Here is a 47,636-nt window from a genome sequence, read left to right on the forward strand (position 1 = left end):
CACCAAACCCAACCTGTAAAATATTAACATCATTTTTAAACAGTTTCTTAGTTTTTGGGCTAAATCCATTATTGATGCGTAATATTTCGTTTTAATTTTCATTAAAAACAACAAAAATCTGTGTATCTGTGGCTAAATGCACAACAGGTTTAAATAGTAAAACTTAGTCAAAAATCATTTTAAACAAGTTAATTGCACTATCCATACCGTTCTAATCAAATAGAATGGTATTTTTGTTTACATTTTATAACAATGAGTGATAATAAAGCCAAAGACCTAATCGATTCTTTAAAAAACAAAGGAAAAAACTTAGAGGCAGAAATGTCTTTCTTCGACCATTTAGACGTTTTGCGTAAGCACCTCTTACGTTCGTTATTGGTAATTACCATTTTAGTTTGTGCCGCTTTCTATTTTACCGATTTTATTTGGCATAGCGTAATTATGGCACCCAAAAATCCCGATTTTTGGACCTATCGCATGATGTGTAAATTGGTAGAGGCTTTCCCGTCTATTGGTAACGAATTTTGTATTACCAGCATAAAAGCAAAAATTATTAATACAGAAATGGCTGGCCAATTTACCTTACAAATGAATTCGTGTATCATGGCCGGAATTATTGTAGGTATTCCTTACATTTTGTTCGAAATTTGGTTGTTTATTAAACCTGCTTTATTGGAGCAAGAAAGAAAATCGGCAAGTGGCTTTGTGGCCTTTGCCTCCTTTTTATTTGCTTTGGGCCTATTATTTGGCTATTACCTGATTTGTCCGCTTTCTATTAATTTCCTTGTAAATTACACGGTTGACACCAGCATAGAAAATACCTTTACCATTTCTTCTTACCTATCAACGGTATTAACCTTAACCATTGGTTCTGGCATTATATTTCAATTGCCAGTAGTCATTTATATCTTATCTAAATTGGGTATCATGACACCAAAGTTTATGCGTTCTACCAGAAGATATGCCGCAGTATTAATTTTGGTGGTGGCTGCCGTGGTTACCCCTACGGCCGATCCATATACCATGTTAATTGTGGCTTTCCCACTTTTCTTGCTATACGAGTTGAGCATATTAATTTCGGCAAACATCGAAAGAAAAAAACAAAAGGCCGAACTAGCATTTTACGGCAAAAAATAAGCAACAAAATCTTTACTTTCAATATCTATAATTCTATATAAATTTGAACATGTCCACAGCAAATACGTTAAAAATAGCCATCGGTGCAGACCATGCCGGTTTTGAATACAAAGAGCTTTTAAAAGCTTTTTTAAGCAATTACCAACTCACAGATTTCGGCACAAGTTCGCTAGATTCTGTAGATTACCCAGATTTTGCCCACCCTGTAGCAAGTGCGGTAGAAAATAACGAAGCCGATTTCGGCATTCTCATTTGCGGCAGTGCACAAGGCGTTGCCATTACGGCAAATAAACACCAAGGGGTAAGAGCGGCAGTTACTTGGCTAACAGAAATCGCATCGCTGGCCAGACAACACAACAATGCCAATGTGATCTGCATTCCGGCTCGTTTTGTATCAGAAGATTTGGCCAAAGAAATGGTAACTACTTTTTTAACTACTCCGTTCGAAGGTGGAAGACACGCCAACAGGGTAAATAAAATTTCGTGCTAATACATTAAAACTTATTAACTAACATAAAAATGAATAAAAAATTTTTAGCCACTACGCTTGCGCTAGCGCTAAGTATTGGTGCAATGGCCCAAGATAAAAATGCCATTAAGTTTAGTGCCCCAATAAACAAAGAGAGCGCATTTAAACATTTATCTATCTTAGCATCAGACGAGTACGAAGGCCGCGAAACAGGCAAAAAAGGCGCTTGGATGGCTGCTGAATATATCAAAAAACAATTCCAGAGCTTTGGCTTGGTTGGTCCAGTTAAAGGCAGTAGCGACCCCTATTTACAACCAGTAGGTATTTCTTCAAAAACCGTATCTGGCGCTACTTTAACCGTGGCATCGCAGAGCAAAGAAAATTTAAAAGACTTTTATATCATGCCGCAAACTGTACCTGCAGCTGGGTTTAATGTAACCGCAGCTTCTGTAATTTTTGCAGGTTACGGCTTAAATAAAGAAGATTTTAATGAATACGCTGGAATGGACGTTGCAGGAAAAGTAGTCATGATTTTTGCAACTGGCGACCCTACCGCGAAAGCTCCAGCTACAACAACTGGCAGAAGAGGACAAAGCAGTGTAGGCAGTCAACAAGCGAAAATTAAGTACCTTTTAGACAACAAGGCTGCAGGCGTTTTGGTAATTAACCAAAATGCAGACAACATCAGCGCAGCGATGAAGTCATTTTTATCTAACGGTAGCACAGGTTTAAAAAGAGCAAACGCAGCTGTTAACACAGCGCAATTGCCTGTTGTAACCATAGGCACCGCAGTAGCCAACCAAATTTTAGCGGCTGCAACTACCAATTTAGATGAGATAAAGAAAAAAATTACCGAAACCTTAAAACCTGCTTCAGTAGTAATTAACGCACCAGTGTCTTTTTCGGCAAAACTAGAAGAAACCGACCTTAAAGCAGACAACGTTTTGGGCTTTTTAGAAGGCGCTGACCCTAAATTAAAGAACGAAGTTTTGGTAATTACTGGCCACTACGACCATATTGGTTTAGTAGATGATCCTAATGCAACAGATAAGGTAAACAACGGCGCAGACGATGATGGTTCTGGAACTACAGGCGTAATTATGTTAGCAGAAGCTTTTGCCAAAGCTAAAAAAGCTGGAAAAGGCCCTAAACGCAGTATTTTGTTCATGACCGTGGTAGGCGAAGAAAAAGGTTTGTGGGGCTCTGATTGGTATTCGGAACATCCGATCTTTCCATTAGAAAACACCATCGCTAATTTAAATATAGACATGATTGGCCGTGGCGACGATAGCCGTCCTGGAGATAACAACTTCGTTTACATTATTGGTTCTAACATGCTAAGCGACGATTTAGATAGAATTGGCAAAAAAGCAAATACCGATTATGTAAATATTGTTCTAGACGAAAAATACAACAACCGCACAGACCCTAATCGTTTCTACTACCGTTCGGACCACTACAACTTTGCTAAACACGGCATTCCAGTAATTTTTTACTTTAACGGTGTTCACAAAGATTACCATCAACCAGGAGACGAAGTGAGCAAAATAGACTTCCCTATGCTAACAAAAAGAGCACAGTTAGTTTATTACACTGCTTGGGAGTTGGCAAATGCAGCTCAACGCCCCGTAGTTAACAAAAACGAAGATGGTTCGTTAAAAACCAAATAAGCTAGTAAGCATACAAAAATCCCGTTAGACAACTAGCGGGATTTTTGTTTTTAGAAGAGTTAACGGTTTCCTTTTGTTGAGGCCTTCGAAATAAAAAACAAGTCTTATTGCATTAAAACCTACCTTTGCAGCAATGAAAAACAATGCCTATTTCAAATTCTTAACTACCGTTCTCTTATTAACCATCAGTTTTTTGGCAGCAGCCCAACAAAATTCGACTAATCAAAAGCTGCTTTCGCAAGAACCTTATTTCTTAAAAACCCGCTTAAAAGCTACCGACACACTTTTTCTTAAAGACATCGAAGTATTAAAGACCTTCGTAGCACTCGATAGTGTAGATATTGAGCTATTAAAACCCCAGATTCTCTATACGATACTTATCGAGAGCCATGTTGACACCATTGTTACCTATAAAAAATTAGTTGATGCCGTACAGGCCTTTAAACAAAACATTGGCTACGCTAAATTTAGAAAAGGAGTTTTGCTATACAAACAAATGGCAACCATTAGGGTAAACCCAGAAAACTGGCAAAACGATCAAGCTTTGTTTAGGAAATTAGGTTTTACCGAGGCCGATTTAGAAGATTTTTTATCGTTTATTTCTAAACCAGTGCATCGGAACCTGAACTACAAGGAAGCCTATTTGGCTTATATGAAAGAAATTGATAGTTTGCAGTAGTTTTAGGTAATTGAGCAAGGAATAAAGCGCAAAGACTTACGAAACTGTTGTTCTACATTTTGCAATATCGAACTTGCCTAAGAATTTGTAAGCTGTCTTATCATTCGTATCAAAAACAATATGATAGGGCTTCGGAGCTGCAAACTCCGAAAAGGGGCAAGAGCGATAATGGCCAGCTATTAAAATGAATACAACCTGTGGAAGATAAAACAATTCTATCAACAACATTACGTTAAATTTTAAAGCCCTAGCCTATTTCCCTATATTTGAAGACTTATGAACGTTGCCGAAGAATTTCTAGCAAAAGCTGACGAAAAGGCTTTCGATATTCCACATCGTAATATTATTAATCACAATATTGGCAAGTACAATGTTGCGGTAGAGCGTGGCCTGTCGAAATTTGAAAATTTAGAAGCATCGAAACGTAAGGCGCACGTTACCAAATGGCGTGTAATGGAAAATTTGGACAAACTTTTACCTGAGTTCGAATCGAATTTTCAGAAACGTGGCGGCAAAGTAATTTGGGCCAATGATGCTGCCGAAGCTCAGAAAGAAATTCTTCAGATTATTCAACGTGTACAGGGTAAAACGGTCATCAAATCTAAATCGATGACTACCGAAGAAATTCATTTGAATGAGTTTTTAGAAAAACACGACATTGAAAGTTTAGAAAGCGATTTGGGCGAATACATTGTGCAATTGTTGGGGCAAGCACCTTACCATATTGTTACGCCAGCCATGCACTTGAGCAAGGAAGATATTGCCAAGTTGTTTAATGAAAAGTTTGGAACACCAATAGACGCAACACCCGAACAATTAACACAAAAAGCTCGTGAATTGCTCCGCGATAAATATCTAAATGCGGATATTGGCATTACTGGCGGCAACTTTTTAATTGCTGATACAGGAAGCATGGCGCTAACTGAAAACGAAGGCAATGCAAGATTAACCACTACTTTTCCGAAAATACATATTGCTATTGTAGGTATCGAGAAATTAGTACCCTCTATTACCGATCTAGATTTATTTTGGCCTTTGCTTTCTAGTCATGGCACGGGACAAAACTTAACGGTTTACAATACCATTTTAAGCGGCCCACGCCAAGCGCATGAAACAGATGGCCCTGAAGAAATGTATGTGATTTTATTAGACAATGGCCGTACAAATCTATTGGCACAAAAAGAACAACGCCAAGCTTTATACTGCATTCGTTGTGGGGCTTGTTTAAATGCCTGCCCGGTATATAAAAACATTGGTGGACACACATATAACACCACATATAGTGGTCCAATTGGCTCTATTATTACCCCACATTTTAAAGGCATGAAAGAGTTTAAGCATTTAAGCTATGCCTCTAGTTTGTGTGGTAAGTGCTCTGAAGTATGCCCCGTTAAGATTGATATCCATAAAATGCTGCTACTTAACCGTAGAGATGCCGTAGTAGCGAACGAAAATACAACTACCGAAAACATTGGCTGGAAACTTTGGAAAAAGGGAATGAAACAACGCTCTTTCATGGATTTTTTCAGTGGAAAGACAAAAAATTTCTTCCTTAAAACTTTCTTTAAAAAAGGCTGGGGCAAATACCGTGAAATGCCCGAAGTAGCACCTAAATCTTTTGCTAAACGCTGGGACGAACATCAAAAAAAGAAAGAGATAGATTAGGGTTAAGAATTAGCACTTAGGAAATTAGTCTATGAAAATCGTAATTCATAAATCTAAATTCGTAAATTTCCCTCATGCAGTTCGACCGTAAGCAAAAAACCAATCCAGAGTTATTAGCTATTTACAAGCGTTTACTTTACCCTCGTTTGGTAGAAGAAAAAATGCTGATTTTGTTACGCCAAGGCAGAATTGGCAAATGGTTTTCGGGCATTGGCCAAGAGGCTATTGCTGTAGGCAGTACATTAGCCATGCAAAGCGATGAGTACATTTTACCTATGCATCGTAATTTGGGCGTTTTCACCTCTCGAGATATTCCTCTTAAAAAATTGATGGCGCAATGGCAAGGCAAAGTAACCGGCTTTACGAAAGGCAGAGACCGGTCTTTTCATTTCGGCACGCAAGAACACAAGATTATTGGCATGATTTCGCATCTGGGCCCACAAATGGCACTAGCAGATGGCATTGCTTTGGCAGATTTAATTGCAGAAAAACCCAAAGCAACCTTAGTTTTTACAGGCGAAGGCGCTACCAGCGAAGGCGATTTTCACGAAGCCATTAACGTGGCTGCTGTTTGGAATTTGCCTGTCATTTTCTTGATTGAAAACAACGGATATGGGCTTTCTACCCCAATTAATGAGCAGTTTAAGTGCAAGCATTTGGTAGATAGGGCCATTGGCTACGGCATTGAAGGTGTACAACTAGATGGCAACAACATCCTAGAGGTTTACGATCAGCTAAAAGAACTAGCGGAAGATGTCCGCAAAAACCCAAGACCTATCTTGGTAGAGTGTTTAACTTTCAGAATGCGTGGGCACGAGGAAGCTTCGGGCACTAAGTATGTACCTCAACATTTGTTTGATGAATGGGCACAGAAAGATCCAGTAAAGAATTTCGAAGATTTCCTATTGCATGAAGGCATTTTAACTGAAAGCACTATATCAGCGCTTAGAAACGACTTTAAAAAACAGATTGACGGTGAAGTTGAAGCAGCTTTTGCTGAGCCAGAACCACAAAGCAATATACAGCAAGAGCTTGCCGATATGTATTCCCCTCATCCATCCACAGCTGTTGCACCGCTTTTGCCTTCCACCGAAAAACGTTATCTAGACGCTATTACCGACGGTTTAAGAATCGCTATGCAGCGCCACAGTAATTTGGTATTAATGGGCCAAGATATTGCAGAATATGGTGGTGCCTTTAAAGTCACAGATGGTTTTGTTGCCGAATTTGGTAAAGCCAGAGTTCGCAACACACCTATTTGCGAATCGGCCATTGTTGGTGCTGGTTTAGGCTTATCTATTAATGGCTGTAAGGCTATGGTAGAAATGCAGTTTGCCGATTTTGTAAGCGTTGGCTTTAATCAAATTGTGAACAATCTAGCCAAAACACATTACCGTTGGGGCGAAAAAGCCGATGTAGTGGTGCGTATGCCAACAGGTGCTGGCACCGGCGCCGGACCTTTCCATTCGCAAAGCAACGAAGCTTGGTTTACCAAAACACCAGGCTTAAAAGTAGTTTACCCGGCTTTCCCATACGATGCGAAAGGCTTGTTATTGGCTGCCATTGAAGATCCTAATCCGGTGATTTACTTTGAGCACAAATATTTATATCGCAGTTTAACAGGTTTAGTTCCCGAAGGGTTTTACACCTTAGAAATTGGAAAGGCCAATGTATTACGGCATGGAATACAGCTCTGCATTATTACCTACGGTTTGGGCGTTCATTGGGCATTAGATTACCTCAACACACATCCAGAAATTGCGGCCACTTTAATAGATTTAGTGAGTTTACAACCATGGGATAAAGAAACGGTTGCAGCAGCGGTAAAAGCCACCGGAAAAGTATTAATCTTACACGAAGACACCCTTAGCAGTGGTTTTGGTGGCGAAATTTCTGCTTGGATTAACGAACATTGCTTTGAATATTTAGATGCGCCAGTAATGCGTTGTGCTAGCCTAGATACGGCCATACCGATGAGCAAGGTACTGGAAGATGATTTTTTAGCAAAAGCCCGATTGGGAGAAATGGTACAAAAATTATTATCGTACTAGCATTAATTAAGTCTTGTTTAGGGTGTATGAACCTCGGCCAATGGGTTAAACAGGTAAATCTTACCATTATCTAAACAAGTACAGCGATAACGTTTTCTCATGCGTTCTCCCTTTTGAAATTTACGTCCATCTTTTAAAGTAAAAATCGAATTGATAGGCAATTGTTCTACGTGGATCGTTTCTCCTTGCTGGTCGTATTTTTTCAGGGCCCTTGCCAAACGCAAATCGGTACAGCTAGAGGCCGCCGGATTATTCAAATAAGCAACAATACTTTGGTTCACCTCTGGCGGAAACACTTCCAAATCGAAAAAAGGCTTCATCATCTTTTTGAAGTTATTCTTCCATTCTGCACCATGTGGTTTCACCTTATTCTTATGGTCGTTCCAAGTAAGCAGGTGTGCAAACTCGTGTACCGTAGTTACCAAAAAAGCATAGGGGTTTAAATCGTTGTTCACCGATATTTTATGCCCACTTTCCTTAAATGGGTGTCGATAATCGCCTAGCTTTGTAGTTCTATTTTTTGAGATTTTAAATTCACATTGGAAATAGTCGATCCATTTGGCAATAATTGGCGCAGCCAAAGGAGGCATATATTGAGCTAAAACTTCTTTTTTATCCAATGGAGAAATCATGGTTAAATGTACGAATTAACCCCTAAATCGCCTAAAGGGGACTTTTGTATGGTGTATAACATCATAGTATCCATTAGCATAAAGTCACCGTTAGGGGTTTATAAGCTGATAAGCAATTAACGCCGCCACGTAAGCCATTACCGTCATGTAAACCAACTGTATAACCGGCCACTTCCATGATTTGGTTTCTCTGTAAACAATAGCAACCGTACTCATGCACTGCATGGCAAAGGCATAGAACAGCATCAGCGAAAATGCGGTGGCAATGGTAAATATTGGCAAGCCTGTTTTTGGGTCTTTAGCAGCGGCAATTTTATCTCTTAATCGAAGTTCGCCCGCCTCGCTATCTTCTGCACCTTCTACGCTGTAAATAGTTGCCATGGTTCCTACAAAAGCTTCGCGGGCCGCAAAAGAGGTAATTAATGCAATGCCAATTTTCCAATCGTAACCCAAAGGCTTAATGGCCGGTTCTATTACTTTCCCTACAATTCCTGCATAAGAATTTTCTAGCTTCTCTGCCGCCCTATCTCGCTCTAACGATGCCAATTGTACGCTATCTGTAGAGGTTGCTTCTATGTTATTGTATTTGGCATCTATGGCTTCGAAACGCTGGCTAGGCCCATAAGTGGACATCACCCATAAAATAATAGAGATGGCAATAATTACCTTACCGGCTTCTACCACAAACGCCTTAGACTTTTCGTACATGGTAAACAACACGTTTTTCCAGCGTGGCATACGATATACTGGCAATTCCATAATAAAGTACGAACGTTCTTTTGCTTTTAAGATAAATTTAAAAACCAATGCAACCAAAATAGCAGCGGCAATACTGATTAAATACATGCCCATTAATGCCAAGCCCTGCAGGTTTAAAATTCCCAAAACTTTTTCGTTGGGTACTACTAACGAAATAAGCAATGTATAAACTGGTAACCTGGCCGAGCAACTTATCAAGGGGGTAACCATGATGGTGATGATACGGTCTTTCCAATTTTCGATATTACGGGCACTCATAATAGAAGGCACCGCACAGGCAATACCGCCAATCATGGGCACTACAGATTTTCCACTCAACCCAAATTTACGCATCACCTTATCCATCATAAAGGTAACACGGGCCATGTAGCCTGTATCTTCTAAAATGGAAATTAATGCAAATAGGACAGCAATTTGCGGAATAAAAATAATGATACCGCCCAAACCTGCCACCACGCCATCCAACAACAAATCTGTAAGTACACCTGCCGGAAGGTATTCGTGTCCCCATTCGGTTAATGTTGCAAATCCACCTTCTATCATATCCATTGGCACCGACGACCAAGAGAAAATTGCGTTGAAGATGAAAAAAAGAATGAAGAAGAAAATAATGACCCCCCCAATTTTATGGGTTAAAACGGCATCTATCTTATCAGTAAGTATAAATTTTCTTTCTGCTCCAGTATCGGTTACTACATCATTTAATACTTTACTTAAATGTTTGTATCTGGCAACCGTTTCCTCGCCTTGCAGCTTTACTGTATCAAAACTATTGCTTACTTCAATTGTTTCTATTTCTTCCTGTTCCTTTGCAGTAAAGAAGGTTAAATGTTCGTGTTGATGAAGTATTTGCAGCGCATAATAATCGTTATCTACACCAATTTTTCGCTTAATTTCTTCGATTGCTTTTGGCGCAAAATCTTTAGTTTCGACACTGCTGTTTTGGGTAGCCACAGTAGTTGTTTGGGCTATTGCCTTTTTTAGTTGAGCTATACCTTCTTCTTTACGAGCCGATATACTTACCACTTGTACTCCCAAACGCTCTGCTAATTTATCAACGTCAATGCTAATCCCTTCTTTCTTTGCCATATCGGCCATGTTTAGCACTAATAGCATAGGCTTACCTAAATCTGCTACTTGCGAAAACAATAAAAGATTACGACGAAGGTTGGTAGAATCTGCTACCAAAACGATGATATCTGGATGGGCATTATTACGCTCGTCTGCTAAAACTTGAAAAACGATACGCTCATCTTTACTTTTTGGATAAAGACTATACGTACCTGGCAGATCTATTATTTCTGCCGTTTTGCCAGAGGGAAGCTTACAATATCCGGTTTTTTTATCTACAGTAATGCCCGGAAAATTTCCAATCTTTTGGTTTAGACCGGTTAAAAGGTTAAAAAGGGTAGATTTTCCGGTATTCGGATTACCAACTAATGCAACTTTTAAATCAGCCAAAATATTATTGAATTACAATTACCGCTGCCTCGCTTTTACGTAAACAAAGTTGATAGCCTGCTACGCGAATAGCAATGGGGCAACCAAGTGGTGCGCATCTTTCAATCTCTACTACTTCTCCTGGAAGACATCCCATCTCCATTAATTTTACCGACATCTCTGCATCTGTAAAAGAAACAATGGTAGCTTTTTGGCCAGGACTTAGTTGCGAAAGTTTCATACAAAAAATTTATTTGCGTGTGTAAAACACCTTTTTATAGTAGATTAAAACTCCCGCAAGTTAGTTTTTATTTATATCAAATCCAAATAAGGAAATGTAACAAAAAGGTAAAGAGATGTAGCGTACACAAGTCCAAAACTTGCCTAAACCACCATTTATACCTACTTTTACGTCTTTTTATCCAGGCACTTATGAATATTGTCCAAAAGCTATCGATCTCGTGTTTATTACTGTTTGCCATTTGCTGCTTAAGTTGTAAGAAGGACAAACTCGTTACCAATGTTAAATTTCTTGGGCATAAAGGAGCAGGAAGTAATTTTTTTAACGACGTGCACATGGAAAATACGATACCATCTTTTGCACAGGCCATAGAAACCCTCGATGGGGTAGAAACAGATGTTGCGATGAGTTTGGATGGCACCATTTGGATGTATCATAACCAAGATGTAAATGATTATGATTGCAATGAAGATCCTGAAAGATTTATTCCGGCAATGAACGATGAAGAACTAGAGCAGATAATGCTTTGCCACGAAACTAAGAAAGATAGGATATATAAGCTTTCAGAACTTGTAGCCTTTTGGGAAAGCAGGGGCAAAAATTTTTACATCTCATTAGATATTAAACCTACATTTCCATCTTGGGTGTTTGAGTTGGTTGGGGGGCGCTCTAGTTATTACGATAAGCTTGCAGCCAGCTTGGCCAATCTACCTAGCATGGCAGAGGGAACCGAAAAAATATTTCTAGAATTCGATAGCCCACGCTTTCTTTCGCAACTTAAACTGTATGAAAAAACTGAAAAAATGGTGAGGTACTATACTGGCGATGGCGACATGGAGGAGCATATTGCCACGGCCTTAGCCAGAGGTTATGATGGAGTAAGTGTAGAAGGTGTAAAAGCTACGGCAGAAGAAGTACAAAAAGCTAAGGCTGCCGGCTTAAAAGTTCAGCTTTGGACGCCCTATTTTAGGGATGAATTGCGGCCTGTGGTTGATAAAGATCCAGATTTTATACACACAGATAATATTCACGCTAAAAAAGCACTGAATATTGCTAACTAAAAAGAGCCCGATAAAATACCGGGCTCTTAATCGTAATTAATTTTTAAGGTTCGCCCAACTTTTGGGCTTCAGTCCAATATTGGTGAGCTCTTTTTAGTTTTAGTGAATGCAAAAACTGCCTACATTCCGTGTCCACCCATTCTGAAACTACCTGGGCCTCTCTGCCCTTGGGTTTGCATACCTGCAATAGTACTTAGCGAGTATGTAAATGAGAACATAAAATAACGTTTTAATACGTTAAAGTTTTGATCGGAAATTGTATTTGCTGTAGCGGTACGGGTAATACCAACATTTTGATCAAGTAAATCGTTTACCGACAGCTTAAATGTACCTTTATTTTTAAAGAATTGGCGACTGATATATGCGTTGACCACCATGTTTGAAGTGTTATAATCGCCTCTACCTGTATAGTTGTTATAGGTTAAGTCTGATTGTAAACGGATATTTCCTGGGAACATATAACTAATATCGATATTAGGAGAAAGCGTGTAATAATTGGTTTCGCTTAGCTGTGTATTGGTGTAATTTGCCCTATCCCATCTACCAGAAACACCTGCAATTAAATCAAACTTATCAATATTGCTCACTAATTTATAACCGTTAGATATACCTAGGTTTTTGGTTACCATTTCTGCTCCGGTTGAGGAGATGTTGGTTGTTTGTCCGTTAGATATACCTCCGTTAATTTGTAAGTTTAACTTATTGCCCTTTATAATTGGCAAGCCTAAACTACCAAATATATTGGCATTGTAGTTACCATCAACGTTTATGTATTTATTTTCTATTTTTCCCGTACTTAACACATTTTGTGTAATACCAAAGTCGTTAAAAGTTTGGGTAATAAAAGCACCTAAAAACAAAGTACGATAACTTGCAAAATCAAAGTTATTATAGAATATTCTGAAATTATTAGCAAACGAAGGCTTTAAGTTAGGGTTACCAGTGGTAATGCTCAAGTTGTTGGTATTGTCTATTACCGGCTGAATTTGATCTATACTTGGTTGGTTGGTACGTCCGTTATATTCGAATCTTAAACGTTTATTGTTACTAAAAGTATATCTAAACTGTGCCGAAGGTGTGATGTTAATGAAATCTTGTTTAAACAACAGGCCAGTAGTTAAATTATCGTTTTTACGATTGGTTTGCTGTGCTGCTACTCCTACGTTCCAGTTGTATTTTTTCTGGGTTTTGCTTAAGCTTAAACCTAGCGCATTTGTCCAAGTGATGTTTTCAAATTCATTAGTAAAATCTACATTTACCAAATCGTACAATTGTGTAGCGTTGTTAAAATCGTAAACGTTACGTGCCCTATTGTCGTGTGCGTAGGTGTTTTGGTAGTTAAATTCTATGTTTAGGGTTTTAGAAAGCGGCTCTGTATATACTAACCTGGCAGTATTGTTAAATGAGTTAACTTTATTATCGTTTAACTGATTTAGTGCTGTTGTGGTTATAGCACCCAATTGGGTAGTTCTAGTTTCTGGGTTCTTATTAAAAATATTTTCTTCGTTATTGTTGATGTTGGTATTCACATTTAAAGATAACGTACGTCCTCTGCGCAAAAACTTCCTTCTAATTAGCAAATTATTGTTGATTGAAGGCGAAGCAGCACCTGTAATTAAGCTTTGAGAACCCACGGTATTGCCTGCTGTATTATTTCTAATGTAGTTTGTTAAGCTATTTGCATCGTTTTCGGTATAGGAGATATTTGGCTGTATCCTGATAGAAGTTGCAGAATCTAACTTGGTATCTACCATAAAATTTAAACGGTGGTTTAAACGCTCGGTAGTGCTTTCTAAGTTGCTGTTATTGGTAATCACATTGTTGCCAATAAAGTTTTGTGAATTTGAAATATTGGTATTATACAATGATGTTTTATTAAAGAAATAACTGGCATTGAACTGTGTACCGTCATCGTAAGTGTCGCCAAAATTAATTCCCGCAGCATTGGTGGTTGTAATGCCCGATTGTTGACCGCCGCCACCGCCAAACATCATACCACGTCCTCTTCCACCGCCAATACCGCCACCAAAGTTTTGTTTGTTTACGTTATTAAATTGCCCAATTAAAGACAATTGTTGTGCATTATCAAAACGGTTTACGTTAAGGTTTACATCGTACCTATCGTTAGTTCCATAACCTAGGGTACTGTTACCTACATAACCTTTATTTTTAACGCCATTTTTGGTTACAATGTTCAATATTTTTTCACGGTTACCATCGTCAACGCCAGAAAATTTAGATTGCTCAGACATGTCGTCTATAATCTGGATTTTATCTACCATATCGGCAGGGAGGTTTCTGGTGGCCAAAAGCGGATCGTTGCCCATAAAATCCTTACCATCAACACGTACGCGTTTAATGGTTTCGCCTTGTGTTGTTACGGTTCCATCTTTAGAAACATCAACTCCGGGCACTTTTTTCAACAAATCTTCAACTACTGCATTTTCTTTAACCTTTAGGGTAGATGCACTAATTTCTAAAGTATCTTTCTTCACTACAACAGGAGGTGTTTCGCCCTTAATCTCTATTCCTTTTAAAGTTACCCCTGTATCTTCCATTAGCAGTTCTCCAAAGTTAATACTCGGCTTACCTGCGGTAAGTTCAAATTCTCTGTTAATGGTTTTTAAACCTAGGTAAACTACATACAGTTTATATTTGCCTGCCGCAATATTGTTAATAGCAAATGTGCCATTTGCGTTACTCGAAACTGCACCTACCACAGTAGAGTCGGCGCTCATTTTTTTAATAGCTATAGAGGCATAGTCTATTGGTTTTTTATCTTTTTGGTTGAGCACTTTTCCGCTCACAGTTCCCTGAGCTTGTGCAAAAGCAATGTTGACTAGCAAAAGCGTAGTCACAAATAGCAATCTTTGTAAATGTTTGTTCATTTTTATATTTAAAAAATTATTTTTTGAGATCATCTAGTCAGACTTATAAAAGCCACAAAAGTTTGTTAATAAATGTTAAAAGTGTAGTAACATTTTAAATACAACTAACTTTGTCGTTACAAACGTTGAAAACAAGAATTTAAGAATTTAATGATGAGGCGCATTTATGGGCTCTAGCTATGAAAATAAGACGCTTTTGGACATTTACAGCTAGGTTTAAAAATGCTGCAAGATGCCAGTAACAAAACCAGAAAAAAAATTAAAATTAGTTTAAACCTTTTCTTCATTGTAGTTTGACAAGTGTAAAAGCACGTAACTAAACACCCCCATAAAGCAACCCATCATATCACAGCCAAAATCCCACCATTCGGCAGAGCGATAGGTAAACACCTTCCATTGTAGCAGTTCTATGCCTCCGCCCAGGAGTACTGAAATAATAATGATCTTAAAAATAGTGAGCGAGCGAAAACTGTAGTTGTGCTGATATTTTATTTTTCCGTAGAACAATAGAATAGTAAGCACATAGAAGAAACCTAAGTGGGCTAATTTATCGAAACCCGTAAAGAAGAAACTATTATCACCGCTGCTAGATAAATCAATATTACAAAGCACTAAAATAATTACTGTCCATAGTATGGCCCAGCGTTGGTACTTTAGTGCTTTGATAGCGGCCATGCTTATGCGCCTACTAAAGCTTTATATTCATCTGCGCTTAACAATCCGTCAACGTCGGCTACGTTTGCCAAAGCAACTTTAACCATCCAACCTTGACCATACGGATCACTATTTACCAACTCAGGGTTATCGTTTAGGGCTGCATTAACTTCGTTTATTGTGCCTGTAACTGGCATATAAAGATCAGAAACTGTTTTAACAGCTTCTACACTACCAAATACTTCGTCTGCGGCAACTTCGGCACCAACGGTATTGATATCTACATAAACAATATCTCCCAATTCTCTTTGTGCAAAATCAGTAATGCCAATAGTAGCTTCATTTCCTGATACCGATATCCATTCGTGATCTTTGGTGTATTTTAACTCTGATGGAAAGTTCATTTTTATCTAATTAAGTTTTTTGTAATTGTTTGCACAAAGTTAATGATTTTATACAATTGCCATCTACTTATTTAAAACTCTATTAACAAGCTTCCTATTGCGCAAACATCACCGCTTACACGAAGGCAATTTATCACTACTTTAAAATTAAAAAACAACCCTTACGTTTAATTTAACGTTACCCTTAAGCTAAAGCCAAAGTTGCTGAAGGAGGTGTTAAATGATTGCGATGTATAAGGCTTGGTAATATTAGAATCGTAAAACAAGCGTACGTTAAAGCGTTGGTTTAACACATAATCTACGCTTGGGCGCAAAGTTATATTTTTTGCTCCCGACGAAACTTCTGCTTCGACAATGTCTGCCCTGTAAATTACTGTTTTGTTATCCCTAACAGATACATCTAGCTTAAAGTCCATGTTGTTATCCATCTTAAGATCTTTAAACAAGCCAAAAGGAAACCTAAACTTGGTAGTACGATAACCCAAACCAAATACCACATTGTTTTCGGAAAGATGCGCCAACTGACTGTTTGCCAAACTTAAGCCCAACAACCTCGTTTTATTAATTTCGAAATTAAGGGTCATGTTGTTTTTAAGCCGTGTATCTACCCCTACCAAAGGTGCAAATTGTTCTGAAATACTCACTTGTGCAAATTGGTACATTGGCAAGAAATTACCATTTACGTCGGTACTGCTCACAGAACCCGCTGTTTCCTCGTATTTTAATAGACTATTAAAACCATTGATACTGTAAGTAGAACGGTAGCCATGCCTGATGCTCAGTTCAGAAAACCGATCTGCAATGAAAGGATATTTGGTTAAGCCCGAATACGTTAACCTCCAGTTTGGCAACGGAATTTTAGGCAAACTATTTAAGCTCGATGAGTTTGCATCTTTACCAGTATATGCCGCTATAAATGCCAGCACCACAACATCTTGCGAACTTTTATCGTAACCTAGTGCATAACCATTTACCACACCGCTAGAATTAGGGTTTTGTGCGCCCAAACGACGGGAAATTACCGATCTATTGTTCATAAATTCATTAAAAACACCCGACAAAGTACTGCCACTTTTGTCTTTAAATGCGGTACCAAAAGTAATGGTAGAAACGTTATAATCTCCAGTAGTATTGGGGCTCATATTAACAAAACCATTGCTAGGCGTATCGTATTTAAAATTAGTAGAATAATTTAAAGTGCGGTTTTTAGAGGCGGTAAGCGTTACCTTTAAATCTCTTATAGGCTCTATGCTACTCGTTAACTGAAAATCTTCGCGTAGCGTATTTACATAGAGTTGCATTTGCTGTTCATCGGTTGTTATCCAGCCATTGTTTAAGGCCATTAATCTAATATCTCTTTGGCTGCCAAACACAAAACCAAGGCCCGGTGCACCAGCATCGTCTAAACCAAAAAACTTGGTTTTAGGTAAATAGCCCGGCAAGAAAGTGCCTTTAGTTTGGGTATAGGCAACATTCACATTCTTTATACTGGTTAGCAAGCCCAACATAAAATTAGAAAACTTAAATGTGGTATCCCTATTGTTTAATGTGCGCCTAATAAACCCAAACTTGTTGTATAACGAAGTGATATTTAAAGTTGGGTTTACCTGTATGGTACGAGAGTTTTGAATGGTATTCCCCAAATCTATAGCAGGATCATTTAAGGTAGCCAAAGCTTCGGTTTGCCAAGTAAAAGTAGTACCGTAAGTGGTAGCTAGTGTTACCCAATCCATACCCGGAATTTTAGCAATTGGCCAGTTATATCTCATGTTTAGGGCGTGATTATAGTCGGTGGTACGGCCTAAATTCTTAAGATTGTTCCACAAGGTATCTTTTTTCAATCCATTGATACGACCATCTGGTTCGTCGATAATAGAATAGTTCGTCGCATCGAAATCTAAGCTAAGCGATTTGGTTAAATCCCATGCAATACCGTAAACCCTCGTCATTAAAAAGTTTTTATTGAAAGTAGTATTAATAGTAGTATTAATAGGGATATAGGTATTTGGGTCGTTATTTCGCAAGGTATTTTCCGAGTAGAAACGATCCATATCAACCCTAAAATTGATTGCATTAGGTAGCAGAGAAAAGTTAAAATCTTTTAATAGCTTCAGTGTATTTGATTTAATCAATTTATCAAACGGCTGATAGCTTTTAGAATTATAGCTATAGTTGTAAGCCAACGATGCTTTATAGGTATTTTGAATAGTGGTTTCGTTAATAAAATCGCGGTGCGACAACTTGCTCTGCGCATACGATACATTAAAGTTTTCTATATCCCACAACCTTACCTTTGCATCTTCTTTTATGCGGTCTTTACGCACATTGGTAAAGGCCAAGCTACTTCTGGTGGTGTAGTCTTGTGCAAAGTTTAATATCTCGTCTTTTTGCTGCTTTGTAGCATTATCTAATGCTTTAGAAAGTTCAATATCTGGCGTTCTTGGGTCGAATTGTGGAGTAGCCACTTGTTTAGAATAGCTCACGAACATTGGAATTTTAACTCCGCTTTTTTGAGGCAGAAACTTGCCCAGCTCCATGTTCGACGAAATATCGAAGGCTATGTTTTCTGCCCTGTTACGATCGCTCACTTTGCTGTCTATAGATCCAAAACCGATGGTAGCTTTTGTTCCCGAAACGTTTACATCGGCAAAATCGGCCAGTTTTGCACTCATGCGTGCCGTTGCCGCCCAACCACCACGTTCATCAAATTCTGTTAAGCGTAGTTCGTTAAACCAAACTTGCGCATATTTGGCAAGGCCATCATCGGTTGGCAAGGCATCTGGTGCACCTTTCCAAGGGTTTTTTAAGCCTAACATATACACCCTTATTTTGCTCATATCGGGCTGGCCCTTTACAATAATGGTATTTACGCCATCGCTATATTTATAAGGTACATTAACTGGCCATCCAGAATTATTACGTGCAATCTTAGCTTTTTGAAATAATGCTAACTCTATATCTATTTTATTTTCCTCTGGCCAAATGGCATAAGCATCACTGGTGCCTGGATTGGTTACTTTTAACGGTTTATTGTACTCGTAATAGTTATCGTCGTTATCTGTACCTATCCTTAAAAATGCGTTAAGGTCATTATTTTCTAGCTGATGAATGCCATCAGCTTCTAGGTGAACGTACATTTCCAATCTTTTGTACGATCTAAAATCATTTATGCCTGTTTTAAAAGTTGCCCTACCGTAACCATCTTTCAAGTCTTTTACAATTAACGAAAGCGATTGTTCGTTTTGGCGGGTATCGCCACGATAATTGCTAAAATCTCTTTCTCTTTCTATACCGGGTGGCACTACATAAGGAATAGGTAGCCGTTTACCATTTTCTTCGATGTTTACCGTTCCCAGTTCTAAGACAGAGTTATCTGCGCTTGGGGTTAAGCCCAAGCCCGGATCGGCAATAACTTTATTGCTCTCGTTCTTAGCATTGTATTGTCTCCACTCGCCACGTACAAACTGAATTTTTGCAAACCTTAACACGGTGGTATCCGCAAAATCGGTCATGAACATTCTTACAAAACGGATAGACTTAAAGTCTTGAATTGAACCGTTGCGGCTTTCGTACTGCGCCAACGGTACTCTAATTTGGTACCAAGTAGCATTTTGCGTTTGTCCGTTGGCCAACTTTACAGCAGAAACTACCTTATCGGTAACAAAGCCCTGTCCTACCTGTAGATCGCCCGGGCGGATAGATATTTTATACTGAAAATACTCATCAGACTGGGTCATGTTGTTATCACGATTGATATCCTCGCCATCTGGCAAAGCAGTAGCGGCAGAGTTTTCTAGTCCCAGTTCTTCTTTTGATTGTTGCGAAGTTTTAGAGTTACCTTCTAAGCCGTTAAAATTCATGTAACGTTTTAGGATGCCTGCATTTTCCTGATCTAGCTTATCGCCTCTAAAATAGGCATAATCGTCTGAGGAAGGATCGTTATCTATTGCTGCTGCCGCATCTGGGTTTAAGAGCGCTTTAATCTGGTTAATTTCTGCTTGAAACTTAATTTTCTCATTCGCATTTGATAAGCCATCTAAACCTACGTCTTGTGCCTTACGTACATTGGGGTCGTTATCAAAAACCTGCACTACTGGTTGCAATTTGGCCACTCTGCCCCAAGCGGTAGTATCATATTTATTAGGATCATCATCGGCCGGCAAACCATTTTCAATAGATTTACGCCCATCTTTCAAAATATCTTCAGAAATGTTGCCCAGGTTAAAGTACAAATCTCCGCCCTGCGAACCTGGTTTGTACATGAAGGGGTCTAACACCCAAAGCTCTATATATTCGATATTTTGTGCTTCAAAATCGTTAACATCTACCCTGCGCATTAAGCCTCCCCATCTGCTTTTTGGATTTTGCAGCGTTCCGTTAGGGTTAAGCCCGGCTGAGGTAAAATTGTAAGGCCCCCTTAAAGTAGGGTAATAAGCCAAATCTAAAGTTTGCAGTGTAATTGCTTGCCCGGTACTAATTTGTTTAAATGGAAAAACTTCGGTTTCTAAAATTTCTCTCACATAGTGATTAGAAAGTTCGTTCTTGTTGTTTTTCAAATTGGCCGGCATTTGTCCGCTACCACCCCTATTATAGAAAATAGGATCGATATTGTAGAAAGCTATTTTGGCCCGGTTAAAGCCATAGCGCAAATCATCACTAAATTGCCATTCGGGAAACATTTGTGGCGTACCCGAAATTTGCCACGCCATTGCACTTTTTAAATCTATTACCGAACGCGAAGATTCAAAATCATCGATATAACTGCTACCACCTTTGCTGCCGCCCATATTTAATGCCGAAGGATGGCCGGGAATAAGTTGCGCAAACTCGCCGTAAAAGGCAATGTTAGACTTTTCTTTGGTAGAAATAAAAGGTATTTTATCGACCAATTTTGTTAAAAACCTTGATGGAGAGGTATAGTTTACATCCATGCCCCAAATAGAGTTAGATATAGGTTCTTCTCCAAAATTTACTTTTGGGGTAATTGGGCGTTCGGTAAGGTTCATAAATGTACCACCAATGTTTAGCTTGTTATTTACGCGATAATCTCCACGAACCCCAAATAACGAACGTTGCTGTAAACCAAAAAGCTCATTATTTTCTGTAGAAATACGGATAGACTGCCCCGAACTTAACAATGCGGTGTTCAGTATCTTTACACGGCCGCTCATGTAATCTACCGTATAATCGTTACCTTCTACCAAAGGAATGCTCCCCATAAATACTTTCACCGAACCTTCGGGTACGTTTATGGCATTTAAGCTAAACTCCGAAGAAACTTCTGATTGGTAGTTTCCTTTTATGATGTACCTATCTTTACCCGGAAAGTTCTGCTGTGCAACGGCTTTGGTAGCGCTATACAACTGCGGGTAGGTATATTTATCAACTAAATTTGTTTCTGTTGCGGTAAATTGCTTTGCCAAGGCACTGCCAAAAGGCTCTACCACTGGAAAAATGATACGTCCGTTTTGCGGATCGATAGTGATATAGCCGCTGATGGAGTTGCTTAGCGAGGTAGCCGAGGCCCCAGCGCCAAAACCCGAACCACTGGCGCCGCTATTGCTTTGCGAAGAGGCAAAAGGGCTATTTTGAGCTTCGAAATCGAACACACCATCAGGCTTAGCTTCTTTTTGAGGGTTTAACCGATCTAAACCTACTGCGTTAATCCATATTTTATTTTGAGTGTTTAGCCCCTCTGTAATTACGGCCCTTTCTACACCCGAAGCTTCATCTAACCTAAAAATATCGAGCTTAAAGTTTTGGTTGCTAATTTGGTACCCTCCGATGTTGTAAATGTTTTTCATCATCAAATCCCAAATAGGCAGCTCTGGCTTAGTGGTTTCGTTTTTCAATAACTTTGTATAAAGTACGTTTGGTGTACTTTGGTCAAAAGGCACATCTGTAGAGAACTCTCCAACTTGGTACTCTTTGCCATTTTCGGTATAACGATACGCTACGGCCAACAGCTCATCGGTGTTTAGCTGTACATTTAAAGAGATGTAGCCCAATTGCGGGTGCATGGTAAATTCCCTATCGGTAAGTTTACGGGCATAAGTAATTTTGGCAAAGTTATCTGTAGCACCATTATTCTGAAAAAACTGTAAAATGGCATTGCTATTAGCTTGTCTAGCTCCTGGTTGAGCATTAATTAAATCGAGTAAATTATTAGAGCGTTCTGGAAAACTTGTACTAAAAAAAGCTGCGGGTTGTGGTGTTCCACCGCCAGTAATCTGTCCACCAGTTGCCGTAGTATTATATGGTGTACTTTCGGCCAAATCCATAAAGCCAACCACATCTCTAGAATCGGTGGTATTGCCTGTTTTATTGGTTACCCAAACCTCTATTTTGGTAATGTTTACGCCCGATAAAATGGTAGGCGGCTTGCTTAATGCCGCATCGTATTTATTTCTAAAGTATTGTGCTAAAAAGTAGTGCTTATTGGCTTCGTACTCGCTACCGCTAATACGATAATCGTTTTGTTGGGCACCGTTATTAATTTCTATCTGTTTAGATTGCGATTTTTGTTGTGTAAAAACGGTGGTTAATCCCAATTTACCAAACTGTAACTGTGTTTTAATACCGAATAGGGCTTGGGTACCGGTAATTAACGAGGTATTTAAAGGTAAGCTTACGTTACCTGCTTCAATTTTCTTGATAATATCGTCGGGGCCGCCTGTATAATCTAGCTTAATTTGGTTTTCAAAATCGAACTGCGCTTCGGTATTGTAGTTCATTTTGATTTTCATCTTGGTACCGATGTTGCCCACTACGTCCATTTGGATACGTTGTGTAAAATCAAAATTGCTCTGCACCCTTTGGCGCTCGTTAAACAATGGGTTTTGGTTTTTATTTACACGGCCTAAAAAAGTAAGTTCGGCCTCGCCGCTTGGCTGTATATCTATGGTAGTACCGCCAAAAATCTTTTCGAAAACACGGCTGTTTATTTTAACTTCGGGAATAATGCCCGTTTTACGGATATCATCTACTTCTTGGTTAGAAAACAAACGCCAATTTTCGCGTTTAATATCGCTGTTAACCAACCTAAGGTATTGCTCTACCGTAAGGTATTGCGCTGGCGAGTAAAGCTTGTCGCCAATGCGTTCGCTAATGATATAACGGTTGTGGGGAGCATCGTACTCAACTTCTCTTTTAATGTTCTCTGGCAGCTTAAAAAACGGATTGCTATAGTTGCGCAAGCCCATCCATTGTTTTTCGCGTACATTAAAAGTGTTTTGGGCAGAGTCTATCCTAGATCTCGTAGGGTTTACCTGCGAAAATGAACTATTGGCCATACACAGGCCTACCAATAAAACAAAATAGGTAAGTTTGTTCTTCAAATATGGTTTATTTATAAGTTCTTCAATGCTTGTTTAATCATTTGCTCTACAGAAAGCTCAGCGTCTGCATTTTTAGCTACATTTATCAAAGCTTTTTCTGCTGCTTGTTTGTTAAAGCCGAGCATGATTAAAGCAGATAACGCTTCATCTTTAATTGTATTGTGGATTGGCATCGAAATTAATGATTCTATCCCCTCTTTTTTCAATTTATCTTGTAATTCTAGCACTATACGCTGTGCCGATTTAGCGCCAATACCTTTAATCTTCTGTATCAAGGCAACATCAGCATTAACAATGGCCTGCTGTATTTCTGTTGGCGTAATAGAAGAGAGCATCATACGGCAAGTAGTTGGGCCAATGCCCGAAACCGAAATTAAATGCAAAAAAAGCTTACGTTCGCCTTCGTCTGCAAAACCGTAAAGCGTATGTGCATCTTCCTTAACATGTAGCCAGGTATAAATCTTGCATCGCTCTGCGCTACCTAAGGCAGCATAGGTATTTAAGGATATATTGACATGATAACCCACACCGCCTGCTTCTACAACAATATAGGTTGGCCCTTTAAAGGTGAGCTTCCCATCGATATATGCATACATGATCTTAAGTTAAAAGTAAAAAATTAAGGGTTAAAAGATGTATTATCTAATCAAGCTCGCCTAAAATACTTTAGGCGAGTAAATATACCCGCCTAATTTAGTATTTAGCTTTGAGTTACCACAATCTTTTATATTGCTATAACTATTTCTTTTTAAACAAACCTCTTTTTTTAGGCTCGCCGTCTTCTTTTGCTTGTACATCTAATACGGCAATAGTTACCATGTTCACAATTTCTCTTACCGAACTGCCTAACTGCAAAATATGAACTGGCTTTTTTAACCCCAACAAAATTGGCCCAACCGCTTCGGCACCACCAAGTTCTTGCAATAATTTATAGGCAATATTACCCGATTCTAAGTTAGGAAACACCAAGGTATTTGCCGATGCGTCTGCCAATGTGCTAAAAGGAAAGTTATCTTTTAACATGGTATTATTAATTGCAAAGTTTCCTTGCATTTCTCCATCAACAATTATTTCTGGGTGCTGTTGGTGCAATAATTTAACGGCTTTACGGGTTTTTTCTGGAATTTCGCCATCATTTGAGCCAAAGTTAGAATAAGACAACATGGCTATACGTGGCGTAATGTTAAACTTTCTTACCGATTTTTCTAGCAACAGGGTCAAGTCCACCAATTCTTCGGCAGTTGGATCTACGTTTACGGTAGTATCTCCAAAGAAAACCGGCCCCTTTTCGGTCATCATCATATACATCCCTGCTACACGCTTCACGCCGTCTTCTGTACCTATTACTTGTAAAGCTGGCTTAATGGTAGTTGCATAGTTTTTGGTCAAGCCAGAAATCATGGCATCGGCCTCGCCAAACTCTACCATCGAAGAACCGAAATAGTTCCTGTCACGCATCATTTTCACAGCTTCAGCTACCGAAGTAACCCCTCTTCTTTGTCTTTTCTCGTATAACGACTTGGCGTATTTTTGAGTTCTTTCTGGCTCTAATGCCGGATCGATGATTTGAACACCTTCTAGCTCTAAAGCACTTTCTTCAATAATTTGTTGGATTTTCTCCTTGTTACCCAATAAAATTGGAATAGCAATGTTATCGTCCTTAACAATTTGAGCTGCCTTTAAAATCTTATAGTTATCTGCCTCAGCAAAAACCACACGCTTAGGATCTGATTTGGCCTTGTTGGTAATGGCACGCATAATGGCATCATCCGTACCTAAGCGCTTTCTCAGTTCTTCGGCATAAGCATCCCAATTGGTAATTTTTTTACGGGCTACGCCACTCTCTATTGCCGCCTTTGCCACCGCCATAGAAACGTTGGTCATTAAACGGAAATCCATTGGTTTTGGAATGATATAATCTTTACCAAACTTTATATTTTTAGAATTGTAGGCCATATTTACCGCCTCTGGCACTGGTTTTTTGGCTAATTCTGCAATGGCACGTACTGCGGCAATCTTCATTTCTTCGTTAATTGCCGTTGCCCGCACATCTAATGCACCTCTAAAAATATAAGGGAAACCCAATACGTTGTTTACTTGGTTAGGATAATCGGAGCGACCGGTAGCCATAATCAAGTCTTTACGAGAACCTATAGCCAAATCGTAAGCAATTTCTGGATTTGGGTTAGCCATTGCCATTACTATTGGGTTTTTAGCCATTGATTTTAGCATATCAACCGACACACAATCTGCCGAAGAAAGACCAATGAAAACATCAGAATCTTTCATGGCCTCTTCCAAGGTGTTTAAGTTGCGAGCAGTGGCAAACTCTGCTTTAATTGGGTCTAAATTTTCACGATCGGCACGAATTACACCGTTCCTATCGCACATTACAATATTTTCTTTTTTAGCGCCAACGGCTACATAAAGTCTCGAACACGAAATAGCTGCTGCTCCAGCTCCGTTTACTACAATCTTAATCTTATCTAGTTTCTTTTTTTGTAGTTCGCAAGCATTAATTAGTGCCGCTGCCGATATAATGGCCGTACCGTGTTGGTCGTCGTGCATTACCGGAATGTTCATTTCTTCTTTTAGCCTACGCTCAATCTCGAAACATTCTGGCGCTTTTATATCTTCTAAGTTAACACCGCCAAAGGTTGGTTCTAATGCCTTAACAATTTTAACAAAATCATCTACATTTTTAGTATCTAGCTCTAGGTCAAAAACATCAATATCGGCAAAAATTTTAAACAAAAGGCCTTTACCTTCCATTACTGGCTTACCAGCTTCTGGGCCAATATCGCCTAGGCCAAGAACCGCCGTACCATTACTAATTACAGCCACCAAGTTTCCTTTTGCGGTGTATTTATATACGTCGTCTTTATTATCTGCAATTTTTAAACAAGGCTCTGCCACACCTGGCGAATATGCCAAGGTTAAATCTCTCTGCGAAGAATAAGGTTTAGTTGGTATTACTTCTATTTTCCCAGGTCGGCCCTGCGAGTGATAATCTAAAGCATCTTGTTTTCTATTAATCTTACTCATTTCTTAGTCATTTATAGCCGCCAAAGTTACAATCTTTTTTGAGGATATAATTTGTTTTTTGTCAATCTGTATTGAAGAGCAATCAGTTGGCTGGCCTTTATAAATTAGTCTGTTTAAACTACCTCCAGGACCGAAAAACTCTTCCCGTTTAAAATGCTATCGCGTGGACACAAATATTGGGAAATGTTATTTTCTGCCCCCTCGGAGAGGGGATATGCAAAATGCTTAAGCACCATGTGTCGCCCTTTGAAGAGTTTATTGCGATTTTCGGAAGGGCATGGGGAGGAATGAGATGTGTCCAAACGACAGCTTTAAAACGGTCTATTTTTATTGAAAAGCCACTTATAGCTACTATTTACAGAAAGCCCCTCTTTCGGCTATAGTCCTCGCTCGCTAAAGCTCGCTGTGGGCTGCCGTCTCAATAGTGTTTATAAAACCTAAGCCTTAGTACCTACACTAAAAGTTGTAGCCTAATTTTATTCGCTTTTGCTTATACAAGAAAAGCTCCAGCAAATAAATCGCTGAAGCTGGCCGAGAAACGTTTAAGTTTAGCTTAAGTGAGTTGATGCTCAAAATAAAACCATACAGCTATCATTAGCAAAATAGCAACGGCAATAATTAACCAATAAATGGTATGATCTGATTTTTTCATGTTGTTGGTCTTTCGTTTGTCTTTTGTGCAGTGCACAAAAGACAAACAGCGGTAAACGAGTTTATCGTTTTAAAAATTTATAGGTTTTTTGCGCTATGGTAATCAGATAAAGTCCTGCGGGAAGTTCGGATACGTCTAGCCCATTTCTTAAAGCCGTCGCATTACCAGTCCTTAATTTTTGCCCCACGCTGTTCAACAAGGTATAAGTATCGTTGGCATCAGTGTCGAGATAAATTTTATCTTTAGTTGGGTTGGGGTAAAGCTGGGGGCTGAAAGCGGAAAGCGAAAAGTTCAATGACCTAATGCCCAAATCTGTTTCTTTGCCATCATTATCTACCTGCACCAGTTTATAATAGCTGGTACCGTTTAGTGGCGAGCTATCGTACAGTAAATAATTCCCACCAGTAGCCGAAGTTCCTAAGCCTGCTTTTTGGTCTATAGCAATAAAATCTGTTCCGTTGCTGCTTCGGTAAACTACAAAAAGCGCATTGTTTGTTTCTGCAGCGGTTTGCCATATTAGTTTTGTGCGGTTGCCATCTGCTTTAGCGATAAAGTTGATTAGCGTAACCGGCAATGGTGTTTGGTACTCGTAAGCGCCCAAGTCTATAGCAGTTCCGATAATACGAGTATTGCCGGCAAGATCGGTAGTAATGGCATTCAAATCTGGTGTTTGGCCTGCATCAAAATAAGTATTGCTTCCTTTGTTGATAAGGGGGCTGGTGTTTTTTAAGCTGTAATCTCCATTGCTTGCATCTACAAAATCTGGGTTGGTATTGCCATCAATATTGCCATTGGTAATATCGGTTGAACCCTGTACCAAGCTGTACGAAACAACAGGTGTTCCATTACCTTCAATGCCGGTATTATTGCCGTATATAATACTGTTGCGTATTTGAGGTTTTGAACTAGCATCAGCATTATAAATTCCGCCACCACTATTAGCTGTATTTGCGCCGATGCTTACATTGGTTAAAACAGGGCTGGAAGAAGTTACGTTATATAGTCCACCGCCTAACTCTGAGGCTTCGTTCTCTGTAATTATGATGTTGCTTAGCACTGGCGACGACTGAGATTGGTTGGCCATTCCGCCACCATCTTTGGCTTGGTTTCCCTGCATGGTTATTCCTGATAATACCGGTGATGATTCGTAACCAAAAATACCTCCGCCCGATTCGCTTACCGTGTTGCGGGTAATCATTAGGTTTTGCAATACCGGAGAAGACGCTGATAGGTAGATACCACCACCAGAGCACTGGTAAACCTGGTTGCCGTTTATAAGGATATCGGCACTTGATGATGCATTAGCCCCGGAAAGGGTAAATCCATTTAGCATTGCACTGTTATTGTTGCCCGAAGAAACAACCACATGGTAGGCATTTTCTCCGTTGTTTGTAAAGCCTGCATCGTCTCCGTTAAAATCACCACTTAATGTAGTTGCATTAGCAGTATTGTTTAAATCTCTATCCCCTAATAATGTTTCTGTACCTGCAAAACCGCCATATACTTGTACATTGTTTTTAAGTACAAAGGCATTGTTGCGGTCGTTGGCATTGGCGGCACTCATGTTATCTGCCCTGTATTTGGGCTTGTAGGTACCACCTGCTACCCAAACTTGTTGTACGTTGGCGGCGTTAATAGCCATTTGTAAATCATCGCTCGCATTGGTCCAAGAGTTACCGCTTTTGTTACCGGCACCGCTTGCTGTTACATAAATAACGCCGTTACCGTTGGGCGTTTGTGCCTTAATCTGGCTGTTGCCCATGGTTAAGGCAAACAATACCGTAAATAAGTAGAGGATGTAGTTTTTTTTCATGTTGTTGTTTGTTAAGAGCTGTAACCTATCCCTCTTTGCCAGTCAGGCTGGCGATGGAGAGCGTTTTTGATGGTGTTTTTTTATTTGTTTTTCGTTAATCCTTGCTCTTTAATCCTTGCTCATTATTGTTGGAGCTAAGTAACACTACCTAAAAGAGGCCGTCTCAAGAGTTAAAATCATATCGTCATTTCGAAGAGGTACGAGGAGAAATCTCCCATAGAAGTGCTTTTGAGTGAGATTTCTCACTCCACTTGGTTTCGTTTCGAAATGACGGCCGACTTTTAAGACAGCCTCTGTAGGATGAGGACTTATTTAATCACCAACAATTTCTTTACTTCTTTTACTCCTTTACCTGTTAGGCTAACATAATAAACGCCGGTAGGCAAAGCTGCTACAGAAATTCTTAAATCTGCGTGGTTTTCCTGTAGTTTTATTGTTTGCAACAGTTGCCCCTGTATATTGTGTAGCTGAACTGTTGAGTAGCTACCCGCTGCAAAGGTGATGTTAACATGGTCTTTTGCCGGATTGGGGTAAAGGTTAAAAGTTGAAAGTTGAAAGTTAAAGCTGACTGTTTTGGTGTCTAAATCTGTAGCAGTACCATCTTTATCTATTTGTACCAGTTTATAATAGTTGGTACCGTTTAATGGCGAGTTATCGTACAGTAAATAATTGCCACCAGTTGCCGAAGTCCCTAAGCCTGCTTTTTGGTCTATTGCCGTAAAATCGGTTCCGTTGCTGCTGCGGTAAACTACAAAAAGCGCATTGTTTGTTTCTGCTGTGGTTTGCCATGTTAGCTTTGTGCGGTTGCCATCTGCTTTGGCGGTAAAAGTTAATAACGAAACTGGTAAAGTACTTTGGTATTCATAAGCACCAATATCTATAGTGCCACCGCCGTACACTCTGTTATTGTTAGCCATGTCTTTATCATTGGTTAAATCCCCTCCATTTGCTGTGTATGCTGCATTACTTCCTTTGTTAATTCCAGGGTTTGTGGCTGTCAAGCCAAATAAATCGTTATCAGAAACCTGACTGCTTTCAAACATTAGATTTGTAGGCTCCTCGCGAACCGCCTGCAGCTCAAAACTTACCCCAGCCAAACTAACAACTATGCTGTTTTTTACCACACCAATCTTGGTAGAGTTGGTGCAACTTGGTGTAGTAGAACCATTATTATACCAAATAGAATTAAAAACATTTGTAGTTGAGTTATGGCTATCTTGTGCCGCGGCACCACTGTTTGATATAAAATTAGTATTCAAATAGGTAGCGGTAGCACCGCTACAAGTAAATGAGCCTTCTCCGTTTCCGCTATTATTTGAAATGATGGAATTGCTTACTAACAAATGCGTAGCTTGTTGATTTATTGATGCGCCATCGTTATATACGCCTGATCCATGCCCTTCACTATAATTATTTCTGATCAAAACATTTTTTAATACATTGCTTGCTCCATTATTATAGAAACCAGCGCCAGCGTTACGATAAATATTTTCGCCATTTACTACAATTTTTACGCCACCCGGATTTTCGGCTCTTCCCTCTTCTATTACTACCCCATCTAACAATGTTGCACCTAAATCTCCTGCCGATATTACCACGTGATAGGCATTATCCGAATTATCATTTTGGATACCTATATCGCCACTTAATATCGTTCCGTTTTCGCCAAAAATACGTTGATTTACCAATGTTGAGATATTATTTGCAGGATCAAATCCTCCATAAACTTTTACATTTTTACTCAGTACAAAGGCATTATCCCTGCCTCCATCTGCGGTGTTTTGACCATCGGCGGCATTATATAGTGGCTTATATGTCCCTTTAGCTATGTAAATTTTTAAAGGATTGGTAGAAGTTCGCGAAATTTGAGTTTGTTGCGCCCATAAAAGTGCATCGGCAAGATTTGGAACAGCATTTGCCCAACTATCACCTTTAAAATTACCATTACCTGTGGTGCTTACATAAATAATATTATCGGCATCGGGCATTAAAGGGGTGTTGTAGGAGCTTTCATAAGCACCCATATCTATATTTGCTTTTTGTATGCGGGGGTTACCGGCAAGATCGGTAGTAATGGCGCTCAAATCTGGTGTTTGCCCGGCAGCAAAAAAAGTATCGCTTCCGTTGTTAATAAGGGGGCTGGTGTTTTTTAAACTAAAATCTCCATTGGCTGCATCTACAAACTCTGGATTGGTACTGCCAGCAATATTGCCATTAGCATCTGCGAAGGTTACACCTTGTACTAAACTATATTTAATATCGGAACCGCCACCAAAAATACCATTAGTATTGTTTCCATAAATAATACTGTTTCTTATTTTACAGGTAGAATTAGAATCATAAATACCAGCACCATAATAAATAGTAGAATTTGCTGAAATGGTAACATTGGTTAAAACAGGAGAAGAAGAAGAATTATAAATACCGCCGCCATAGGAAGCAAAATTACTTCTAATAACAACATTGGTTAAAACGGGAGAAGAAGAAGAATTATAAATGCCGCCGCCATTACCATTAATAGCATTATTAAGCGAAATGGTAACATTAGTTAAAACAGGAGAAGAAGAAGAATTATAAATACCACCGCCATTACCATCTCCAGCACGATTACCGCTGATGATTAGATTGCTAAGTACTGGAGAAGAAGAAGAATTATAAATGCCACCACCGCGACCATCAGCACCAGCACTACCATTGGTAATGGTAAAACCATCTAGCACTGCAGCAGCTGTTAATCCGTTATTATTGTTATAAATCACACTACTATTATTCCCTTTTAAGGTGCTTACATTGGTTTTGTAGTTGCGCTGTGTTAAAGCTGTTTCGGTACCGGTAAAGCCACCGTAAATTTTCACCCCTTCTTTCATGCTAAAACTTTGCCCACTGGCTGGCTGGTATTCTCCTGCGGCTACCCAAACTTGCTGTGCACCTACAGCATTAATTGCCGCCTGCAATGTTGGCGAAGCATTTGCCCAACTGTTGCCGGTAAAATTTCCATTACCCGTAGTGCTTACATAAATTATACCGTCGGTATCGGGAACGGGTGCTGTATCAAACTCGCTCTCGTAAGCACCCATATCTATGTTTGCTTTTTGTATGCGTGGGTTGCCATCTAAATCGGTAGTTATGGTGCTTAAATCGGGTGTTTGGCCTACGGCGTAAAAAGTGTTGCTGCCTGTACCAATGGTTGGGCTGTTGCTTTGTAAACGGTAATTACCACCGGCATTTAAACCTGCAGTTAATGGGCTTACAAAGTTGGGGTTAGTAGTGCCGTCAATATTGCCATCGGTGGTAGCAGTTAAACCTTGTACTAGGCTATATTTAACATCGGGAGTACTGCCATAAATGCCGGTATTATTGCCATAAATAATACTGTTTCTTATTTTACAGGTAGAGTTACTAGCATTATAAATGCCACCGCCATTGGTGGTAGCATTATTGGCAGAAATGCTTACATTCGTTAAAATGGAAGAGGTATTGCTGTTATTATAAATGCCACCGCCCATTTGACTAGCACTATTTCCGGAAAGGATAACATTGGTTAAAACGGGAGATGATGAGTTACCAGTATTATAAATACCGCCACCATACCTGCTAACACTATTTGCCGAAACACTTACGTTGGTTAAAACAGGAGATGAATTATTATTAAAAATACCACCACCATTAGTAGCGTTATTTCCCGAAATGGTTAGATTGCTTAACGCAGGAGAGGTATTATTATTAAAAATACCACCACCATTAGTAGCGCTACCCCCTGTAATGGTAAAACCATCCAATAGGGCAATGGCTGTTAAGCCATTGTTTTGGTTAATAATCACGCTAGCGTTATTCCCTTTTAAGGTGGTTACATTGGTTTTGTAGTTGCGCTGTGTTAAAGCTGTTTCGGTGCCGGTAAAGCCACCGTAAATTTTCACCCCTTCTTTCATGCTAAAGCTTTGTCCACTGCCGGGTTGGTACTCGCCTGCGACTACCCAAACTTCATTGCCGCTTTGTGCTGCATTTATCGCTACTTGCAATGCTGGCGTGGCATTTGCCCAACTAGCGCCATCATAATTTCCATTACCGGCAGCACTTACATAAATTATACCATTAGCATCGGGCTTTGGCAATGGATAAAACTCACTCTCGTAAGCACCCATATCTACAACGTTTTTTTGTATGCGTGGGCTGCCATCTAAATCGGTAGTTACAGCACTTAAATTGGGCGTTTGGCCTGCGGCATAAAAAGCGTTGCTACCTGTACCAATGGCCGGGCTGTTGCTTTGTAAACGGTAATCCCCTCCGTTATTTAAACCTGGCGCCAATGGGTTTAGAAAGTTAGGGTTTGTAGCACCGTCAATATTGCCATTGGCATCTGCGGTAGTTACACCTTGTACTAAACTATATTTAATATCAACAGTACCACCTGCGCCACCAATGCCTCTACTGTTTGCATAAATGACACTGCTTTCATCAACATAATTGTTTCTATACACAATACTGTTTCTGATAATGTAGTTAGATTGATAATTAAAGATACCACTGCTAAAATTAGCACTATTACCACTGATGGTAACATTGGTTAAAGTAAGTGAACAATTAACTTCACTATAAACACCACCGCCAGTAGAAGAAGCGAGATTACCACTAATAGTAACATTGGTTAAAACAGGAGAAGAACTAACATTAAAAATACCGCCGCCATTAGTAGCACTATTTCCCGCAATGATTAGATTGCTAAGTATAGGCGACGAATTATAATTATAAACACCTCCACCATTATTATCTGCATATCCATTAGTAATGGTAAAACCGTCTAGCACCGCAGCAGCTGTTAAGCCGTTGTTATTATTACGAATTACACTATTGTTATTGCCTTTTAAGTTGGTAACATTGGTTTTGTAGTTACGCTGGCTTAATATGGTTTCGGTACCTGCAAAGCCACCGTAAATTTTCACGCCTTCTTTCATCTTAAAGCTGTTCAGATTGGCTGGTTGGTATTCGCCTGCGGCTACCCAAACTTGTTTTACGTTGGCGGCGTTAATGGCCATTTGTAAATCATCGCTCGCATTGGTCCAAGAGTTACCGCTTTTGTTACCGGCACCAGCTGTTGTTACATAAATAACGCCACTGGCATCGGGAACAAGTGCTATATCAAACTCACTCTCGTAAGCACCTAAGTCTATTTTTCCTTTTTGTATGCGGGCGTTACCGGCTAAATCGGTAGTAATGGCGCTCAAATCGGGAGTTTGGCCTGCGGCGTAAAAAGTGTTATTGCCTGCACCAATAGCTGGACTGCTGTTTTGTAAACGATAATCCCCTCCACTACTTAAAGCTGGCGCCAATGGACTTATAAAGTTAGGGTTGGTAGCGCCATCTAAATTATGGTTAGCAGCATCTGCTGCCATGCCCTGCACCAAACTGTAGCTTATATTGGGCGTAGAAGAAATATTGAAAACACCATCGCTATTACCATAAATAATGCTGTTTTTGATAATGGGATTAGAAACATTATTATAAATAGCACCACTAGAAGAAGGAGAGCTATTACCGCTGATGGTAACATTGATGTATACAGGAGAAGAAGAAGTATTATAAATAGCACCGCCATTAGCAGCACTTCCATTAGTAATGGTAAAACCATCTAATACGGCAGTAGTTGTTAGGCCACTGTTACTAATTACGCTAACATTATTGCCTTTTAAGATGGTAACATTGGTTTGCCAATTGCGCTGACTACGTCTGGTTTCGGTACCGACAAAGCCACCATAAATTTTAACGCCCTCTTTCATGCTAAAGCTTTTCAAATTGGCTGGTTGGTATTCGCCTACGGCTACCCAAATTTCATCGCCGCTTTGTGCTGCATCTACCGCATTTTGAAAATTAGCGTAAGCATATGTCCAGCTACTGCCATTTTTAATAAGACCCGTATTATTTGCTTTTACATAAATGGTGGCCGCTTGTAACGAGCTAAATAGTATTAAAGAAATAAACAGGGTTAATCCAATAGTTTTTTTTGTTTGGTTGAGTGGAGTTGGTTTCATCTTCAGCTATTTTTAAACTCCGTAAAGTTGTAAAACAACCAAGCCAAACACCAAAAAACAAGCGTGGACAAAAACGTGGACAAAAAATCAACTAACTAATTATCAGCTAATTAAAAACAGTTAAACTTGAGACAAAAAGGTTTCCACATTACTGTTTGGCATAATGGCTTCTATTTTTTTACGCAAGCGGTGGCGCTGTTTGCGCACCGATTCGGCACTAATACCTTGTGCATTAGCAATTTCTTTGGTAGGCATATTAAGCTTGGTCAGCGATAAAAAACGAAGTTCGGCTGCAGATATATCAGGAATAAGCTGCTTCGTATTTTCAAAGAAGTTTGGATATACTTTATCGAAGTTATTTTTAAAGGCAAGCCAATCATTGTCGGTAAGTATGCTAATCTCTTTTAGCGAAGTATTATCGGTTTCGGTGCCGTATTGCTGTTGAAGATTTTCGATCAACTTGTTTTTCTCTACCATGTTTCGGGCAAAAGCATTTAACTGTTCTTTGGCATGGGCTACCTCGGCATAAGCCAATTGCTTTTCGTTTTCGAGTTTTTGTTGTGCTATTTTATTATTTAGCTGTTTACGATTGTATAAAAGCAATGCCAAAAGTGCAGTTACCACAATGCTAAGCATACTTATATTTCGCAATAGTTTATACCTATTCGCTTCTTGTTTTGCCATTAAAAAATTCTTTTGCATCAGCTCAAATTTGAGTTCTGTGTTGGTTGCAGAAAAACGAAAGGCCTTGGTCACGTTTTGCAAACTATCTTTAAGTAAATCAAACTCTTTTAAGTATAAAAAAGCACTATCCGTATTTTTCAATACCGAAAATGTTTTGGTTAGACCTTCCGCAGTTTCCAATTTTGCTTTTAAATGCCAATAATAATTTGCTTTAACGCCGTAATTATGCGCTTGCTGAAACAGTTTTAAAGCTACCGGAAATTGATGGGTTTTGTAGTTAACCTCTGCCAAAACATTAAGCACAGCAGCAGCATTGCCAAAGTCTTCATATTTTATGGCACTATCTAAATTTGATTTTAAAAGCGGAACAGCTGCTGCATACTTGCCTTGCAACACTAAGGCTCTGCCAATACCTCCATCGGTTATGCCTTTCCAAATATTCAAATAATAATCTCCCATTTTTTGGGGTGAATAGTCACCAGGCCTTAGTCCATAATCTTTCAATAAATGGTGAAGCTTATTGTATTGCGAAAGGGCGCTATCCAATTTTCCCAAGTTTTTATAAGATGCGCCAGCTAAATCGAGCAGGTAAATATGATCTAGCACAAAATTTGTCTTTTTATCGAATGACTTTAAGCCCTTTAAAGCATAATTTAAGCTCTGTTTAAAATCGCTAATGTGATATAAAATACCGCTTACCGTTAAATAACGATAATAGATGTGTTTAAAATGACTAACACCTATTCTTTCTTGTATTTGTAGAGCCTTTAATAAGTAATACAGCTTTTCTTCTTCGGGGGCTTTAAATTCTGCATATTTAACGTACATCTCCGAAAGTAACTGCTCATCTTTAAGTTCACTTGTTTTTAAAATACATTGCCAAAGTTCATCTACAGCTACATTTCCTGGCTTACCTTGCATTTTATACAGCATTATCCTGGCTGCCAATCTTTTGTTGTCTGCATTGTTTTTGAGATGCTCTTCTAACTCTGCTACACGTTGAGCAAATTTGACATTGTTAAAATGCTCGCTTAAATCGGCATAGGCCAGCTCGGCAGTAATGGTTTGGTTTACGCCTTCAACCCGCCAAGCCTCTATTAACTGTGCGGTACTGTATGTTTGCGCCAACACCGCAATTGGTGTAAACAGCAACAACATTAATAAATAACTTATAATATTTGTTTTATGGATCGAGCTTTTGGTAATGAGCATTATTTAAGAGTGTCTGATATCGCATAGCAAATATACAAAACTTTAAAAATGAATTTTGCAGCAATTTACATCAACTTCAACACCATGCCCTCGGTAATTTTTGCAGACTTTAAGCCATTTGCTGCTTTTAAGCTAGCCACGGTAATGCCGTTAAACTTTTCGGCAATGCTAGATAGGGTATCGCCCTGTTTTACCTTATAATTAGCGAAATTAGTTTTAGCCTTGGGTGTAAATTGTACTGGAACGGTATCTTTGTAAATCTTCAATTTTTGACCCGGAATAAGGGTAGCTACCTTGAGTTTATTCCAAACTTTTAAATCTTGTACTTCTACCCCATATTTATTGGCAATAGCCGTAAGGTTTTGTCCAGGCAATACTTTATGCACCAAACTATTGGAAACAGTAGCTTGTTTTTGCTGCGCTGCTTTCTTTCTTAAATCCCTAACATCGTCTGTTGATGCTAAAATCACTTCTCGATCTGTTTCTATATCGTTGTTTAAAACTACAAATAGCTGTTCGTAGAACTGATGTTCTGGTCTGGGAATAACCATACGTTTTGGCAGCATAGCGGTACCGTTTACGATTTTCTTTTTATAGCTTGGGTTAAGTGCTATTAATGTTTCTTCGTTGTGGTTAATGGCATTGGCTACATCGCTTAATGCTACAAAGTTTCTAACTTGTACGGTATCGGTTTTAAAAGCAAAGGCAGTTGGTTTGGCAACTATTTGATGTGTTTTTGCATACTTCATTACATAAACGGCAGCAATAAAAGCGGGTACGTAATTGCTGGTTTCTTTGGGTAAAAACTTCCTAATGTCCCAAAAGTTTCGGGAGCCTGCTTTGTCGATTGCCCTATTTACGTTTCCTTTACCACAATTGTAGGCGGCAATGGCCAACAACCAATCGCCAAGTTCTTCGTAAGCATCTCTAAAATAGGCCGCAGCGGCGTAACTGGCCTGTATAGGATCCTTTCGTTCATCTACAAAGTTATCCATGTTTAAGCCATAGGCTTTGGCAGTGCCAAACATAAACTGCCACAAGCCCGTAGCGCCAACCCTAGAAACTGCATGCGGATTTAAAGAAGACTCTACAATTGCCAAATACTTAATTTCTGCTGGGATGTTATAGCTTTTTAATGCTTTCTCGAAAATTGGAAAATAGTAGGAAGAAAGGCCTAACATATCGCCGTACATGCTTTTGCGCTTGGTATAAATGTCGATGTAGCTTTGCACGTACTCGTTATAATCTAACGGAACGGTTTGTTGTATAGAATCTAAACGGAGTTTGTACAGCAAACTTTGCCCAAAAAGCAGTGGTTGTTCTATCACAGGAACTGCAACAGTATCTGTGGGAAGAGCGGTGGTTAGCCTTTTTAAAATGGTATCGCCTTGGGCAACTTTAACTGGGGCTTGAGCTTGAGTGCTTAAAGCAGTTACAAAAGTCAAAACAGTAAGTATCAATTTCCTCATAAGCTAAAAGTTCTTGTCATTTAGACTATAGGGAGCAATCTGTTAGCTAAATGATGTTTAGATACAGATTCTTCGCTACACTCAGAATGACAATTTTAAAGATTTCTCCTCATTCTTCGTCGAAATGACGACTTTTATTATGCTTTTTCTAAAAAATTATGTGATAAAGTAAGCAAAATCTGTTCGTTAAAATGTTTGGCCATTAATTGCATGCTTAACGGCAAACCAGCTTTATTATTGCCCAAAGGCAAAGCCACCGCCGGAATACCTGCCAAAGAAGCCAGTACGGTATAAATATCGGCCATGTACATTACCAAAGGATCTTTCACGTTTTCGCCAATTTTAAAAGCCGGGGTTGGCGCTACGGGGCTTACCAATACATCGTGCTCTTTTAATAATGTCGTTACTTTTTCTCTAATTAAACGGCGAACTTTTTGTGCCTTTTGATAGTAGGCATCATAATATCCGGCACTTAATACAAATGTACCTAGCATAATGCGACGCTTTACTTCTTTGCCAAAGCCTTCTGCTCTTGAACTTTTGTACAATTGGTTTAAGCTTTGCGCCTGTGTGTTGCGGTAGCCATAATGCACCCCATCGTAACGCGATAGATTTGAGGAAGCTTCTGCTGCTGTTAATACATAATAGGTAGGCACTAAATAGTCTAGCAAATCAAAAGATACATAGCTGATTTCGTGGCCTTCTTGTTTAAACTTTTCGATAGCCGCAAGAATGGCTTCCTTGGTTTCCGAGTCTAGCGCATCGCTCTCTATGGTTTCTTTTAATACTGCAATTTTTTTCTTTCCGCCTTGCGATATATTTTCTGAATATTTTGGAACTTCTAACGCAGAAACAGTGCTGTCATTTTCATCGGCACCGGCCAGCACTTCTAATAAAAGTGCTGCATCAGAAACTGAAGATGTCAAGGTTCCTACCTGATCAAAAGAAGAAGCATAGGCGATAACACCGTAGCGAGATATACGACCGTAAGTGGGCTTAAAACCAATGTTACCACAAAAAGCCGCTGGTTGACGAACGGAGCCTCCGGTATCGGTTCCCAAGGCCGCTAAGCACATATCTGCTTGTACCGCCACTGCCGAACCACCCGACGAACCACCTGCAACTCTTTCTTCATCGGCAGCATTTTTAACCGTACCAAAGTAAGAGGTTTCGTTAGAACCGCCCATGGCAAATTCGTCGCAGTTTAAGCGGCCAATAATAATGGCGTCTTCGGCCAACAGTTTTTTAACTACTGTTGAAGAATATGGTGCAATAAAACCATCCAACATTTTAGAAGATGCCGTTACTACATGGTCTTGGTAACAGATATTGTCTTTAATACCAATCACCATTCCTGCCAACCTACCTGCCGAGCCTTTTTGAAGCTTAACTTGTATTTCTTCGGCCTGTTTGGTGGCAGAATCAAAAAACACCTCGTTAAACGCATTGAGGTGTTGATGCTTTTCTATTTGCTTAAAATAGTAAGCAATAAGTTCTTTTAAAGTTAGCCGCTTTTGCGCAAGTTCTCCCTGTATCTCTGTTAAAGAGCTGTATTTCTTCAAAATCTAAAATAAAAGCGTTATTAAATGCTACTTATTGAGGTTTGTTCGTATGGTCTGTGGTAGTAGAATCAATGCCGTCTTTACCGTCTTTAAATTCTTTCATACCCTTGCCCAAACCACGCATTAATTCAGGAATTTTCTTGCCTCCAAAAAGCAATAAAATTGCCACAATTATTAAAATGATTTCGGTTGTTCCTAGCGCTGCTAGCATTGTTGATTGTAACATGACTGTTGTTTTATGTGTTTAATTTTTTAGGTGGAACTTTTTGGTTCCTTATTTTCTTCTTCGTTTGCTATTGATGGTTGCGTTTCTTCTTGGTGCTCGTTTAAAGCCCCAGGCTCTTCATCATCATGTATAGAATAAGAGTGATCTTCTTCTGGCTCCCGATAACTACGGCTTTCATCAGCCTTCCTATCTTCTTCATCTATATCAACGGCATTGATATTACGATGGATTTCTCTTTTTACACCTTCAGAGGCATCTTTAAATTCACGTATCCCCTTGCCTAAACCTCTTGCTAACTCTGGTAATTTTTTACCTCCAAACAACAAAAGTATAGCAATCATGATGAGCAATATCTCACCACCTCCCATATTTAAGAATTCTAATAATGGTACTTGGTACATTTTAAACTAATTTTATACAAATATAGCGTTTATTTTAAGCAAATATGCCCTATCGAGCCAACCAGCTTTCTGGATTTTGTGCCACAGCGCCTCTATGTATTTGAAAACCCAGCTCTGGCACGCCATCAGAAGTCCCGGCAACACCAATGGTTTGCTTGGTAGTTACCTTTTCTCCTTTACGCACACTTACACTTTGTAAACCTTCATATACCGTAAAATATTCTCCATGGATGATTACCACATAATACCTTCCAAATTGCGGAAAAACAGAACTTACCGTACCATTAAAAACAGCCCTAACAGCGGCTCCTTCACTGGTTTGAAAAATTACCCCGTTACGCATGGCCGTAGCCTGATCTACTTTATAAGCACCAAACCTTCCGGTAATATATCCGGTTGCTACCGGCGATGGAAGACTGCCTCTGTTAGCCTCAAAGGCATCAGATAATTTGGCCGCCTCCGGCGTAGATCGTAGCGCTTCGCTTGTTGTTCTTGGCTTAGAAGCCGTGGGAACTGGTTTATTTTCTGCTTTTGCTTTTGCAGCTGCAATCCTCTCACGCTCTCTCTCTTCTTCTTCTGCTTTTTTACGAGCCGCTGCTATTTCTCTCGCAATGGCAGCCTGAATTTGCCTATCGATTAAAGACTGTTGCTGCCTTTTCTTTTTAATGTCTTGTTGAAACTGTTTTTCTTGTTTGCTCAACTTATTTAATACAACAGTTTGTTCGCTCCTATTTTTATCGAGTTTACTTTTTTCTGTTTGTTCTTCTTTTAATAGGTTGCTTTTGCTCTTTAAATCTTTATCTAACACTACAATTTGACTGCTCAATTGCTTTTCGGTGCCCTGAATGTAAGCGGCTTGCTTTTTACGGTATTGGCCAAATTGTTGTAAATATTTGATACGTTTATAGGCTTGGTTAAAGTCGCTTGCGGCAAATATAAACATCATTTTATCGTACGAATTTCTGTTACGTTGCGCAAAGCGGATCATACCGGCGTATTCTTTTTTCAAATCGGCCAATCTGCCTTTAAGATTTTGTACCTTATGGGTGTTCTCCGTAATCTGGTGGTCCAGGTTTTTTATTTCGGAGTTGATGGTAGAAATTTTATCTTGCCTTAACCTAATTTGAGCTTTAATGGCATTAATTTGCCCTAAGGTAAGTTTCTTACCGCTTGCTGCTTTATTCAAGTTTTTTTGAGCTAGCTCTATTTCTCTTTGTAAGGCTTCTTTTTTACGTTTTAATTCTTTACTAGATTGTGCAAAACCGGTAGCACAAAAACATACAGCAACGATTAAAAGTAGGGCTTTATTTAACTTCATTAACCAAAAGTATAAAAAATTAATTGATTACTTGATAGTTCTTAGGAACCGAAAAAGGGAACTCCAAGCTTCCATTAGCGTCTATTTTTACAAATTCAACGGCTACACTTATTTTTTTATTGCCTACGGCAGAGGCTATTTTTACCTGCGAAGGAAAAAGTCCGTTAGTTAGGGGAGTGTATTTATCATAACTTACTTTAAGCCCTTGGGCCGCCGCCGCATCATTTAAGGTAAGCTCGGTAGATTTTAACAAGGTATTGAACAATGTTCTGTAAGCCAAACTTTGCGCTGTTCCTTTTAATACCCAAACGCCATTTTCTTGATTTAGCTCAGATTTTTCTGTCATAAATTCGGTGATGGTATTACCTGTTAAAATAGCTTGCAACCAAGCAAATTTCACCTGTTTATTGGTATAATCGTGAATATAAGAAAGCGGTTTTCTGAGAATAGTTTTTTGAAGCCTGTTCATTAACAGCAAGCTATCTGGCGTAATAACCCCACGAGCCGCCTCTAACGCCCCCCCAAGAGCGGTAACACTAAACCAAATCTTTTCGTCTTTCTTTATGCGGATATTGAGCGTTACGTTGTTTTCGTTGCCATCAATGGCTAAATCGGCCTTACCTTTTAGCGATAATGTGTTATATTGCAGCTCTTTTGCTAATAATGTTGCCAAGTTTTCTGCTTTCTTATCTACAACGGGAGTAGCTACCGTTGCTACTGGCGGCGCTTTTACAATTTCTTTCTTTGCCCTACAGCCTACCATTCCCAAAACACAGGCTCCAATTAAAATGCTATTTAATATATTTCTTTTCATTTATCTTTCTAGTTAACTTTTCCGAATGGTTACCCCCATTTTTTGCTTTTTGCCACTGCATTACCGCATTTTCTTTATCTCCCTTTAAAAAAAGGATATCGCCGTAGTGCTCTAAATAAACAGGGTTATTGGCCTCGTTGTTTTGCAAGGCTTTTTGTATGTAAGTAAGTGCATCGTCTATCCTATTTAGCTTAAACAGCACCATGGCATAAGTATCTAAAATAGAAGAATTTTGTGGCAAGGCCGATGCTGCCTTGGCTGCCAGCTTCTCTGCTTTAGGCAAATCGTGATTGCGCAAGGCAAGGTAATAGGCATAATTGCTCATGGTGAGGTAGTTATTAGGCGCTAACGTTACCGCCCTATCAAATGCGGCATCGGCCTCTTTTAACTTACCTTGGTCTATCAGCACTTCGGCCTGCAAAGCCAAAATCATTGCTTTAAGGCTAGTGTCTTCGGGGTCTAACTGCAAGGCATTTTTTAGCTCTAGGCCCGCTGCTGCGTTTTGTCCATTTCTGTGCAACGAAAAAGCACTGTAATAGTATAAAATTGCTTGGTTAGGATAAATGGTTAGCGCTTCTTCGCCTGTTTTAATGGCTTCTTCATAGCTGCCCATCAAGGTTTGTACACCAAGTAGTTTTTCCCAAGCGATGTATAATTGTTCTGCTATTTTTATGGCTGCCAAGTATTGTTCTCTAGCACCGCTTAAATTACCTTGTTGGTATAGTATATCGCCATAAAGCACCATTACTTTCGCATCATCTTTATGGTTGTTAAGCGTAATTAAACCTAGCGCTGTAGCATTTTTAACTACTTCGGGCTTATTAAAACGAAGCAACAATTGGCTTAAAATCTTCATTTTATTGGGCAAGGGCATTGCCACATTAGAAAACGCGACTTTAAGTGATGCGAAAGCTTCATTGGGTTGTTTTAAAGCATGATAAACATCGGCCAAGGCCAAATTCACTTCATAGTTGTCCGTATCAAGGTCTTTAGCTTTCAAAAGTATAGCTAGCGCCTCTTCATTTTGATTTTTCTCTAACAGCGAACCACTTAAATCTAAGTAGTTCTTAAGGTCGTTAGGGTTATCTTTAATCAATTTGTGCAATTCATTGTCGTTGCTAGCCAGAACTTGATTTTTGAAACGTTGCTTAGCAGCTGTAGATGCTTTAGATACACCAAATTTTTCTTCGAGCAGGTTATAGGCCTTTTGAGATTCGTCTAGTTTACCCGCAATATATAGTGCGTTTGCTCTATCAAAATAATAGTTTTCAAATGCTGGCTCTAGCTTTATCAATTGGTCTAACGTTTGAATAAGCGCTTCCATATTCCCGTTTCGCTTATAAATTTCGGTTTGCAGTTTAAGATACCAAGTGTTATTGGGCTGTGCCGCTAATGCCTTTTTGATAGAGATCTCTGCATCGAGCATTTTATTTTGCCGCATTTGTAAATTGGCCAATTCAAAATGTGCTGCATGGTTATTAGGGTCTAGCGTTAGAATTTTAGAAAAGCTATTACCTGCATTCACGTAGTTTTCGTTCAGTTTTTCTCTTAATCCGGCAAAGAAAAGTTCTTTTATGGCATTGCTATCTTTTACGGCAACAGGGTTTTGTTGCGCTTGTATTGAAAAGCACAGCCCTATTAAAATTGCTGTAAAAAATAGTTTATTCATCTTTTTAGTCCGAAATTAAAGTCTGAGATCGGAAGACGTAATCGCCAACTTACCAACAATTCATCAATTTAAACAGTTAAGCCTTACCGGTATGTCCGTAACCGCCTGCACCTCTATCCGTATCGCTTAGCTGTGCTGTTTCTTGCCACACTACAGTTTCGTGTTTGGCTACTACCATTTGCGCAATACGTTCGCCATTGTTTACTACGAAATCTGTATCCGATAGGTTAACCAACAACACCTTTAGCTCTCCACGGTAATCTGCATCTATGGTTCCTGGCGAATTTAACACCGTTACGCCATGTTTGTAGGCCAATCCGCTCCTCGGTCTAATCTGTGCTTCGTAACCTTGTGGCAACTCTATAAACAAACCCGTTGGAATTAAAGAACGCTGCAATGGTTTAATTATGATTTGTGCTTCGATATTAGCTCTTAAATCCATACCTGCGGCATGGGCTGTTTCGTAAGCTGGCAATTGGTGCGTAGATTTATTAATGATTTTGATTTGCATTGTAAGATATGAGTATTGAGATGTGAGACTAAGTTTTCTTAAAAATCTGTTTAAGTTCATTTTTTTCTAAGTAAAAAACTAAGGCCAAAAATAGCATTAACAAGGCATTGCCGATGTATATATTTTTATTAAACAGAAAAAATGAGCTGAAGCCAATGGCCACCGAAACAGTGAGATAAAATAAAATTCTCTTAAAATTATAAGGTATAGGGTAATGTTTATGGCCTAGACCGTATGATATTGCCATCATGGTAAAATAGGTAATCATACTTACCCAAGCCGAGCCCATGTAACCAAATTTAGGGATAAGTATGGGGTTAAAGACGATTGTGATTATTGCACCTATTACAGAGATATAAAGTCCGTATTTAGTTTGGTCTGATAACCTGTACCAAATAGACAAGTTCATGTAAATGCCCAAACAAACATAGCCCAGCAACAAAAATGGCACCGCAGGCAAGCCTACCCAATAATCTTGATTTCTGATAAAATATTTAAGGATTTCGATATTAGCTATTAAGGCCACAAATAGAATAGCCAAAGCAACCACAAAATATTGGAGTATGGTGGCATAAACTTTCTTCGCATTTTCTTGTTTAGCATAGCTGAAAAAGAAGGGCTCGGCACCCAGCCTAAACGCAGTGATGAAAATACTGATGAAAACTGCAATTTTACACACCGCTCCGTAAATTCCTACCTCGCTGGCGGCAATTTCTTCTGGCAGTAGTTTATTTAAAACTATTTTATCGAGGCTTTCGTTAATGGTGAACGACAAGTTAGCTACCAAAACTGGCCAACTGTAGGCAAACATTTGCTTAAACAACTGCTTATCAAACTTAAACTGGATTTTGGCAAATTCTGGCAGCAGCATAGCCAGCGTGGCGGCACTTGCTATTAAATTGGATATAAAAACATAGCCAATCCACTGGGTACTGTACCATGTTGCTATCCATTGTGCACCAATTAATTGGTTTTTTATAATTGCCGGCAGCACGAACAAGAAAATTAAATTAAACCCTACAAAAACGCCAATATTAAGAAATTTGACTACACTGTATTTTATGGGCCTTTCCTCTGCCCTAATTTTAGCAAAGGGAATTACACTTATGGCATCTAAAAAAAGGATCAGCAAAAAATAAACAGTGTATTTTTTATAATCGGCAACATCTTGCGGCGAGCTTGCCAAATAATTAGCAATAGGATCTAAAAAAACTAAGCCGGTAAGTAGAAATAATGTAGCTATAAAAGCAATGCACCAAAACGAATTATTGTAAACTTCTTGCTTTTTATCTTCGTGCTTGTTAAGGTACCTAAAAAATGTACTTTCCATACCAAATGCCAGCACCGCATTAATAATGGAAGCATTAGCATACATATTGGTAAATATGCCGTAAACGCCCGTTTTGTAAACTCCAGTATAAATTGGCGTGAGAATGAAATTGAATAACCTAGAGAATACGGTACTCAACCCATATATTGCTGTTTGCCCGAGGAATTTTTTTAAAGACACGCTGACTTTAGATTTACGACTTTAGATTTACGACTTTCTAAAACCAAGTTTACCATAACAAATTCTTTTTTATCACCACAAAGTTAGCATAACCTTGCAAATCACCCTCTTCTACAATTACTTGTTCTACATTGGCTTTTTCGGGGCCTTTATGGCACCACTCTACAAACAGGTCTAAAGTAATCTTGTCGGCTTCTGCTTCTATTAAAACCGAACCATCTTTTTCGTTCTTCACTTTCCCTTTTACGCCCATTTGGTCGGCCACGGCCTTGGTACTTGCCCTAAAAAACACGCCCTGTACCTTGCCTATTACTTTTATGTTGATGTGTTTCATTTTTTATTTAGTCCCAAAGTCGGCAGTCCGAAGTCAGATGACCGAAGTCCGCATCTTATTAAGCAGCAAAGATACGGTGCAACAATTTAACAATACAACAATTTAGCGATCGGTTTATTATTTTGAAGCAACTAAGTTCATTTTAGACAAATCTCTTAGGTCTAGTGGAGCGAAAAATATTCCCTCCGCATAAGGTAAATCCTAAAATTTTAGCGCTTGAAGCTTTTCCTTTTCTGCTAAAAAATCTCCCCAAATTTCGTTTAAAATAGTAGCGGCAGGTTTTATTTCATCTAACAGGGCCGATACTTGCCCAATTTCCAATTCGCCTTCTTGCATATTGCCTTCGAACATACCTAGCTTTGCTCTTGCACGTCCTAATAATTTGGCTAATTCTTCGGTACTTGCACCATTAGCTTCGGCTTGGGCAACGGCATCGGCAAATTCATTTTTAAGTAAACGAACCGGCACTAATTTTTTCATCCTTAGTTTGGTATCGCCTTCGGCGGATGAAATTATTTTTTCTTTAAAATTAGGATGCGCAGACGATTCTTCTGCTACGGCAAATGCCGAACCTATTTGCACGGCATCGGCACCTAAAGCAAAAGTGGCCAACATGGCTTTCCCACTGGCAATACCGCCCGCAGCAATTACTGGAATTTTTACGGCTGCTTTAATCATCGGGATTAAACACAAAGTAGTTGTTTCTTCTCTTCCGTTATGCCCACCAGCTTCAAAACCCTCGGCCACTATGGCATCTACACCGCTTTGTTCGGCCTTTAAGGCAAACTTGGTATTGGCAATTACATGAACCACCGTTATGCCCTTTTCTTTCAAAAAGTTGGTCCATGTTGCGGGGTTGCCTGCCGATGTAAATACGATTTTAATTTCTTCGGCTATTAGAATAGCCATTATTTCTTGAATATTGGGATAAAGCAAAGGCACGTTTACGGCAAAAGGTTTATCGGTTGCCTTTCTACACTTCTGGATATGTTCGCGTAAAACATCGGGATACATTGAACCGGCACCAATGATACCCAAGCCACCCGCATTAGATACCGCAGCAGCTAAACGCCAACCGCTACACCAAACCATACCGGCTTGGATAATTGGATATTTGATATTGAACAGTGAAGTGATTTTGTTTTTCATTATTGACTAGACCTATTTACCTTCATAATGTCCTATAGCAGACATTATCGTTACCCTAACAATATTTTCTTCAACAGCATAAATCATTCTATCTTTTAATATTTTACAGGTTGGATTTGGTGGTGACACCAAACTATAGCTATGGGCTGTAGGC

At 39.2% G+C, this 47,636-nt stretch carries 30 protein-coding genes; 7 read left to right on the top strand and 23 right to left on the bottom strand.

Features of this window, described 5'->3' with window-relative positions; genetic code table 11:
* Window positions 1–252 precede the first annotated feature (252 nt).
* The 6 genes from tatC (at window position 253) to B3I52_RS04435 (ending at window position 7,671) form a co-directional block, all read left to right on the top strand.
* Window positions 253–1,137, top strand: coding sequence for a twin-arginine translocase subunit TatC (tatC, locus tag B3I52_RS04410; RefSeq protein WP_293299235.1), 885 nt, complete (start codon window positions 253–255; stop codon window positions 1,135–1,137).
* 49 nt (window positions 1,138–1,186) lie between these two features.
* The gene (rpiB, locus tag B3I52_RS04415) at window positions 1,187–1,627 is read left to right on the top strand and encodes a ribose 5-phosphate isomerase B (RefSeq protein ID WP_293299236.1); all 441 of its coding nucleotides are present in this window, start codon (window positions 1,187–1,189) and stop codon (window positions 1,625–1,627) included.
* A 29-nt stretch (window positions 1,628–1,656) separates the two neighbouring features.
* Window positions 1,657–3,276, top strand: coding sequence for a M28 family peptidase (locus B3I52_RS04420; RefSeq protein ID WP_293299237.1), 1,620 nt, complete (start codon window positions 1,657–1,659; stop codon window positions 3,274–3,276).
* A gap of 133 nt (window positions 3,277–3,409) precedes the next feature.
* Entirely contained in the window at window positions 3,410–3,955 is a 546-nt protein-coding gene (locus B3I52_RS04425; protein WP_293299238.1) for a hypothetical protein, read from the top strand.
* Window positions 3,956–4,231: 276 nt separating this feature from the next.
* Entirely contained in the window at window positions 4,232–5,620 is a 1,389-nt protein-coding gene (locus B3I52_RS04430) for a LutB/LldF family L-lactate oxidation iron-sulfur protein (protein WP_293299239.1), read from the top strand.
* Between the two features lie 74 nt (window positions 5,621–5,694).
* Complete coding sequence (locus tag B3I52_RS04435; RefSeq protein WP_293299240.1) at window positions 5,695–7,671, top strand: alpha-ketoacid dehydrogenase subunit alpha/beta; 1,977 nt, start codon at window positions 5,695–5,697, stop codon at window positions 7,669–7,671.
* A 17-nt stretch (window positions 7,672–7,688) separates the two neighbouring features.
* On the opposite strand, the gene B3I52_RS04440 is transcribed toward B3I52_RS04435, so the two are convergent.
* From B3I52_RS04440 to B3I52_RS04450, 3 genes are all read right to left on the bottom strand, one after another.
* Window positions 7,689–8,303, bottom strand: a complete 615-nt coding sequence (locus B3I52_RS04440; protein WP_293299241.1) for a SprT-like domain-containing protein — start codon at window positions 8,301–8,303, stop codon at window positions 7,689–7,691.
* Between the two features lie 90 nt (window positions 8,304–8,393).
* Window positions 8,394–10,526: a ferrous iron transport protein B gene (gene feoB, locus B3I52_RS04445; RefSeq protein ID WP_293299304.1), complete on the bottom strand. Its 2,133-nt coding sequence runs from the start codon at window positions 10,524–10,526 to the stop codon at window positions 8,394–8,396.
* Between the two features lies 1 nt (window position 10,527).
* A complete protein-coding gene (locus tag B3I52_RS04450) occupies window positions 10,528–10,743 on the bottom strand; it encodes a FeoA family protein (protein ID WP_293299242.1) in 216 nt (71 codons plus the stop codon).
* 191 nt (window positions 10,744–10,934) lie between these two features.
* Here B3I52_RS04450 and B3I52_RS04455 point away from each other — a divergent pair, with 191 nt between their 5' ends.
* Window positions 10,935–11,804, top strand: coding sequence for a glycerophosphodiester phosphodiesterase (locus tag B3I52_RS04455; RefSeq protein ID WP_293299243.1), 870 nt, complete (start codon window positions 10,935–10,937; stop codon window positions 11,802–11,804).
* Between the two features lie 119 nt (window positions 11,805–11,923).
* Here B3I52_RS04455 and B3I52_RS04460 read toward each other — a convergent pair whose 3' ends face one another.
* The 20 genes from B3I52_RS04460 to B3I52_RS04555 form a co-directional block, all read right to left on the bottom strand.
* Window positions 11,924–14,692: an outer membrane beta-barrel family protein gene (locus B3I52_RS04460; protein WP_293299244.1), complete on the bottom strand. Its 2,769-nt coding sequence runs from the start codon at window positions 14,690–14,692 to the stop codon at window positions 11,924–11,926.
* Between the two features lie 270 nt (window positions 14,693–14,962).
* On the bottom strand, window positions 14,963–15,367 hold the full coding sequence (locus tag B3I52_RS04465; protein WP_293299245.1) for a VanZ family protein: 405 nt from the start codon (window positions 15,365–15,367) through the stop codon (window positions 14,963–14,965).
* A 2-nt stretch (window positions 15,368–15,369) separates the two neighbouring features.
* The gene (gene gcvH, locus B3I52_RS04470) at window positions 15,370–15,750 is read right to left on the bottom strand and encodes a glycine cleavage system protein GcvH (protein WP_293299246.1); all 381 of its coding nucleotides are present in this window, start codon (window positions 15,748–15,750) and stop codon (window positions 15,370–15,372) included.
* A gap of 167 nt (window positions 15,751–15,917) precedes the next feature.
* Window positions 15,918–23,042 carry a cell surface protein SprA gene (gene sprA, locus B3I52_RS04475; RefSeq protein WP_414691870.1) on the bottom strand — a complete coding sequence of 2,375 codons (7,125 nt, stop codon included), beginning with the start codon at window positions 23,040–23,042 and terminating at the stop codon, window positions 15,918–15,920.
* A gap of 56 nt (window positions 23,043–23,098) precedes the next feature.
* Window positions 23,099–23,683: a Holliday junction branch migration protein RuvA gene (gene ruvA / locus B3I52_RS04480; RefSeq protein ID WP_293299248.1), complete on the bottom strand. Its 585-nt coding sequence runs from the start codon at window positions 23,681–23,683 to the stop codon at window positions 23,099–23,101.
* A 142-nt stretch (window positions 23,684–23,825) separates the two neighbouring features.
* Window positions 23,826–26,132: an NADP-dependent malic enzyme gene (locus B3I52_RS04485; RefSeq protein WP_293299249.1), complete on the bottom strand. Its 2,307-nt coding sequence runs from the start codon at window positions 26,130–26,132 to the stop codon at window positions 23,826–23,828.
* A 713-nt stretch (window positions 26,133–26,845) separates the two neighbouring features.
* Window positions 26,846–28,597 carry a T9SS type A sorting domain-containing protein gene (locus B3I52_RS04490; protein WP_293299250.1) on the bottom strand — a complete coding sequence of 584 codons (1,752 nt, stop codon included), beginning with the start codon at window positions 28,595–28,597 and terminating at the stop codon, window positions 26,846–26,848.
* Between the two features lie 308 nt (window positions 28,598–28,905).
* Window positions 28,906–34,623: a choice-of-anchor Q domain-containing protein gene (locus B3I52_RS04495; RefSeq protein WP_293299251.1), complete on the bottom strand. Its 5,718-nt coding sequence runs from the start codon at window positions 34,621–34,623 to the stop codon at window positions 28,906–28,908.
* 120 nt (window positions 34,624–34,743) lie between these two features.
* The gene (locus tag B3I52_RS04500) at window positions 34,744–36,519 is read right to left on the bottom strand and encodes a transcriptional regulator (RefSeq protein WP_293299252.1); all 1,776 of its coding nucleotides are present in this window, start codon (window positions 36,517–36,519) and stop codon (window positions 34,744–34,746) included.
* Between the two features lie 65 nt (window positions 36,520–36,584).
* On the bottom strand, window positions 36,585–37,988 hold the full coding sequence (locus B3I52_RS04505) for a lytic transglycosylase domain-containing protein (RefSeq protein WP_293299253.1): 1,404 nt from the start codon (window positions 37,986–37,988) through the stop codon (window positions 36,585–36,587).
* Window positions 37,989–38,125: 137 nt separating this feature from the next.
* Window positions 38,126–39,550, bottom strand: a complete 1,425-nt coding sequence (gene gatA / locus B3I52_RS04510; protein ID WP_293299254.1) for an Asp-tRNA(Asn)/Glu-tRNA(Gln) amidotransferase subunit GatA — start codon at window positions 39,548–39,550, stop codon at window positions 38,126–38,128.
* Between the two features lie 31 nt (window positions 39,551–39,581).
* Entirely contained in the window at window positions 39,582–39,776 is a 195-nt protein-coding gene (locus B3I52_RS04515) for a Sec-independent protein translocase subunit TatA/TatB (protein ID WP_293299255.1), read from the bottom strand.
* 26 nt (window positions 39,777–39,802) lie between these two features.
* Entirely contained in the window at window positions 39,803–40,177 is a 375-nt protein-coding gene (locus B3I52_RS04520; protein WP_293299256.1) for a Sec-independent protein translocase subunit TatA/TatB, read from the bottom strand.
* A 49-nt stretch (window positions 40,178–40,226) separates the two neighbouring features.
* Entirely contained in the window at window positions 40,227–41,495 is a 1,269-nt protein-coding gene (locus B3I52_RS04525; RefSeq protein WP_293299257.1) for a murein hydrolase activator EnvC family protein, read from the bottom strand.
* A 19-nt stretch (window positions 41,496–41,514) separates the two neighbouring features.
* Window positions 41,515–42,309, bottom strand: coding sequence for a DUF4292 domain-containing protein (locus B3I52_RS04530; protein WP_293299258.1), 795 nt, complete (start codon window positions 42,307–42,309; stop codon window positions 41,515–41,517).
* The gene (locus B3I52_RS04535) at window positions 42,287–43,978 is read right to left on the bottom strand and encodes a tetratricopeptide repeat protein (RefSeq protein WP_293299259.1); all 1,692 of its coding nucleotides are present in this window, start codon (window positions 43,976–43,978) and stop codon (window positions 42,287–42,289) included. Before B3I52_RS04535 ends, B3I52_RS04530 begins: the two co-directional genes overlap by 23 nt.
* 76 nt (window positions 43,979–44,054) lie before the next feature.
* Window positions 44,055–44,489 carry a dUTP diphosphatase gene (gene dut, locus B3I52_RS04540; RefSeq protein ID WP_293299260.1) on the bottom strand — a complete coding sequence of 145 codons (435 nt, stop codon included), beginning with the start codon at window positions 44,487–44,489 and terminating at the stop codon, window positions 44,055–44,057.
* Between the two features lie 28 nt (window positions 44,490–44,517).
* Window positions 44,518–45,999 carry a lipopolysaccharide biosynthesis protein gene (locus tag B3I52_RS04545; protein WP_293299261.1) on the bottom strand — a complete coding sequence of 494 codons (1,482 nt, stop codon included), beginning with the start codon at window positions 45,997–45,999 and terminating at the stop codon, window positions 44,518–44,520.
* A 49-nt stretch (window positions 46,000–46,048) separates the two neighbouring features.
* A complete protein-coding gene (locus tag B3I52_RS04550; protein ID WP_293299262.1) occupies window positions 46,049–46,333 on the bottom strand; it encodes an acylphosphatase in 285 nt (94 codons plus the stop codon).
* A gap of 201 nt (window positions 46,334–46,534) precedes the next feature.
* Window positions 46,535–47,482, bottom strand: coding sequence for an NAD(P)H-dependent flavin oxidoreductase (locus tag B3I52_RS04555; protein WP_293299263.1), 948 nt, complete (start codon window positions 47,480–47,482; stop codon window positions 46,535–46,537).
* Window positions 47,483–47,636 lie beyond the last annotated feature (154 nt).

The organism is Pedobacter sp. UBA4863 (assembly GCF_002399615.1).
GTDB lineage: Bacteria > Bacteroidota > Bacteroidia > Sphingobacteriales > Sphingobacteriaceae > Pedobacter.

Excerpts from the sequence above, each read along its gene's own strand:
- tatC (WP_293299235.1), top strand. The coding sequence starts at position 253 with ATGAGTGATAATAAAGCCAAAGACCTAATCGATTCTTTAAAAAACAAA.
- rpiB (WP_293299236.1), top strand. The coding sequence starts at position 1,187 with ATGTCCACAGCAAATACGTTAAAAATAGCCATCGGTGCAGACCATGCC.
- B3I52_RS04420 (WP_293299237.1), top strand. The coding sequence starts at position 1,657 with ATGAATAAAAAATTTTTAGCCACTACGCTTGCGCTAGCGCTAAGTATT.
- B3I52_RS04425 (WP_293299238.1), top strand. The coding sequence starts at position 3,410 with ATGAAAAACAATGCCTATTTCAAATTCTTAACTACCGTTCTCTTATTA.
- B3I52_RS04430 (WP_293299239.1), top strand. The coding sequence starts at position 4,232 with ATGAACGTTGCCGAAGAATTTCTAGCAAAAGCTGACGAAAAGGCTTTC.
- B3I52_RS04435 (WP_293299240.1), top strand. The coding sequence starts at position 5,695 with ATGCAGTTCGACCGTAAGCAAAAAACCAATCCAGAGTTATTAGCTATT.
- B3I52_RS04440 (WP_293299241.1), bottom strand. The coding sequence starts at position 8,303 with ATGATTTCTCCATTGGATAAAAAAGAAGTTTTAGCTCAATATATGCCT.
- B3I52_RS04450 (WP_293299242.1), bottom strand. The coding sequence starts at position 10,743 with ATGAAACTTTCGCAACTAAGTCCTGGCCAAAAAGCTACCATTGTTTCT.
- B3I52_RS04455 (WP_293299243.1), top strand. The coding sequence starts at position 10,935 with ATGAATATTGTCCAAAAGCTATCGATCTCGTGTTTATTACTGTTTGCC.
- B3I52_RS04460 (WP_293299244.1), bottom strand. The coding sequence starts at position 14,692 with ATGAACAAACATTTACAAAGATTGCTATTTGTGACTACGCTTTTGCTA.
- B3I52_RS04465 (WP_293299245.1), bottom strand. The coding sequence starts at position 15,367 with ATGGCCGCTATCAAAGCACTAAAGTACCAACGCTGGGCCATACTATGG.
- gcvH (WP_293299246.1), bottom strand. The coding sequence starts at position 15,750 with ATGAACTTTCCATCAGAGTTAAAATACACCAAAGATCACGAATGGATA.
- sprA (WP_414691870.1), bottom strand. The coding sequence starts at position 23,042 with ATGGCCAATAGTTCATTTTCGCAGGTAAACCCTACGAGATCTAGGATA.
- ruvA (WP_293299248.1), bottom strand. The coding sequence starts at position 23,683 with ATGTATGCATATATCGATGGGAAGCTCACCTTTAAAGGGCCAACCTAT.
- B3I52_RS04485 (WP_293299249.1), bottom strand. The coding sequence starts at position 26,132 with ATGAGTAAGATTAATAGAAAACAAGATGCTTTAGATTATCACTCGCAG.
- B3I52_RS04490 (WP_293299250.1), bottom strand. The coding sequence starts at position 28,597 with ATGAAAAAAAACTACATCCTCTACTTATTTACGGTATTGTTTGCCTTA.
- B3I52_RS04495 (WP_293299251.1), bottom strand. The coding sequence starts at position 34,623 with ATGAAACCAACTCCACTCAACCAAACAAAAAAAACTATTGGATTAACC.
- B3I52_RS04500 (WP_293299252.1), bottom strand. The coding sequence starts at position 36,519 with ATGCTCATTACCAAAAGCTCGATCCATAAAACAAATATTATAAGTTAT.
- B3I52_RS04505 (WP_293299253.1), bottom strand. The coding sequence starts at position 37,988 with ATGAGGAAATTGATACTTACTGTTTTGACTTTTGTAACTGCTTTAAGC.
- B3I52_RS04515 (WP_293299255.1), bottom strand. The coding sequence starts at position 39,776 with ATGTTACAATCAACAATGCTAGCAGCGCTAGGAACAACCGAAATCATT.
- B3I52_RS04520 (WP_293299256.1), bottom strand. The coding sequence starts at position 40,177 with ATGTACCAAGTACCATTATTAGAATTCTTAAATATGGGAGGTGGTGAG.
- B3I52_RS04525 (WP_293299257.1), bottom strand. The coding sequence starts at position 41,495 with ATGAAGTTAAATAAAGCCCTACTTTTAATCGTTGCTGTATGTTTTTGT.
- B3I52_RS04530 (WP_293299258.1), bottom strand. The coding sequence starts at position 42,309 with ATGAAAAGAAATATATTAAATAGCATTTTAATTGGAGCCTGTGTTTTG.
- B3I52_RS04535 (WP_293299259.1), bottom strand. The coding sequence starts at position 43,978 with ATGAATAAACTATTTTTTACAGCAATTTTAATAGGGCTGTGCTTTTCA.
- dut (WP_293299260.1), bottom strand. The coding sequence starts at position 44,489 with ATGCAAATCAAAATCATTAATAAATCTACGCACCAATTGCCAGCTTAC.
- B3I52_RS04550 (WP_293299262.1), bottom strand. The coding sequence starts at position 46,333 with ATGAAACACATCAACATAAAAGTAATAGGCAAGGTACAGGGCGTGTTT.
- B3I52_RS04555 (WP_293299263.1), bottom strand. The coding sequence starts at position 47,482 with ATGAAAAACAAAATCACTTCACTGTTCAATATCAAATATCCAATTATC.